This window comes from Sphingobacterium sp. UBA7625 (genome assembly GCF_002484085.1).
Taxonomy (GTDB): domain Bacteria; phylum Bacteroidota; class Bacteroidia; order Sphingobacteriales; family Sphingobacteriaceae; genus Sphingobacterium; species Sphingobacterium athyrii.
The window spans coordinates 1-57671 of record NZ_DLJD01000032.1; the positions used below are offsets into that span (position 1 = coordinate 1).

38 protein-coding genes and 1 tRNA gene (1 of these 39 running past the window's edge) are annotated in these 57671 nt (G+C 40.1%); 19 read left to right on the top strand and 20 right to left on the bottom strand.

Features of this window, described 5'->3' with window-relative positions; all coding sequences use genetic code 11:
* Positions 1 to 205: 205 nt before the first annotated feature.
* Positions 206 to 847, bottom strand: coding sequence for a 4'-phosphopantetheinyl transferase family protein (locus tag B4G94_RS15290; RefSeq protein WP_286859900.1), 642 nt, complete (start codon positions 845 to 847; stop codon positions 206 to 208).
* Between the two features lies 1 nt (position 848).
* Positions 849 to 6890, bottom strand: coding sequence for a non-ribosomal peptide synthetase (locus B4G94_RS15295; protein ID WP_286859902.1), 6042 nt, complete (start codon positions 6888 to 6890; stop codon positions 849 to 851).
* Positions 6891 to 6996: 106 nt separating this feature from the next.
* Between B4G94_RS15295 and B4G94_RS15300 the strand changes: the two genes are divergently transcribed.
* The 4 genes from B4G94_RS15300 (at position 6997) to B4G94_RS15315 (ending at position 12248) form a co-directional block, all read left to right on the top strand.
* On the top strand, positions 6997 to 8022 hold the full coding sequence (locus B4G94_RS15300; RefSeq protein ID WP_286859904.1) for a methyltransferase: 1026 nt from the start codon (positions 6997 to 6999) through the stop codon (positions 8020 to 8022).
* A 246-nt stretch (positions 8023 to 8268) separates the two neighbouring features.
* Positions 8269 to 10224, top strand: a complete 1956-nt coding sequence (locus B4G94_RS15305; RefSeq protein WP_286859906.1) for a sensor histidine kinase — start codon at positions 8269 to 8271, stop codon at positions 10222 to 10224.
* 279 nt (positions 10225 to 10503) lie between these two features.
* Entirely contained in the window at positions 10504 to 11439 is a 936-nt protein-coding gene (locus B4G94_RS15310) for a 1-phosphofructokinase family hexose kinase (protein WP_108631938.1), read from the top strand.
* Positions 11440 to 11534: 95 nt separating this feature from the next.
* On the top strand, positions 11535 to 12248 hold the full coding sequence (locus B4G94_RS15315; RefSeq protein ID WP_108631939.1) for a hypothetical protein: 714 nt from the start codon (positions 11535 to 11537) through the stop codon (positions 12246 to 12248).
* 42 nt (positions 12249 to 12290) lie between these two features.
* Here B4G94_RS15315 and B4G94_RS15320 read toward each other — a convergent pair whose 3' ends face one another.
* The 5 genes from B4G94_RS15320 to B4G94_RS15340 form a co-directional block, all read right to left on the bottom strand.
* Complete coding sequence (locus B4G94_RS15320; protein WP_165306612.1) at positions 12291 to 13301, bottom strand: YihY/virulence factor BrkB family protein; 1011 nt, start codon at positions 13299 to 13301, stop codon at positions 12291 to 12293.
* A 96-nt stretch (positions 13302 to 13397) separates the two neighbouring features.
* Positions 13398 to 14681: a hypothetical protein gene (locus tag B4G94_RS15325; RefSeq protein WP_286859909.1), complete on the bottom strand. Its 1284-nt coding sequence runs from the start codon at positions 14679 to 14681 to the stop codon at positions 13398 to 13400.
* Positions 14674 to 16692, bottom strand: a complete 2019-nt coding sequence (locus B4G94_RS15330) for a hypothetical protein (protein ID WP_286859910.1) — start codon at positions 16690 to 16692, stop codon at positions 14674 to 14676. The genes B4G94_RS15325 and B4G94_RS15330 overlap by 8 nt, the downstream gene beginning before the upstream one ends.
* A 96-nt stretch (positions 16693 to 16788) precedes the next feature.
* Complete coding sequence (locus tag B4G94_RS15335; RefSeq protein WP_108631943.1) at positions 16789 to 17421, bottom strand: response regulator; 633 nt, start codon at positions 17419 to 17421, stop codon at positions 16789 to 16791.
* 12 nt (positions 17422 to 17433) lie between these two features.
* Complete coding sequence (locus B4G94_RS15340) at positions 17434 to 19680, bottom strand: tetratricopeptide repeat-containing sensor histidine kinase (protein ID WP_286859912.1); 2247 nt, start codon at positions 19678 to 19680, stop codon at positions 17434 to 17436.
* Between the two features lie 145 nt (positions 19681 to 19825).
* Here B4G94_RS15340 and B4G94_RS15345 point away from each other — a divergent pair, with 145 nt between their 5' ends.
* On the top strand, positions 19826 to 20047 hold the full coding sequence (locus B4G94_RS15345; protein WP_286859914.1) for a DMT family transporter: 222 nt from the start codon (positions 19826 to 19828) through the stop codon (positions 20045 to 20047).
* A gap of 53 nt (positions 20048 to 20100) precedes the next feature.
* Positions 20101 to 21396 (top strand): DEAD/DEAH box helicase, encoded by a 1296-nt coding sequence (locus B4G94_RS15350; protein ID WP_286859916.1) that lies wholly within the window; start codon positions 20101 to 20103, stop codon positions 21394 to 21396.
* A 160-nt stretch (positions 21397 to 21556) separates the two neighbouring features.
* Here the strand turns inward: B4G94_RS15350 and B4G94_RS15355 are convergent, their stop codons facing one another.
* From B4G94_RS15355 to recQ, 3 genes are all read right to left on the bottom strand, one after another.
* Positions 21557 to 22630: an SGNH/GDSL hydrolase family protein gene (locus tag B4G94_RS15355; protein WP_286859917.1), complete on the bottom strand. Its 1074-nt coding sequence runs from the start codon at positions 22628 to 22630 to the stop codon at positions 21557 to 21559.
* A gap of 97 nt (positions 22631 to 22727) precedes the next feature.
* The gene (kdsA, locus tag B4G94_RS15360) at positions 22728 to 23543 is read right to left on the bottom strand and encodes a 3-deoxy-8-phosphooctulonate synthase (protein WP_286859918.1); all 816 of its coding nucleotides are present in this window, start codon (positions 23541 to 23543) and stop codon (positions 22728 to 22730) included.
* 17 nt (positions 23544 to 23560) lie between these two features.
* The gene (recQ, locus tag B4G94_RS15365; protein ID WP_108631948.1) at positions 23561 to 25750 is read right to left on the bottom strand and encodes a DNA helicase RecQ; all 2190 of its coding nucleotides are present in this window, start codon (positions 25748 to 25750) and stop codon (positions 23561 to 23563) included.
* 101 nt (positions 25751 to 25851) lie between these two features.
* Here recQ and B4G94_RS15370 point away from each other — a divergent pair, with 101 nt between their 5' ends.
* From B4G94_RS15370 to B4G94_RS15385, 4 genes are all read left to right on the top strand, one after another.
* Complete coding sequence (locus B4G94_RS15370; protein WP_286859920.1) at positions 25852 to 26817, top strand: KpsF/GutQ family sugar-phosphate isomerase; 966 nt, start codon at positions 25852 to 25854, stop codon at positions 26815 to 26817.
* Positions 26818 to 26915: 98 nt separating this feature from the next.
* Positions 26916 to 27290 (top strand): DUF1573 domain-containing protein, encoded by a 375-nt coding sequence (locus B4G94_RS15375; RefSeq protein ID WP_104382153.1) that lies wholly within the window; start codon positions 26916 to 26918, stop codon positions 27288 to 27290.
* A 96-nt stretch (positions 27291 to 27386) separates the two neighbouring features.
* Positions 27387 to 28586 carry a pyridoxal phosphate-dependent aminotransferase gene (locus B4G94_RS15380; RefSeq protein WP_286859922.1) on the top strand — a complete coding sequence of 400 codons (1200 nt, stop codon included), beginning with the start codon at positions 27387 to 27389 and terminating at the stop codon, positions 28584 to 28586.
* Between the two features lie 160 nt (positions 28587 to 28746).
* Positions 28747 to 29040: a hypothetical protein gene (locus tag B4G94_RS15385; RefSeq protein WP_108631951.1), complete on the top strand. Its 294-nt coding sequence runs from the start codon at positions 28747 to 28749 to the stop codon at positions 29038 to 29040.
* A 59-nt stretch (positions 29041 to 29099) separates the two neighbouring features.
* Here the strand turns inward: B4G94_RS15385 and cmk are convergent, their stop codons facing one another.
* Genes cmk through topA form a run of 3 tightly spaced genes read right to left on the bottom strand, consistent with a single transcriptional unit; the run spans position 29100 to position 32610 of the window.
* The gene (cmk, locus tag B4G94_RS15390) at positions 29100 to 29795 is read right to left on the bottom strand and encodes a (d)CMP kinase (protein ID WP_108631952.1); all 696 of its coding nucleotides are present in this window, start codon (positions 29793 to 29795) and stop codon (positions 29100 to 29102) included.
* Positions 29795 to 30208 carry a hypothetical protein gene (locus B4G94_RS15395; RefSeq protein ID WP_104382157.1) on the bottom strand — a complete coding sequence of 138 codons (414 nt, stop codon included), beginning with the start codon at positions 30206 to 30208 and terminating at the stop codon, positions 29795 to 29797. Before B4G94_RS15395 ends, cmk begins: the two co-directional genes overlap by 1 nt.
* A 2-nt stretch (positions 30209 to 30210) precedes the next feature.
* Complete coding sequence (gene topA, locus B4G94_RS15400) at positions 30211 to 32610, bottom strand: type I DNA topoisomerase (RefSeq protein ID WP_286859925.1); 2400 nt, start codon at positions 32608 to 32610, stop codon at positions 30211 to 30213.
* A 361-nt stretch (positions 32611 to 32971) separates the two neighbouring features.
* Here topA and B4G94_RS15405 point away from each other — a divergent pair, with 361 nt between their 5' ends.
* Entirely contained in the window at positions 32972 to 33883 is a 912-nt protein-coding gene (locus B4G94_RS15405; RefSeq protein ID WP_286859927.1) for a glycerophosphodiester phosphodiesterase family protein, read from the top strand.
* 99 nt (positions 33884 to 33982) lie between these two features.
* Here B4G94_RS15405 and B4G94_RS15410 read toward each other — a convergent pair whose 3' ends face one another.
* The gene (locus B4G94_RS15410; protein WP_108631955.1) at positions 33983 to 34798 is read right to left on the bottom strand and encodes a patatin-like phospholipase family protein; all 816 of its coding nucleotides are present in this window, start codon (positions 34796 to 34798) and stop codon (positions 33983 to 33985) included.
* A gap of 110 nt (positions 34799 to 34908) precedes the next feature.
* Between B4G94_RS15410 and B4G94_RS15415 the strand changes: the two genes are divergently transcribed.
* From B4G94_RS15415 to ppk2, 3 genes are all read left to right on the top strand, one after another.
* Positions 34909 to 35613: a DsbA family oxidoreductase gene (locus B4G94_RS15415; RefSeq protein ID WP_286859928.1), complete on the top strand. Its 705-nt coding sequence runs from the start codon at positions 34909 to 34911 to the stop codon at positions 35611 to 35613.
* Between the two features lie 69 nt (positions 35614 to 35682).
* Positions 35683 to 39225 (top strand): chromosome segregation protein SMC, encoded by a 3543-nt coding sequence (gene smc, locus B4G94_RS15420; RefSeq protein ID WP_286859929.1) that lies wholly within the window; start codon positions 35683 to 35685, stop codon positions 39223 to 39225.
* A gap of 574 nt (positions 39226 to 39799) precedes the next feature.
* Entirely contained in the window at positions 39800 to 40609 is an 810-nt protein-coding gene (gene ppk2, locus B4G94_RS15425; RefSeq protein WP_286859931.1) for a polyphosphate kinase 2, read from the top strand.
* A gap of 75 nt (positions 40610 to 40684) precedes the next feature.
* Here the strand turns inward: ppk2 and pckA are convergent, their stop codons facing one another.
* A complete protein-coding gene (pckA, locus tag B4G94_RS15430; protein WP_286859933.1) occupies positions 40685 to 42301 on the bottom strand; it encodes a phosphoenolpyruvate carboxykinase (ATP) in 1617 nt (538 codons plus the stop codon).
* A 245-nt stretch (positions 42302 to 42546) separates the two neighbouring features.
* On the opposite strand from pckA, the gene B4G94_RS15435 reads away from it, so the two are divergent.
* A complete protein-coding gene (locus B4G94_RS15435) occupies positions 42547 to 43383 on the top strand; it encodes an MBL fold metallo-hydrolase (protein ID WP_108631959.1) in 837 nt (278 codons plus the stop codon).
* A gap of 107 nt (positions 43384 to 43490) precedes the next feature.
* On the opposite strand, the gene B4G94_RS15440 is transcribed toward B4G94_RS15435, so the two are convergent.
* The 4 genes from B4G94_RS15440 to rpe all read right to left on the bottom strand — a co-directional run bounded on the left by B4G94_RS15440 (position 43491) and on the right by rpe (position 50668).
* Entirely contained in the window at positions 43491 to 44363 is an 873-nt protein-coding gene (locus B4G94_RS15440) for a hypothetical protein (protein WP_108632894.1), read from the bottom strand.
* 176 nt (positions 44364 to 44539) lie between these two features.
* Positions 44540 to 46807, bottom strand: a complete 2268-nt coding sequence (locus B4G94_RS15445; RefSeq protein WP_286859935.1) for an aconitate hydratase — start codon at positions 46805 to 46807, stop codon at positions 44540 to 44542.
* A gap of 50 nt (positions 46808 to 46857) precedes the next feature.
* Positions 46858 to 49620, bottom strand: coding sequence for a bifunctional aconitate hydratase 2/2-methylisocitrate dehydratase (locus B4G94_RS15450; RefSeq protein WP_286859937.1), 2763 nt, complete (start codon positions 49618 to 49620; stop codon positions 46858 to 46860).
* 367 nt (positions 49621 to 49987) lie between these two features.
* Complete coding sequence (gene rpe / locus B4G94_RS15455) at positions 49988 to 50668, bottom strand: ribulose-phosphate 3-epimerase (RefSeq protein ID WP_108631962.1); 681 nt, start codon at positions 50666 to 50668, stop codon at positions 49988 to 49990.
* A 152-nt stretch (positions 50669 to 50820) separates the two neighbouring features.
* Between rpe and B4G94_RS15460 the strand changes: the two genes are divergently transcribed.
* Positions 50821 to 52938: an HD family phosphohydrolase gene (locus B4G94_RS15460; protein ID WP_108631963.1), complete on the top strand. Its 2118-nt coding sequence runs from the start codon at positions 50821 to 50823 to the stop codon at positions 52936 to 52938.
* A 127-nt stretch (positions 52939 to 53065) separates the two neighbouring features.
* Positions 53066 to 53155 (top strand) — tRNA-Ser (locus B4G94_RS15465).
* A 96-nt stretch (positions 53156 to 53251) separates the two neighbouring features.
* On the opposite strand, the gene B4G94_RS15470 is transcribed toward B4G94_RS15465, so the two are convergent.
* Positions 53252 to 55267, bottom strand: coding sequence for a hypothetical protein (locus B4G94_RS15470; RefSeq protein WP_286859940.1), 2016 nt, complete (start codon positions 55265 to 55267; stop codon positions 53252 to 53254).
* A gap of 242 nt (positions 55268 to 55509) precedes the next feature.
* Between B4G94_RS15470 and B4G94_RS15475 the strand changes: the two genes are divergently transcribed.
* Complete coding sequence (locus tag B4G94_RS15475; RefSeq protein WP_286859941.1) at positions 55510 to 56379, top strand: SH3 domain-containing protein; 870 nt, start codon at positions 55510 to 55512, stop codon at positions 56377 to 56379.
* A gap of 53 nt (positions 56380 to 56432) precedes the next feature.
* On the top strand, positions 56433 to 57671 hold the 5' portion of the coding sequence (locus B4G94_RS15480) for a hypothetical protein (RefSeq protein WP_286859943.1). The gene runs 1137 nt beyond the window's last position; the window shows 1239 of its 2376 coding nt (coding positions 1–1239); it begins with the start codon at positions 56433 to 56435; its stop codon lies off the right edge, out of view.

Genomic DNA, 57671 nt, shown 5'->3' on the forward strand with positions numbered 1-57671 from the left:
AGGAAAAGCTAATCGCAAGATTGGCTTTTCTTGTTTAAGCAGATTAGGATTCGAAAGAAGGGCCGGCCGGGTTCGATCCGTCGGAGGCTCAGGGATGTGCATGGGAACTGTGGGGCTGAGCCAANNAGGAAAAGCTAATCGCAAGATTGGCTTTTCTTGTTTAAGGGAATTAGGATTCTTTTGCCAACGTAAACGACTGAATAGATCATATAAAGTCAAGTTTAATCATTTTATAATCATGTTGCGTTTCTGAAGTCACTAGGTGGCCTGAATAATCCGTATCAAAAAATAGTTCATGACAAAACCAGTTGTTATTTCCAATGTGAACAATATCTTTTTTTACGCAAACTTTGTCCGGATCAGTTAGGAACCCTGTCCCTTCGGCTTTTAAAGCTGCTTCTTTTAATGTCCACATCCGATAAAATTCTCGCAATGGGTCAATTGCAGCCCTAATATATAGCCATTCCGTTGCATTCATGATTTGATGCATTTCTGAGAAATTGATTGGCTTCAACTCTTCAATGTCAATACCAACTTTCAATCCTTCTGCTATAGCGCAGAAAATATAATTACCTGAGTGACTTATATTAAAGTCGATATGGTCATACAGATAAGGCTTTCCAAAAGAGTTATATTTCACTTCGTCAAGAGATATATTTGGTATTCCGAAATCTCGCATGCCTTCGATTAACAATAATCTACCCAATAATTTTCTTGTTTTATCTTCTTCCAACTTATACCGTGAAATAATATCTCGAAATTTAATGGGTAGAAATGACAGCCACTGTGTTAGAATGGCTGTCTTATTTTCTGCGTTGAATTGGGTGTAAAATATTTTTACGCTCATTTTATAGCACACCTAGATATTTACAAAATGCCTCTACGCTGTTGCGATTAACTTTGGTGATCTCTATATCGCTATTTTTTATAAAGCGCTTGGTGTTGCTTATATCAAAATCAGGCGTATTCTGGTGAATCTCGATAAGCGACTTGTTGTCATAAGCTTTGAATTTAAATAAATTGAGGAGCGGATATAGCGGACTGTTTTCATCAGCTTCCCAGAGTGCCAACCAATCCTGATAAGGAACTGGCTGTAAGTCAAATTTAAATTCATGCCTAAGCATTTCAAAAAATTCCGTTACTGTCATGTTGTCTTTCGGTTCCGGACTTAAATGAAAAACCTCGCCTATTGATGCTGGATTTTTGGAAATATGTGCAATTGCCTTACTCACAAAATCAACCATAATCAGCTCTTCCTTCTGATTAACCAGCGTTGGATATTTTTTTAACTGAATACATGTTTTGATCAAGAGGGACCACCATTGATAACTCGCTGTTGCACCTGTCTTACTATGGCAAAAAACATAGCCAAGCCGGAAAATGACGATGGGAACACCTTGTTTGATCGCTTCTTGTGCAACTTGCTCCATGACCCATTTACTCTGGATATACCCCATGTCGCGGCTCAGATATTTAAAAGCACTTTTTATGTCGGTATCTTCCTTCAGAAGAGCTGGTTTGGTAAAATAATGTTCCCAGCTAAAAGCGCCTACGGTCGATAGCAAGGACAACTGTTTTAATTTGTGGGTTGTCACAAATCTGATCAATTTATGTAATGCGTCAACATTTGCTGCCCGCATATAAGAATATGGTTGTATAAAATTCACGGAACTACCAGCGTGGTATACTACATCAATGATTTTGGTTAAGTGGTCATAACTGTCGGCATCCAGTCCTAAAAACGGTTTTGCGAGATCTCCGCATAAATAATTGATGCGCGCTTCGTTGTAACTATCTAGTGAAATATGCTGGTCAGTCATGGTTTTTAACAGACGAATTTTGGCCTGTTTTTTATCTTCAGCACGAATTAATAAATATATGTCGGCCGTGGTTGACTTGAGCAGCTCAACTAAAATATTGATTCCAACAAAACCCGTTACACCGGTCAGCAGAATAGCACCAGGGTTTTCAAAATCTCCTTTCTCTACGGTGTTAAACATAAAAAAATCAGAAGGTATTGTCGCATCTTTTTTTATCTCTCCGCTCAACGGATCTTCTCCCAAGCCGTATTCGTGAATGTGTGGATTTGCATCCCTTTCTTCTATTAAATCCGCTAGCTTTCTGATCGTACTGTTTAAATAGAGTTCACCTAACGTGAGCTTATTTGGATATTCTGCATACAGTTTATTATAAAGTTTGGTAAGTAAGAGCGAATGGCCCCCAAGATGGAAAAAGTCATCCTCCAGACTTGTTATTTTGGATTCAAGAACCTCGTTCCAGATTTTTTTTATTGTTTTCTCATACTGATTTAGGCTATCTTCATCCAGATCTTTTGTTTCTTTAATCCTATCTTCGGCTATTGAAGAAAGCACCTGCCAGTCAATTTTACCATTTGTTTTCAAGGGTAAGTCTTCAATGTGGTAAATCTCATTTGGTATCATATAGGCCGGAAGTTTTTTGCTTAATTCATTTCTAAGATCTGAAGCTTGAGCCTGCCCTGTCACAAAAGCACGTAACAATTTCACATCTTCTGAAGACTGATGAACATGGACGGCCGCGTTTATTACCCCTTTCGTCTGACAGATTACTTTCTCTATNNCTCTGATCTTAACCTGATGATCAGATCTACCTACAAATTCGATCATCCCGTCTTCCAATAATTTAACTAAATCCCCGGTTTTATACATTTTCATGTAAAAGCCGGACTTTTCTTCAACAATTGAGTTTCGGATAAATTTCTCGGCGGTCAGTTCAGGATTATTCAGGTATCCGCGTGATAATTGAATTCCAGAAATGTAGAGCTCACCGACAACGTTTGCGGGAACAGGCCTTAAATATTGATCTAAGACATAGAAATGCATATTTTTGATCGGTCGACCGATGGTATTCTGTGGATGAATATCATCAAACCTAAACTGATTTACAGCTACGGTAGCCTCCGTTGGCCCATACATATTGAATAATTTCACCTGCTGTTTCCAATATTGACTGACATTCGGTGGACAGGTCTCCGCACCGGTACCAATGGTCTTTAATAACGGCAGCTTGAAGTCCTGTGGTATGGTAGAGAGTACAGATGGTGAAATGAAAGGGAGCGCAGTAATCGAATGCAGCGAAATAAACTCGGCAAGATGTGTACCAAGAAGTTTATTATTTGGATATAAATAGACCGTTGCCCCCTTTGTTAAGGGGATCCAAAGATCAATCATAGAGCCGTCGAAATTATATGCTGAAAACTGCAATGTGCTATCTTCTTTTTCGAGCGCCAGAAGGTTGCCATATTCTGTAATAAAATTTCCTAAGGACTGATGTGCTATCATGACTCCTTTAGGAATACCAGTGGTTCCGGATGTGTGTATTACATAGACGAGATCCTCGTCATTATGGGTATTGCAATAGCTTCGATTTATCAATTCGAAAGAGGTAGCTAACAGCTGCTCAATACTGAAAACATCGTATTGTAATTCAGTAATACTTTTCGAATGGTTTTCTGAGGCAATGATCGCCTTTGGTTTTACATCCGCGAGAATTAATCCGAGCCTTTCTAGGGGATAGCTCGTATCCAATGGGACATATGCTCCGCCGGCTTTGATGATGGCTAACAAAGAAATGATTCTTTCGATAGACTGTTCCTGGAAACATGCGACAAAGTCATTCGGTCGAATACCGAAAGCAATAAGTTGATTGGCAACATGACTCGACTTTTGGTCGAGATCATGATAAGAAATAGCTTGGCCAGAAATAATAAGCGCATTTTTAGCCGGAGTTTTTTTTACTTGTTCCTCAAAGAGTGCTATTAATTTTTTTGGCTTTTCCGTGAGCTGTGTTGATCTTATTTTCAAATCAGATAATAAAGATCCCAGCTTGATTTCTCCAATTTTCTGATTTGGATCTATGGCGATTGATTCGAGGATAAATATAAATGCCCTCGCCATTTCCCCGATTGTCTTTTCTTTGAATAGAGCGTTATTATAGTCAATATTAACCGTTATTCCTTTTTCTGTTGGAATAGCTTCAAACTGCAGATCAAACTTAGACTTTCCGTTAAAAACCCATTGAAAGTCTTTGGGGTTAACAGGTGCGATATTTTCTGTTTCTTCAGGTTGGGCCTGAAGTACAAAAACATGTTGGAATAAGGGATTATGCCCGGCGAAACGGTCCTTGATGACATGATTGACAATGGTTTCCAGCGGAACCGACTGATGCTTGAAGATTTCGGAAATCATTGTCCGATTGAGTTTTAACAGTTCTGAAAATTTGGGGTTATTCTCAATTTTCATGCGTATGGGAAGCATGTTGGCAAAATATCCTATCGCTCTGTCAAAAGGATAGGAACGGTTTGCCGTTGGGCTCCCGATACAAATATCTGATTGGCCACTGTAAAATTGCATCAGGAGACCAAAAGCGGACAGTAGCGTAGTGTATAAGGTAGTATTATTGTCCTGCGACAGGTTTTGTAACTTATCAATTAGATTTTCGCCCAGCTCAAAGTGGTATTGCTTTCCCTCATCTGTATCAACTGATCGCTTTTTAAAATCATGCGCAAGCTGAAGAACGGGAACTCCATCTAGGTAATTTTTCCAAAATTCGATTCCCTCTGCAAAATTTTGTCTGGATTGCCAATGTACGTAATTTCTATATTCATAATTTGTTATCGCTTCAAAATCTTGATCATCGATAATTTTCTGATAGAGGTCATTTAGCTCGTCAACAATAAGAGGCATTGACCAGCCGTCGGTAACGATATGGTGAATCATCAAAAATAATGATACAGGCCTATTATCTTTATAAATTACAGAGGCACGAATCATGTAATCTCTTTCTAAATCGAAGGGTATTCTAACAATCTTTTTTACATCATCAGGATGATGTAACTTCTCAAGCAGCCAATTCTTCTCGGTCATTAGAGACAGCAGGCTCGTTGAATCTTTCTCGTTTATAACCGTTCTTAAAATGCTATGTTTTCTGATCAATTGTCTAAAGGCTTTTTCTAAAACCTGGAACGAGACCTTTTCATCTAAAGCATAGACTGCTCCTACATGATACGCAACGCTTCCGTGCAACTTGTCCAAGAAATGGAGACCCTGCTGTTGAACGGATAACCTATCAAACGTACTGTTGTACAGGATGGGCTCATTTTTATTATTTTTTTTCTTGCTAATGTATTCTTCAAGCCCGTAAATGGTTGGATGTAAAAAAAGGTCCGCGGCATCAAGGTGGAGACCATATTTTTGACGAACTTGTGTTGTCAATCTGTATGCAAAAATGGAGTTGCCACCGAAGTGGAAAAAATTGTCATGGATGCCAACGGATTTCGTTTTTAAAATTTCGCTCCAGACTGATGCGATCTGCCGCTGAAATTCGCTGATGGGAGCAACGAAGGAATTTCTCTTTTCTTCAGTCAGTTTCAGTTCTTTTAAAAGAGATTTATCAATTTTTCCATTTGCGGTGAGTGGAAATGCATCTACTTCCAAAAATTTGGATGGAATCATGTAAGAAGGCAACCTTTCGAAGAGATAGTCTCTTAGATCGTGAGCCAACGTATTCTTGTTCGGGAAATTTTTATAATAACACACCAACTGCTTCTCCCCTAGTTCCTCTCTAACAATCACTACACTGTTTTCTGAAAGCCCAGATTGCCGGATATTTTCTTCAATCTCAGTAGGTTCGACTCTAAAGCCCCTTATTTTGACCTGCTGGTCAGCCCTTCCAATAAATTCAATCGTACCGTCCGCTGATGCGCGAACGAGATCTCCTGTTTTATAAATCTTTACAGGTTCTCCCTTTGGGGTAACATAATGTAAAAATCTTTCCGATGTCAGCTTTGGTTGATTATAGTATCCCCTGGAAACCTGTATGCCACCAATGTATAGCTCTCCAATTTCATTGTGTTGAACGGTTTCCATCTGTTCATTTAAAATATAAAAATCAACATTAGGAAGAGGTTTTCCGATGGTATTTATAGGATGTTCATCATCAAATTTAAATCCGCAGACAACAACAGTCGTCTCTGTAGGGCCATAAATGTTAATTAGTTCAACTTTCTGTTTCCAATATGCTATGACGTTTGAAATCGGAGCTTCGCCGCCCGTACAGATTTTTCTTAGGTTTCCTATAGGTCTATCTTGCGGCAGAGTTGCCAATATGGAAACTGGCAAATAAGGTAGGATAGTTATTTTATTCTTGCAGATGAATTCTAAAAGTGGTTCACCAACAATTCTGTTATCGGGATAAAGATATACTGTAATTCCCAATGAGAGGGGAACCCATAAATCCAAAACAATCCCATCAAAATTTGAAGAGGAAATATTGAGGGCAACATCTTCTTCCCCGGCCTTTAGAAAATCGCCGAATGATCTAATAAAATTTTCCAGGCCGATATGTTCTGCCATGACAGCTTTTGGTTGCCCCGTACTTCCGGATGTATAAGCTAGGTAGGCGATCCCTTTTTCAGTAGAACGATCGATTTTTTCCGGCTCTATTTTTTCGAATTCATCCTGCTGTTGGTCAATAAAAATAATTTCTCCTGTATAAAATTTAAATTTTTCCGAAAATTCTTTTGTTGTAAAAAGTATCGGACTATTTGTTTCTTCTAAAATATGCGTAAGTCTTGTTTCAGGATATAACGGATCGAGCGAAACATAAGCGCCACCCGATTTCCAGATCGAAAGCATAACGATCACCTTCTCAATGGATTGATTAAGACAAAAGCAGATGGGGACATTTGTGGATATCCGCCGAAGCTTCAAATAGTTTGCAATTTGGTTCGATCGCACTTCCAGCTCTGAGAACGAAATTTTGTTTCCTTCGAAAATAAGAGCCGTCTTTTGGGGATTGAAACTTGCTGAAGTTTCAAATAAAGATAAAACTGACGATTTTTGTGTTAACATTTTGTTTACTTTGATTTATTATGGCATTTATTTTTGTTGTAACATAAAATTATAATAAAAAATAATTAAATTCACACATTATTGAATTTAATTATATTATTTTTTTATGGAAAGATTACTTGAACAACCACAACTGACCTTTAAAATGTATGAATTGATCAGCGGATACTGGGTGGCATGTTGTATACATGTCGTAGCACAACTAAGTATAGCGGATATACTACTAAAGGGTCCCAAAACACTAGCTGAACTCGCTGCAGAAACACAGTCAGATGCAAAATCGTTAAGTCGCCTATTAAGAGCCGTTACTAGTGTCGGAATTTTTACAGAGAAGGAAGACTGTACCTTTGAACTGAATGATTTTGGAGCAACTTTACTTAGTGATGTTCCCGGTTCGGTAAAACCTTGGGCATTAGCAAATATGGGAGAACATTATCCTGCTTTCGGCGCATTAACATATGGTGTGCAAACAGGAAAGGTGCCATTCGAACATGCGCATGGAAAACCTGTCTGGGAATATTATAAAGATAATCCGGCACGTGGCGCCAATCTTGCAAAAGCAATGGCCGGAATGTCAGGTGCTGTCCTTAAAACTATTATTGATGCCTACGATTTTAATCCATACAAAAAAATGGTTGATATCGGGGGCGGGAACGGAGCCCTTATGTTTGCCGTGTTGGACGCATCACCCACAAGTACAGGAATTATTTTCGATGAGCAGTATGTGATTGATCAAACGAAAAAACTGATCCCGGAGCAACTAAAGAACAGATGTACGACCATAGGGGGGAGCTTTTTTGATGAGGTTCCATCTGGAGCAGATTTATACATGACAAAATGGGTCATCCATGACTGGAATGACGACGAAGCTATTATTATCTTAAAAAATATACAAAAAGCCATGCAGCCTGATGCAAAATTATTAATCATAGATTCCGTCATTCCAGATGATTCTAGAAATCGTCCTCATGCAGGAAAACTTTTGGATATCAATATTCTAGCGATGACCACTGGACAAGAACGGACGCTGAGTGAATTTAAGACAATTATCGAAAGAGCTGGGCTCAAATTTAACAGGTTAATTGAAACTGAAACTGAAATTTCAAGTATAATTGAGTGCGGGAGATATTAAGTTTTATAGCATCAGTTCCCCCCCAAAAAAGCTAATCTTTTGATCCGCTTTTTTGGGAGGCTAACAGGTTTTTACCGAATATCTTCTAAAAGTGTTTTATGCCAAAAGGACTTTACCCTCCTAAAAATGGGAGGGCAAATTTAATGGTTTATCTGTATTGCGATAGTTGCCAAAACTTAATATGTTTGTCAATGGATAGAGCTTGTCATTTTAAAACACTGATCAGCACGCAATTACTAGCTCCCAATGAAGAAACTCCTTTTCCATTTGATCTATGCGATGCTTTCGCTACCGCTGGCATATAGTCAAGAGACTGGTACGATAGATAGTTTAAGAACTGAATTTATGGCGGCCAAATCCGACACCGCTAAACTTTCACTCTCGAATAAGCTCACCCGAGAATATTTTATGCGTGGAGATAGTAGTTCTGCCTTTCAATATGGCTATAGATCGCTAGCGCTGTCAAAAAAAACGAAGGTTCCGTTATATCAGGCAAAGGGCAGACAGATCATGGGTTATCTGCATACGATATTGATCCACCTGGACAGTGCGGAGTACTATAACAATCAGGTTATCCAGATCTTAAAAAATGCAAAATCCAATGAGGAAATGCGGGTTGTCGCCTATGCGAAAAATAACTTAGCAGCCAACTATCAGGTTACCGGGCACCTCAAAAAGTCAGCTAAGTTATTAATTGACAACCTCCCCATATTTGAAAAAATAAAAGATAATAGGCTTTATCATGTAACTTTAGAAAATATCGCTGCCACCTTTAATGAACTGGAAGACTTTGAGAAAGCGACATTTTATATTAAAAAGGGAATCGATTTTCTGAATAAAAATAATTTTGATGAAGAACATAAAATTGGTACTTATCTCATAGCCAGTTTGATTGCCTATGGCCAGAACAATCTTTCATTGATGAAAAATCACTTGGATCAGGTGAAATCCTATTTGGAGCATGTGGGCCCAACCACATTATACTCAGGCCGGTATTATTCCTATCTGACTTGGTATTATGTAAAAAAGAAGGACCTAAATAAAGCAAAGGAAGCCATTACACAGGCGGGAAAAGCGCTCGATAAGCTGAAGAGCAGAACCAATTATTATGATTTTTACAATTCCCAATATGAGCTTGCCTATTTCGCCGGAGAGTACAAAAAAGCGCAACGAGCTGCACTCACATTATATGAGATGGCAAAAGAAGACGATCGGAAATCGGTCGCAGCAAAACATGCGCAGGATGTTGCTCTTCTGGCTAGCATGTCCGGTGATTATAGGACAGCCTATGATTTTCAGAAAAAATATTCGGATATCTCAGATAGCACGAAATTTGAAAATATGGAAGTTGAGATTCAGGATCTGGAAATTGACTATCAAACAGCAGAAAAAGAGAAGCGAATAGCTTTATTGGAAAATGAGAAACGGGAGGCCACACTGAAAAACAAAAATCAGGTTTTGCTTAATTTAGTTTTGGGCATCGGCGCGTCCGCACTTTTAGTCATCCTGTTTTTTCTTTTCTATGTGTTAAGAACAAATAAAAAAAATAATAAAAAACGGCTGGAAGAAATTGAAAAAGATAAGGAATTAGAGATAGCACAGGCTCTCCTGGAAGGTGAAGACCGTGAGCGCATGCGGCTCGCCCGGGACTTACATGATGGCATTGGCGGAACCTTGAGTGGTATAAAACTAAAACTTTCCGATCCAAGCGGAGATAAAGCAATTAAGGTACAGCATGCAAATGAGCAATTAGGCATCGCTATTGGTGAGCTCAGAAGAACCGCAAGGGGGATGATGCCCGAAAATCTTCTAAAAAACGGACTTGCAACAGCAGTGCATGACTTATGCGCGGATAGAATAAGCTCAGAAGTGCAGATAGAGTTTCAGTCCAATAGTTTATTCGCTGAACTTTGTCCAAATAATACCGTTCATATTTACCGTATTGTGCAGGAATTATTAACGAATGCGATCAGGCATGGTGAGGCTAAAAATATTCTTATCCAACTTATTCAAGAAAAGGACAGCATTTTAATCACGGTAGATGACGATGGTAAAGGATTCGACCCGACAAAACTTGCAAATGCGTCGGGAATTGGCTTGAAGAATATCCAGAATCGGGTTAATTTTCTCAAAGGGAAATTGTCGATAGATAGTACGCCCGAACATGGTACCTCAGTAAATATTGAGACTTATGTGCGATAAAGAACTGATTATCGTTTTCTAGATGAAAACCCAATAGTATTACGGAATTCAAAAGATTAGCCAAAAAAATCGCTCCAATGGGAAAGTGATCGACATCTTGCCTCTTTCGCTGTTTACTGATATTATTCGGCCCAAATCTGTAGACTTACTGTTGGTGGACATGTTTCTCGACAATGGCTGTTTATAGAAATTTAACGTGGGCAGCATCATTGCATTATTATCGCTTGTTCCTAGCAACAATATGCTAGGAAAATCCTAAATTTAAATAAAAGCAATCGGATGAAAAAAACTGTTTTAACCATAACATTAAACCCCTCGGTCGACAAGAGTACCAGCGTTCAAAATATTGTTCCCGAAAAGAAATTGCGCTGCGATCGCCCAAAGTATGAAGCTGGCGGTGGCGGCATTAATGTAAGTCGGGCGCTCAAGCGACTTGACATACCTTCAGATGCACTTTTCACATCTGGCGGAAAAACGGGCAGTATGCTCGAGAATTTATTGAAAAAGGAAGATCTCGATATCCTACCCGTGCATTTAGGCAGTGAAACAAGGGAAAATTTTATCGTAGTAGACAAGACCACTAATCAACAATACCGATTTGGATTTCCAGGTGAGGCGTTTTCAAAAAATGAACAGGATGAGATTCTGGCTCTTATCGACCAAATAAGCCCAGCACCGGATTTTGTCGTCATTAGCGGTAGTCTCCCCGGCGATGTTCCTGCTGACTTTATTGGACTTCTTATCAATAAATATAAAGCGAAAGGAAGTAAGGTAATCGTGGATACTTCAGGCGATGCACTGAAAGTAGCACTTAAAGAAGGAGTATTTTTATTGAAACCCAATGCCGGTGAGTTGGCGGCCCTTGTTGGAAAAGAGGAACTGGAAAACGCCGATTTAGATCACGCTGCTCAACAGATCATTATGCAAGGTCAAGCCAACATTGTTGTCGTCTCTTTGGGCGCTCAAGGGGCTGTATTGTACACCGCGACAGAAAAAATTCAGATGGTACCACCACTTGTAAAAATACGGAGTACTGTCGGTGCCGGGGATAGTATGGTTGCTGGCATGGTATCCGTCTTGGTCAACCAGGGCACAACTGAAGAAATACTCCGTATGGGAATCGCATGCGGTTCGGCCACCACAATGGCTGAAGGAACTGCGCTCTTTCAAAAGAAAGATGTTGACAGGTTGTATAACGAGGTCAGAAAACAATAAAAATGTAAACCTCTGCTGGCGCTTAGCCTGTCTTATCATTGTTGGTTGCTAACTTACAAAAAGGAGATTTTTAACCTATTCAGTTACCATTATCTATGCATTTTAATAAAATTCAGCACCAAAATCTTTTTGCCTATCGAAGATTACGCAGGGCGATCGGTTATTTGGGCATTTTTTTACCCATTATCTTAGTATTACTTTCGCTATTCAAGTTTTTCGGTACCGGTATCCAACCTTCCATAAGTCACTATTACTTCTCGAACCTGCGGGAAATTTTTACCGGAACATTATGTGCTGTAGGTCTATTTTTAATTTGTTATAAGGGTAATGGCAACAAAGTCTTCTGGAAGAACGATAACTACCTCACAAACCTTGCGGGATTCATGGCTATTGGAGTTGCGTTTATACCGACGGATCCGATCGGCACCAGCTGTACACAATGTACATTGATCTCTTTTGGCTTAAAGGAACTGCATTATGGATTTGCTGCAGTGCTTTTTCTCACTTTTGCCTTCCTCTCTATTCACGTATTTACGATTGGCCAGGCGCTCAATACAGCAATTCCAATCAGCATGGTCAATGAAAATAACATCTACAGATTTTGCGGCTATGGTATAATCTTTTGTATTGCCTTAATCCCATTTAAGCTTTTTGAGTATGCCACATTGGTCTTTGAAGCACTTTCACTGTTTCTATTTGGCACTTCATGGCTTATTAAGGGACGGGCCTTGGGTGACAAAGGTATTATTGGCAGAAAATTGTATCGTGAGCAAAATATCATAGACACCGAAGAAACGGTGCCTCAATAGGAATTTAGCAGCTGCTCCCCTCCCCGACAACCTCCGCCTAGCTCATGGCGTCCTAGCTCCGGAATCAGATTTCTGATCAGATACGACCTGTTTCTCCTCCTGCGTAAGCGGGGCTGGAGGAATCTCTCCGCCCGAGCGTTCGATCTCCTGAGTTTCGACATGTACCGCAAATTGAGCCGGCTCAATCGGAATACCCATCACTGTTGCATACTCTCTGGTGTAGATCGCTCCAAAATATAATATAGCAGCCGTATAATACACCCATAGTAAAATCAGGACAAAGGAACCTGCAGCACCATAGGTATCCTGAGTTGCCGAATGTTCCAGATATATTCCAATCAGGTAACGGCCCAGCACAAATAAGATGGAGGTAAATAGGGCTCCTGCACGTACATTACGCCACTGAATATTGACGTCGGGAAGAACCTTAAAGATAATGCTAAAAAGTACGAATATAATACCAAACGATAATGCAAAATTGATTCCGTCAACCAACATGACGGTCATGTCAGGAAAATAGCGCTGTAACTGTCCAGTCAATGCCAAAATTATACCATTGATGATCAGGGTAACCACCAGTAAAAACCCTAGGCCGATGACTAAGGAAGAAGATAACAAACGATCCTGAATTAACTTCAACCAGCCTTTCTTTGGCTTGGCCCGCACATGCCAGATTTTATTGATCGAATTTTGGATATCCCCAAATACACTTGTTGCCCCTAAGATCAGGGTGATACTACTGATCAGCAGGGCCATATTGGATTTGCCCGATAGTTCGAGATTTTGAATAACTTCCTGAATCTGTTTGGCGGCACTGTTACCGACTAATCCCCGTAACTCCATAAATACCTTGCCTTCAATGGCATCTTCGCCGTAAAATATGCCCGCTAGGGAAATGATCAACACGAGTATCGGGCCAATGGAAAAAACGGTATAGTAAGATAAGGAGGCACTATATTTCATGGAATCTTCATTCAGAAACCCGGCAACTGAACTCTTCAAAATTCGCCAGTAGGTCTTTATTTTACTTCGACTTTTAGTCCTTATATCCATATTGATGGTCTTTTTTAATATGAATAAACCACCTACTGGCAAAGAATGTTTTGGATTTACGAAGAAACGCTGCCGGGTAACTCGCGAATTCCCTTGTTATTCATACGAATAATCCCGAATGGTCCCCTGAAGAATAAGCTGATTGGACCGGACAACTTTCAAACTCAGATCCATATCCGATGCAATGGCCTTTAGCATTAAAACGGGAGGCACTTTGAGGCCATTCGGCCAGTCTGCAAGATGAATCGCCAAGTGCGAAAGACTATTGGTCTTCGCGTATTTTGACTGTAATTTATCTATCGTTGGGGCAGTAGATAAGATACTGACCTGATCATCTCTTTTCTGAAACCATTGGTAAAATAACTTATTGGGCAAAAATTTTGGTAATCCTGCATCACCTCTTACGCTCAACCTAACATTAGGCACTTTACTTTCATAAGGGGTTTTCTCCTCCACGGTTTCAAAATTGTCGTTGACGGCATAATTAATAATGGTATCCGTTTGTACAACTTGATTATTCAACACTTCAATGTCAACATAATCCCCATTTGCATGCGCCATAATCGAGTCCGCGGCTAACGGTAGATCAACAAGAATATCCTTTATCAGGGTTTTCAAACGTTTGTCCGGAAAATTGACCCAGCCTTTGCCAATATAATCCGCATCGACCAGCTCACGGACAAGATATTCTTGCGGAAAATTCCATGTATTTGACTGAAGCTCCCCCATAATCTCAATGCGGCTGCCTTTCAGGTCAAATTCAATGAAATTTTTTGTTGAAATATCGCTATAACGCAACGATTTACGTGTTAATTCACTTGGATGGTTAATGAAACTTTCAATGGAGATACGATCAGAGTCTGATTGGATTAAGCGGAGCATTTCTTGCTTCTTTTTGTCAAGATGAAAGCCCAGTCCTACCAGTAGAGCGTCACCTTTCCAGACAAATGCTATTTTATTCGCCTCCTGATATGCATAATTTACTCCCGGAGCAGCATTATTTTCAATGGAATCCACAGAAAGGCCTTCTTTTAAAAAGGTCAGAAATTGCTTTTCATTTATCAGATCCAAAAATGCATAAAAGTTCTTCGCGCTATCTTCAAGAGAAAAAAGAAATACATTGGCCTTGATATCGATTCCATTATCCTTTAGCTTAGTCAATTTTTTAGCGAAGTCCTGTCCTCCTTTCGGTGCCGTCTGCCAATTATCAAAGAGTTGGTTGAGCAAAATATCATCCAATGAGATGGTTAATAATGCCTTACTCTTTTTATGAACGACAGATTTATACGACTGCTGCTGTCGAACGATATAGATGCCCCAGCCTATTATCGCTAATCCTACGATAATTCCTAAAGTCCAAATTATTCCTTTTTTAATCATTGTCAGTTACATCAATTGGTTCATCCAGGTTGTATTTTTCATCCGGCACAATTCCATCTAGCAATTGGTTGATCACAAACTGTAGCGCATTGTTTGCCTTTGTCGGTAACTCTAGTTGCAAATCTGTTTCCAATCTATCACCAACAATTCCTTTCGAACTCAACGTAAAATTACCATAATTATTCAATTCATCTAATGTAGCGCGCCAACTATTGCCCAATACGAGATTCAAATCTTTTGTTAACCCTGGTATTTTCTTTGTTTGGAACGCCGCAGAAAATTTACTTCCTTTCATAAGCTTAACAAAAGATGCATTGGATTTGGTCGAATAGCTATCTTTGTGCAAAATTTTATTTAGCTGCAGGCTATCATTGCTGATCATCACCAGATCTTCATGGAACATCAGGTATAAAGGAAATTCTTTGCCATTGCCTTGTTTGATTTTGTAGATACCTCCAGCAAAGCTTGCATCGGCCTTTGATACCGCGACATCCAATGCCTTTTTAAAAATCCTTTGATCTTCAGATGTAAACATCCAGATAAAAGACGGTACTCGCTCCTCCTTGGTTTTATGAACCTCCTTTACATCGTAATTATCGTCATAATCGTAATCAACATAGTCGATCTTTAAATTAGTGATTCCATTGACGACAACCAAATTATCGCCGGGCATAATTTTGGCGATAGCCTTTTCATCCAGTGCAATTTCAAGTCCAAGGGCCATAAGCTCAAGTACCTCATTTTCTTTTCCAAAATATTTTTTCAGGTTTTTTGTAAAAAATACTGGTATTTCCTTCAGGTAAGCTTCGGTGTTCACATTGACATTAAAATATGCGAATGTTTCCGCTGTTAGATACTTAGCGAACTTCGGATTGGGCTTCCTGGCGTACAATTTTTTGGTTAGGCTTATCAAGTCTTTTCCCAAAGTCACGCTGGTTTTCAGCATAATTTTATTGCGTTGCTGGGCCAGATCAAAAAACATGTCCCTATATCCTCTTTCCAAAGAAAAATTACTGGTATTATAATAAGCGTCCACAATCGAGCGGACAGAATGAAGCTCGTTATAAAAGCCGTCAATTTTTGGTAGCCACACACGCACAAGATCGATATTTTTTACTAATCGAGCCTGCTCCTGCGCACTTATATCTGGATATTTACCACTCAATAATTGCTCTTGTTCATGCAGCAGCCATTTTTCCAACAATATATTTTTAATGGAATCATTTCGTCTATTCACTTCCTCAAAAGTCGTATCAAGTGAATCATAGTTGATAGGGTTGTCATAAATCTCCAACGGTTCTCCTTCCTCTTGCTGTAGCTCAGTTTGCAATGTATCAAAGTCAAATGCGTCCCACTCCATTGTGGCCGAATCCGTTAATACAGAATCAGCACAATTAGCAGCAGCCTCATCTGCCGCAGTAGCAGCAGATACCGCAGCTGCGGCATAATCTATATTTTCAATACCATATACCCCTGCGATAGAATCGTTGGCAAAATAAGTTGGTCCAACCTCTCCCTTCAGCACTCTAAGTTCCTTTGCATTCCAAGCGAGCAATTGACCATCCGCCGTTCTAAGTCGGCTATAACCGTGCAAGACCGGAAGCGAAGTCCCTTCCATCTTCAGCAATCTTTCAAAGTGATCGATATCAGCGATCGGGAGAATCAGCTCGCCATACAGCAAACTATCCCTATTATTTCTGTAATATACAGCGACACCTTTTGCGTCGACGCCAGTCTGCTGAAAATCATTTTGCAGATCAAGGTCTTTCTTTTCAAAGTATTTGAAAAAACCAATACGATCCAACAATTTATTCAATGTGGCAGCCTCAGCGGATTCAACGACCTTGGCTAAATTAATAGCCACTACTGTATTCGAGCCATCGGGTATTTTGCTCACAGATCCCTGCGCATAAACGGTACCGAAACCAGCTCCCAAGCACAATACTACGCCAAAACCATAACGAAGCAGTCTTCTTCCCCAATAACTCGACAAACAATTTGATATAACCATACATTTGATACTTTCTACTACTTATCTATCGCATCAAAAGTATCAAATGCAAGAGGCTATTCTCATCCCTGAATTCAGGTAATTCGAGGATTTCCTTTAAGCTTCTCGTATCAAACCGTATTCTATGGCAGATTTCACCGCCGCGGTCACACTTTTTGTCTGAAATTTTTCCATTAAATTTTTACGATGGCTTTCCACGGTGTGTGAACTGATAAATAAGGATTCAGCAATCTGATTGGTTGTCATTCCTTTAGCCACAAAGGTCAGTATCTCTTTTTCGCGACGGGTAAGTTTGGGAACTTGCTTTAGTCCAGCTTCCGTCTTCTTATTGAGTATAACCTGGGTTTTCGCACAGATGTAGCGCTTACCGACCAAAACATCGGATATAGCGGCAATGATTTCCGTGCCGGTTGCATTTTTTTGAAGATAAGCATCCGCCCCCTCATTTAATATACTGTTGATTACAGCCAGTTCGTTATGAACACTAAAAGCTATAATTTTTAGTTCTTTATAGTTCTCTTTCAATCCCTTTACCAGATCAATTCCATTTGCATCTGGAAGGTTGATATCCAGTAACAATACAAGCGGCGCATCCGATGCAATGTTTTTGGATAAGTCCAGAGCACTTGCATACATACCCACCACCTCAAAATCTTCATGGGTATTAATAATATTTTTTAGTCCCTCCAACAAAAGAGGATGATCATCTGTAATCGCTATCTTTATCATTTTACACTATAATTAAACAAGCGGCATTTCAATTTCTATCGTAGTTCCCTCACCTGGCGCGGACATAATCTTCATATCACCATGTAGAAAAGAAAGCCTTGACTGTATGTTGTGCATTCCTGCGGAATGTTGCAAATCTATCTTTTCGGTATCAAATCCCTTGCCATCATCTTCTATCGTTATATGTAAACGCTCATTGTGTACAGAAAGTTGTATGATGATATTGCTTGCTTCGGCATGCTTCAATGCATTGTTCACAAGTTCCTGAATGATTCTGTACAACGAGATCTGGTGCTCTACACTTAAATTGGATTCAAACTGAAGAAATTCGCACTCTACCTGACAATTCGGCTGACTCATCCGTGCGGCATAATCCCTTAGGGCTTCCTGTAAACCGTATTTCACAATCAGATCCGGCATCAGGTTATGTGCGAGTTTACGAAGCTCATCGACGGCATCATCCAATAGTTCAATACTCCGCGTAATGCCCTCCTTCACTGCGGGCTGATTGGCTCCCTTATCGCTGAGCGAGGACAACCCAAGTTTTGTACTCGACAATAATCCCCCCAAACCATCATGTAAATCCCGAGCTAAACGTGTCCGCTCTTTCTCTTCTCCGGCCAGCATGGCGGTCAGATTTTTGATAGCATGTTGCTGGTTATTCTTCTCGATTTCAAGGCCATGTAGGTGCTCCTTTTGCCTCAACGTGTTGGAACGCTGCCAATAGGCATAAAAAAGTAAGATAACAGCAATTAAACAACTAATAAATAACCAGATATAGATCGAGTTCATACGCGATTTAAAAGCAATTTCCTGTTTGGAGACATCAAGTTCCTGCAATCGCTGTCCATTTTCCAGGCGGCTTAATTGCAGGTCTTTTTCCTTTTTGTCTCGTTCCAGCTGAAGTACTTTCAACTGTTGCGTCCGATTTAGTTCGTTTAGCTTTAAATTCTCGACCAATTGATTTTGTCGGTCATTAAGGGCTTTCATCAACTTGATCTGTTGTTCTTTTTTCTCCCCTTCCAATCGCAACCGCATTAATTTTTGGTTCTGCAGTTCCCGTTCATATTTAATTTCAAGTTGTTTGGTTTTATCCAGCTTATCTGAATTGAAAGCCTCCTCGAACACTTTGATATAACTCTTTTGATACTGAAATGCTTCCTCATATCTACCTTCTTCGACGCTCACTTCAGCAAGTCTACTGTAGAGACTGAGCCCTACCTGGTAATCGTAATTTGGTTCCCGCTGTAAGTTATATAGCGCCTGCTGTAAATACTTTTTTCCCTGATCCCGACGTCCATTTTTGAATGCTTCATCAGCCAATATGCCATAAGCTGGTACAGTAAGCGAATATTGTCCGGTCTCCTGCGCAATTTGCAAGGCTTGTTGAGCAAATGAAGTGGCTTTTTTAGCCGAATTTTCGGGATAGAATTCGTGATATAGATTCGCTAAATTAACGGAAACATAGGCCATATCCGTTGGGTTAATAAGATTCTTCTGGTTATTCTTAGCTATTCGATAAGCTTCGAGATAATGTTCCTCAGCTTTCTTCAATATGTTTGGGTCCGTTCGATCTGACCGATATTCTTCCTCAAACAGATAACCTGCCTGCATATAGGCATCGAACAAACTATTTATATTTCGGCCGGCTTTGGCTGTCTCCAGCAAAAGGTTTGTGTACTTCTCCTGAAAATCATAATTCCGCTGATTGGCGTAAATAGCTGTTAACTCCTTATAAATAGCCAATTTCCGCGCTATGTTGGCATCTGTTTGTGGTGCCTTTTCCAAAAAGGTAATTGCTTTGTGAAACTGTGAAACCGCCTGATCCTCTTTGCTCTGTCTTGTCATAATCCAGCCATCACAATAATAAACATACCCCTTGGTACTGTTGTCATTGATAATGGGCAGCACGGACTTTGCATGCTCCAGATAAAAACGTGATTTCTCAAAGAGATGATCGTTGTAGCTATTCATTGCTGCAATGCAATTTAAATAAGCGTAGTACTGTTTATCCGGATAATTTTTGGCCAGTTGAATATTATCGTTGAGCAACTGACTTGCCAATGCTTTCTCATTCGCAAAATATAGCGCCTGTGCATATTTTCCGGTCAGCAGAAAACGCTCTTTACTTCCTAAGGGAAGATTATAATATGATTTCTGTAGCTCCTGCAACTGCTCCTGTGCGTACAGCTGACAGCAAGAGAATAGGAAAACTAAGCATATAATAAAGGTTTTAAAAAAAACATGAATACACCCCATAAAGTCTATTAATTCCCATTAGTGGATTGGTCAAACTTAGATAAATTTACTTTTATAAACAATTATAATTGCTGCCAAAATCTGCCAAAACCACATAGATCCGCGTCATTTGCGCCATTTCAATAGCCACAATTTCGCAATTACAATGCCCTATACTTACTCTTCGCTATCGCAGCTGAAATTTTTGCCACCACTTTTACCAGTAGGTGCCTCCCATGCAATCTGGTCGGGCATTGGTATTGTCGTCATCACATTGATTGGTATGATTTTATTCAAACATATTCCAGATACAGTTGTAGTGATCGGAATGTTACTGATTTTCGCCAGTGTTATTATTAATGTATTCTCAAAAATGGACACACATTAGCTGATCTCAAAAGTAAATGTGTATTTTTGCAACTTACATAAACTATAGGATACGTGTCGTTAGAGAAACTAAAACTAAGCAAAAGATTGACTGCAACAATGACCGAGCTCGGTTATTTGGCTCCAAAGGAAATTCAGAGTAGGTGTATTTCCAGAATTCTTGGCGGACAAGATGTGATTGCGATTGCTCCTGAAGGTGCTGGCAAGACTACAACTTATGTATTATCGACCTTGATGAAATTAAAGTTCACAAATGATGAAGCACCTAAGTTTTTAATCCTTGCTCCCAATGAAGAGCGCATCGACGAGATCGTTGAAAAATTCTATCAACTCAGCAAAAATAGAGATCTTCGCATCATCGGCTTACGGGCTGGCGGAAGTATGGAAGAGGAAATAGAAGAATTAGTTGCCGGAAAGGATATTGTCGTAGCAACACCTAACCGTGCGCGGGCAATCTATCTCAAATTAGCCCTCAATCTGAACCGTATCCAAACATTAATTATCGATGATGCAGAAGAAATCATCAAACAGGGAATGCAAAATCCTGTAAGGGAATTGGCCGAAAGCTGTGGTAAAGTACAACATCTGGTCTTCAGTACCGTTGCGCATCAGAAACTATATGACATGATAGATACGCATCTAAATGAGGATTATGCATTGGTGGAAGTCGATGAACTGGAAAGCGAAGCCATTGACACCTTGGATCTTTTATTGTATCAGCTTCCCAATTTCACCACCAAGATAAATTTGTTAAATTATCTTTTGCAGGATAAAGAAGTTTTTCAGAAGGTGATTGTTTTCGTAAATTCAAAGCTTACGGCACAAAAGTTGGCAACGAGCTTGTTTCAACAGAACAAAACGGAGATCGCAATTTTAAATCCATTGTTTTATGATGATTTTGGGTACGATACAACAGCAGATTTTATAGAAGACGAACAAGCCCGCGTATTGATCATTGCCCGCGAAAATACCAATGCGGTTGATCTCGCCAATATCCCTTTTATTTTTCAATTTGAATTACCGAATGAAAAGGAGGAATTTTTAAACCATTTAGTCAAAAATGAACAGAATGAGGATAGCGTGGTATTGACATTTTCGACCGATCTGGAACTTCCTATGGTCAGAAAAATAGAACAGGCCGTCGGCAAGAGAATGGACGTATTGGACCTGCCAGAAGATCTTCAGATCTACAATCCCGCAAATGATAAAAAGAAAAAAGCAACTAAGGAAGAACAGGAAGATAGTTCCCGTGGTGGAGCATTTCATCCAAAGAAGGAAAGCAATGCAAAAACTTTCAATTATGGCGGGGGTGAAAAAGCAAAGATGACGATGAAATTGAAAAAGAAATAAAAAAAGGAAGTTAAAACTTCCTTTTTTTCTGCATGTATCTTTTTTATTGATCCGTATTTATTATTCCGGTATCCATGAGCTCGCCAAGTCCGGATGATTGCCCAGGAAAAATACTTCAATGGATTTTCATCGCTTTTATACTTGTGAAAGCAAAAATGTTTTATTTTAGCACTTTCTTCAGCAGCTTAATATAAGCATTCGCGATACGTTCCATCCCCTGATCATTCGGATGGGCATAATCTACCGTAGAATTTAAGTCCAGCCCCAATTCGCCACTGGATAGCATAAAAAGCTGGCGAACACCCTGAGACTGTAATTTTTCAAATGTTGCTTTTAGTACACGGCTGCTCTGTTGGTATTCTTTATTTTTATCTTCATTAAAAACCGTATGAATATTTCCCGAACTGTGCTGTGTTAAGATGATAGGCGTTGTTGGATGCTTTTTTCTCAGGTAGGTAACTGCGTTGACCAATAAGGAGTCCAGCTGTTTTTCTGTCAGTGATTTTGTAATCGCGAGATTGGGGATACAGTCCAAAACATAACATGCTGCGTCCACTTGATTCATGACATTTAGGATAGGCTGTTCAAGACGGCCGTTCCCCGAAAAGCATAAATTCACCACTTCGTTATCGAAAGCACGCCCTACCTGACTTGTCCAGGCAAGTCCCGGGCGACTGGTACATGCCCCCTGACCGATAGAGGTCCCGTAGACCACAATGGGTTTTAACGTAGCTGTATGTGTATAGGTCAATTTCGCATGCCCCGGAATACCAATCTTCAGCCATTTAACTGTATTATATAAAGGAAGGTATAAACGATAATTAAAGTTATCATTGTTACCAATATTTTTCCAGGTGTAAGAAATGGTATCCGAAAAATGATAATTACCATAGGCCCATTTCCAGTCTTTATTGGTTCTATCGTATGCGTAGAGATCCAGACCACTCACACCTGTAGTAGGCATGTGGGGCATATTTAATCCACCAGCAACTTGATATTGCACTGTTATTTCTGACGCCGATGTCTGAAAATCAATGTAGACTCCGGCAGCATTTTGCCCCAGCTCCCATACGGGTTTACGGACCTGCTTCTCCAGTTCATCTGGAAGTCGGCTAAAAGCGGTCAGCGTTTGGTTGTCAAGCCGGCCTTCGACGTGTTTATCTTCAAGCGGGGAAAACCAGGTATAATTTTGCTGTCCTTTGACAGCCGAAAGCGAGAACAGCATGAATGCCATGAAAGAAACTTTTGAAAACATGCGGTAATTTAGATCTAAGTTTGATTGATTAAAAAAGGAGCCTATTGGCTCCTTTCTATTGCGATTTATTATTATACTATAAAATAGCTTGTCTAACACGTACTAATTTTTCCATCAGTCCTTCGAGTAGGTCAAGGTGCAACATGTTTGCGCCATCAGATTTTGCATTTGCAGGATCAGGATGGGTCTCAATAAATAGGCCGTCAGCACCCACAGCAATCGCTGCTTTGGCAATGGTTTCGATCAATGCTGGCTTTCCGCCAGTTACTCCGGATGTCTGATTCGGTTGTTGAAGTGAATGTGTACAATCCATTACTGTGGGTACATTAAAGGAACGCATTTCAGGAATCCCCCTGTAGTCAACAATCAGATCCTGGTAGCCAAAGGTATTCCCACGGTCTGTCAAAAAAACTTTCTCATTGCCAGACTCCACAATCTTATCTACAGCAAACTTCATGGATCCGGCACTTAAAAATTGTCCTTTTTTTACATTAACGACTTTATTGGTTTTTGCCGCAGCGACCAATAGATCCGTTTGTCTGCATAAAAATGCCGGGATCTGAAGGACATCGACATATGCTGCTGCCATTTCTGCCTCGTGGCTTTCATGGATATCCGTTACGGTCGGAACACCGAAAGTCTTCCCGACTTTCTCCAAAATTTTCAATGCTTTTTCATCACCGATACCCATAAAAGAATCCAAACGCGAGCGGTTGGCCTTACGATACGAGCCTTTGAAAATATAAGGGATATTAAGTTTATCTGTAATAGTAACAATTTTTTCAGCAATCCGAAAAGCGATTTCCTCACCCTCAATCGCACATGGTCCTGCCATTAAAAAGAAATTCTGCGAAGTTCCATTCTTTATTTCAGGAATGTATTTGTTGATCATATAAATTATATAAAATTTTAATTACCCAATTCAGATAAGAATTTGATACGCATCAATTGGAGATCTTCAAACGTATAATCGTCTCCTCCCAATTCTTTAAGCGCATCGTTGATCGAATCAGTTTCAGCTGTTTTAAAGTAATCGTATACTTCATCCTGACGATCCTCATCGATAATCTCATCTATAAAATAATTGATATTTATCTTCGTACCGGCATTAACTATCGTTTCGATTTCCTTTAATATTTCCTCGTAGGTAATCCCTTTTGCCGCAGCAATATCATCCAGAGCGATCTTGCGGTCAATATTTTGGATAATCGCCACTTTCAGTGCAGATTTATTTGCTGTACTTTTGATAACCAGGTCTACAGGACGGTCGATTTCATTTTCCTCCACATAGTCTTTAATCAGCGCAATAAAGGAAGCGCCAAATTTAATCGCTTTACCATTTCCTACACCTTGAATCTGTTTTAATTCGTCAATATTGACGGGATAATGTGTACACATTTCTTCCAAAGAAGGATCTTGAAAGATAACAAAAGGTGGCAGGGATTTACTCTTGGCAATCTTTTTACGCAGATCTTTGAGCATACCCAGTAAAGTGGTATCAAGCGCTCCGGTACCATGACCGGCATCTTCTCCACTTGTACTCTCTCCGCCCTCAATAGGACGGTTTAAAACAAACTTTAACTGATATGGATTGTCCAGATAACGTCGGCCAATGTCGGTCAGTTTCAGTAAGCCATAATGATCAATATCTTTCTCAATGAAATTATCCAGTACAGCCTGTCTTACCAAAGATTTCCAATAAATGACGCCTTTGTCTTTTCCTGAACCGAACAAGCGGTGTTCGTCATGCTTATAGGAAGATACAGGTTGATTGTTCTGTCCGATCATTACATTAATGACATGATGATCATCAAATTTCTCGCCCTGCTCCTTAATAAAGCCTAATATGTCTTTTAAGGACTCTTCGGCTTCAAAATATTCTTTTTCCGAACGACAATTGTCGCACATGTTGCTACAGCCCTGTTCGTCAAAATTTTCACCGAAATAATGAAGAATCTGTTTACGGCGGCAGACCGCTGATTCGGAATAATCAATAACTTCTTTAAGTATCTGTGTACCGATCTCACGTTCGGCCACAGGTTTATCTTTCATGAATTTCGTCAGCTTCTCCACATCTTTCTCTGAGTAGAAAGCCAAACAGTAGCCATCTCCTCCATCCCGGCCTGCCCGGCCAGTTTCCTGGTAATAGCCTTCCATGGATTTCGGAATATCGTGGTGAATAACATAGCGGACATCCGGCTTGTCAATCCCCATTCCAAAAGCAATTGTAGCGACAATCACTTCTACATCTTCCATCAGAAATTTATCTTGTGTATCAGCTCTGGTCTTCGCATCAAGTCCGGCGTGATACGGCAGTGCCTTGATCCCATTCAGGTTCAATACCTCACTTATTTCCTCCACCTTTTTTCTGCTCAGGCAATAGACGATACCCGTCTTACCGGATTTTGTCTTGATAAACCGTACAATTTCTTTGACGACATCTTTTTTGGGACGTACCTCATAGTATAAATTGCTTCGATTGAATGATGATTTGAACAATACTGCATCATTCATCTGTAAGTTTTTGCGAATATCGGATTGCACTTTTGGAGTAGCTGTTGCTGTCAAGGCAATAATAGGAATATTCGCCCCTATCTCATTAATAACCTGACGTATTTTACGATATTCCGGTCTAAAGTCATGTCCCCATTCGGAGATACAATGCGCTTCGTCCACGGCCACAAAAGACACGGTTATCTGATGCAAAAACTCGACATTATCTTGCTTTGCAAGTGACTCCGGAGCTACATACAGTAACTTGGTCTTGCCCGCAAGCACATCCTCCTTTACCCGGGTGATTTCACTCTTGTTCAGTGAGGAGTTCAAAAAATGAGCGATACTGTCTTCGCCGCCGAATGCACGAAGCTGATCAACTTGGTTTTTCATTAAAGCAATCAACGGGGAAATTACAATTGCGGTTCCCTCACTCATGAGTGCTGGCAGTTGATAACAAATTGATTTCCCTCCCCCGGTTGGCATAATAACAAACGTATCCTTCTTTTGAAGAATACTGGTTATAATAGCCTCTTGATCTCCTTTAAAAGTATCAAAACCAAAAAAATCCTGTAAATTGTCGAAAAGTGATTTTTCTATTTCCATTGCGCCTTGGGCAAAAATAAGATAGATAAATGAAGAAATAATCCTGAAAAATAATCTATTTTTGCAATCTATTCTAATACATAAAAGTAAGAGTATTTTTTGTGAAAAACAACTACGAAATAAAAAATATAGCTATTGAGGCTATTCAGGAAGAAGCGAAAGCAGTAGCTGCTCTGGCTCAATATATTGATGATGATTTTGTTACCGTGATAAATAAAATCCTCCACCTCCAGGGCCGGGTAATCGTCACAGGCATCGGAAAAAGTGCAATCATAGCACAAAAGATTGTTGCAACTTTGAATTCCACCGGAACACCGTCCATCTTTATGCATGCAGCCGATGCCATCCATGGGGATTTAGGTATTATTCAACAGCATGATTTGATCATTGCCATCTCTAAAAGCGGCAATACCCCAGAAATCAAGGTGCTGGTTCCTTTTCTGAAGCAAACGAAAAATACGCTGGTTGCTTTGGTTGGCAATACAGCATCCTACTTGGCCAAAAATGCGGATTATATCCTGAATACCACGGTGGAGAAAGAAGCCTGTCCAAACAACTTAGCGCCAACGTCAAGTACGACAGCGCAGTTGGCCATGGGTGATGCCTTAGCGGTTGTCCTGCAGGAGTGCCGGGATTTTACGGACCAGGACTTTGCCAAGTACCACCCCGGTGGTGCCCTGGGCAAAAAGCTCTACTTAAAAGTGGCTGACTTATCTGATCAAAACGGCAAACCGAGCGTGCAATTGAATGCTAATGTCAGAGATATCATCATCACGATCACGCACTTTAGGCTCGGAGCAGTGGCTGTCTTAAAAGACACACAGATTCAGGGTATTATTACCGATGGTGATATCCGCCGCATGCTCGAGAGACACACTGATCTGACAACAATCAGTGCTGCAGATATTATGGGCAAATCGCCAAAGGTGATCGACAAAAACGAACTTGCGGCCAACGCACTGCATATTATGCGAGAGAACAACATCACGCAGCTGCTGGTATCGGATCAGGGGAACTATGATGGTGTCATTCATATACAGGACCTGCTCAAAGAAGGTATAATCTAACTGTAATAAAGTTGTTAGATGAGTAATAAATTAGCAATAAATACTACATTTGGCATATCAGTTGTACTATTTTAATCACAAAGTAATATCTTAGAAGCATGAAAAAGTATATAACAATCTTAGCAGTGATCATTTCCTTTATCGGTTTATCGTCTATGCAGGCTGGCCAAGGGGAATTTAAATTTGAAAAAGAAACACATGATTTCGGCAAAATTCCAGCCGGAACACCTGTATCATATAATTTTAAATTTTCAAATACAGGCAGTGAGCCTATTATCATTTCGAACGTAGTGCCTACCTGTGGTTGTTCGGTGGCTGAATTTACCAAAACGCCTATCAAACCGGGGGAAACAGGAACAATCAAGGTTACTTATAACGCCGCGGCGAAAGCACCTTTTACCAAAAGTTTTACGGTACAATCAAATACAAAAACACCTGTAAAGACACTTTATATTAAAGGGATTGTGGAATAAAAATCCGACAGATAAAACGAAAAAAGCCACATCCTGATGTGGCTTTTTTCGTTTTATTTTGGTTAGCTTTGCACAACTAATTTTAAAAAAACTATAATGCCAGTAATATCAGAAAAAGGGCTGAATATGCCTGCGTCACCAATCAGAAAACTGACGCCTTATGCTGATCAAGCAAAAAAAGATGGTAAAAAAATATACCATTTAAATATCGGGCAACCTGATATCCAAACACCTGAAATTATGCTTAATGCATTGAAAAATATTGATTTCAAAGTTTGGGCTTATACACCTTCTGAAGGTACGGCCTCCTACCGTAAAAAATTAGCCGAATACTATAACAAGCTAAATTACAATATTGAACCTACGGACATATTGGTGACCAATGGTGGCTCTGAGGCAATCACAATCACCATGCAAGCATGTCTGAATGAAGGTGAAGAAGTAATTATTCCGGAACCTTTTTATGCGAATTACAACGGCTTTGCCTGCTCATCTGATATTGTGATCAAACCGATCATGTCCTACATCGAAAGTGGATTTGCATTGCCTTCCATTGCTGAATTTGAAAAAGTAATTACGGAAAAAACAAAAGCAATCTGCATCTGTAATCCCAACAACCCGACAGGTTACCTTTATTCGAGAGAAGAACTGGAAGCTTTGCGTGAACTTTGCCTTAAATATGATCTTTATCTATTCTCGGATGAGGCCTACCGTGAATTCTGCTACGATGGCAGGGAGTTTATATCCCCTATGCACCTAGAAGGTCTTGAAAATAATGTCGTCATCTTTGACACCGTTTCTAAACGTTATTCAGCATGTGGTGCTCGTATTGGTTGTATCATTACCAAAAACAAAGCGCTTTATCAGACCGCATTAAAATTTGCGCAAGCGCGCTTAAGTCCGTCCATGGAAGGCCAAATTGCCGGAGAAGCTGCTGTAGATACACCTGACAGCTACTTTGAAGCAGTATCCAAAGAATATACAGCGAGAAGAGACACCCTAGTCAGAGGATTAAATGCAATTGAAGGCGTTTACTCCCCTAATCCCGGCGGTGCATTCTATGTAGTTGCCAAGCTCCCCATCGATAACGCGGATAAATTCTGCCAATGGATGTTGGAAGAGTTTTCTTACAATAATGAAACGGTCATGATGGCTCCAGCAACTGGTTTCTACAGTACAGAAGGCGCCGGAACAAATCAAGTTCGCTTAGCTTATGTACTGAATCAGAATGATCTAAAAAACGCATTGACCTGTCTGGAGAAAGCGCTAGAAATATATCCCGGAAGAACAAATTAAAAAGCAAAGTTACGCTTTGCTTGCAGCCAGCCCAAAATAAGGGCTGGCTTTTTTTGCGCCACAACAAGTTATAAAGCCTGTTTTTTCTAGTTTTGAAAAAAAACAAAACAAAGTTTCGAGCGGCATTGTTCTTATTACAGTATAACTAAAGATATTGCATATGGATAAATTGAAGAAATTCCAATTGATGGAAAAAATAGCAAGAGAGTTAGAAGATGTCAGAAACAGTCAACAAGCTGTTTTAGAAAAAATAGGCAAAATCGAAGTTGATAACATCGAACTTGGAGATAAGAATATTGAAAAGACAATTCCTGAGATTTATCAACGTACAGCGGATAATTCAGAGGCTATCAAAGCGCTACTGGAATCTTTTCAAGAACAGACTGCAGAGTTTGGAGAAAAAAACAATGTAGGCAAATTACTGGAGCAACAGCAAATCAATAGTATTAAATAACTGGGCCAAAATACAAAAGATGCCGATTGAAAAATCGGCATCTTTTGTTTTGTACTAATTTATACTTGTATCCTGGCTGCTTTGACTTTCAGATATTCTTCTTCGACAAAATGCAGCTGTTGTTCTGGAGTCAAATTTGAGTTATCCAGCACGATGGCATCTTCGGCTTGCCGCAAAGGACTCTCTGCACGGGTACTATCAATTCGGTCCCGATTGGCAAGATTTTCCACCACCTCTTCAAGTGTGACATCCTCCCCTTTTTCCGTTAATTCCAGGTATCTTCTGGCGGCCCTAACTTTAGGATCAGCTGTCATAAAGATCTTGAGATCGGCATCCGGAAAAACCGTGGTACCAATGTCACGACCGTCCATAATGATATTTCGGCGGCTGCCCAGCTTTTGCTGTTGCGCAACCATGGCGGTACGTACCGCTTTAATCGCACTGACCTCGCTCACCTTATCGGAAATATACATCTGACGGATCTCTTCCGAGATATCTTCATCGTTCAGGTGGATCTCCGTTTTGACAGCGTTTGGAATAAAGTCAATATGAATATCATTTAGGGCACTATCAATCGCTTGCTGATCGTCCAAAGCAATATGATGCCGTATAAAATAGAGCGTTACTGCTCGATACATCGCGCCACTGTCAATAAAGGCAAATTTTAATTTTTTAGCCAGAGCTTTCGCCAGTGTACTCTTTCCACAGGAAGAAAAACCATCTATGGCAATGATAAAATTGTGTCTTGTGCTCATTATTCGTTTCCTCCTATGATGACACCGGGTTTATTGACCAAGGGAACCTTAGTCAGGTTACCATCGACGATGCTTTCGGGTAAAAAGATATATTTTTTATCGTAAATAATATTGTCAATATAAAAACTCAACCAATATTCATTGGTCAGGCCAAATACCTGCTCGTCGATTGCCTCGACCCGATCAAAGGATTTTGCTTCAATATTTCCGATGAAATGCCGCAAAGTGGTGGTGGTTACTTGCCGACCATCTTTTTCACCGTAACCTTTTGAGCTGATCAGCACATTCTGTATCGCTATATTTTTATCGTTAATAACGTACACTGTCCAGTTTTTTGTCTCCACGGTCTCGCCTTCCAAAACCACGGCAATCATAATATCTTTTACTATATTTTCTGGCAAATCTGCTTTCATCCTTATTTAGACTTTGTCGTTTTCTTTGCTGGAGTCTTCTTTGCTGTCGCTTTTTTAGCAACTGTTTTCTTTTCGGCAGTTTTTGCTTTAACAGCTTTACCTTTCGGTGCATCCGCTTCCGCCCACTTCAGCACATCTTCATAGCTGATTTTTTCGATTTCTGTCCCTTTCGGAATTTTCAAGTTCTGCTTTCCAAAACGGATGAACGGTCCCCAACGGCCCTGTTCGATCTGTGCATCCGGATTTTCATCAAAAACACGGATCACTTTTTCAATATCTTTCTGACGTTTCTCCTGAATAATCTGAATGCATTCCTCTTCGGTAACGTCCAAGGGATCTACGCCTTTTGGCAAAGAATAGAAAGCGGAATTATGACGGATATAAGGTCCAAATCGACCGATAGCAACTGTCATCTCTTTATCTTCAAATACACCTACTTTTTTGGGGAGTTTAAATAGCTCCATGGCATCTTCAAAGGTAATCGTTTCAATCATCTGTCCTTTGCGCAACGATGCGAATCGAGGTTTTTCCTCATCATCTGGCGAACCGATCTGAACCAGAGGGCCGAATTTTCCGATACGCACAGAAACCGGTTTTCCGGAAACTGGATCTATACCCAGTTCACGTTCATTATTGGCACGATCAGCATTTTCCAGCGTATCCTCCACTTCGGAGTGAAAAGGGCCATAGAAATCGTGCAGCATTTTTGTCCACTCGGTCAATCCATGCGCAATATCGTCAAACTCTTTCTCGACATTCGCCGTAAAGTGAAAATCTACAATACCATTGAAATGCTCCACCAAGAAATCATTCACGACAATACCGATATCAGTGGGGAACATTTTCCCTTTTTCGGCACCTGTAATTTCTGTTTTTGTAACGGCTTTCAGTTCGGCATTCTCGAGGGTCAATACCCGATAGTCGCGTGATCTTCCTTCCCGTTCTTCTTTAACAACATAACCACGATTTTGAATTGTAGAAATGGTTGGCGCATAGGTAGACGGTCTACCGATACCTAGTTCCTCTAATTTTTTCACTAATGCCGCTTCCGTATAACGTGCCGGAGGTCTTGTAAAGCGCTCCGTCGCTGACATGTTTTTCAACGTCAGCTGTAATCCAACCGTCAATGGTGGCAGGATGGCGTTATCGCTATCTTCATCCAGTGTTGTCTCCTGATCATCATCTACGGATTCCATATAAACTTTCAGAAAACCATCAAACTTCATCACCTCTCCTGAAGCATTCAGATCTTCCGGACGTGTAGAAATAGAAATCTTAGCCAGCGTACGTTCAAATTCTGCTTCACTCATCTGCGAGGCAATTGCTCTCTTCCAGATCAGTTCATATAACCTTTTTTCAGCCGAATCACCTTCAATGGTATGTTCCGAAAAATAGGTAGGACGTATAGCCTCGTGTGCCTCTTGCGCACCCGAAGTTTTTGTTTTATATTTTCTTACTTTATGGTATTGATTGCCATAAGCCGATTTAATTTCTTTTTCTGCCGCTTCAATAGCCGTATCACTCAAATTGACGGAATCTGTACGCATATAGGTAATACGTCCCGACTCATATAAACGTTGAGCAACCTGCATCGTCCTTGCGACCGAGAAGCCAAGTTTTCTACTTGCTTCCTGTTGTAAGGTTGATGTGGTAAATGGCGCAGCCGGTGAACGTTTTGACGGTTTTGTTTCCAGATTTTTAACCGCAAACAAAGCGGCTTTACAATCTTCCAAAAATCGTGTCGCTTCTGCTTCCGTCGCAAATCGTTGTGGAAGCTCGGCTTTAAAACTATCTTTAATCTTGCCCGTATGGAAAAACGCAACAATCTTAAAAGCCGCCTCCGGTTCAAACTTGTTAATTTCACGTTCGCGGTCTACAATTAATCGAACTGCAACAGATTGTACACGACCTGCTGATAAAGAAGGTTTCACCTTTTTCCATAAAACCGGGGACAGTTCAAAACCCACCAATCTATCTAAAACTCGTCTCGCCTGTTGTGCGTTGACAAGATTATAATCTATTTTACGGGGATTGTCGATGGCTTTCAATATCGCCGGTTTGGTGATCTCATGAAATACAATACGTTTTGTACTTTCGTCTTTCAATCCCAATGTCTCAAATAAATGCCAGGAAATAGCTTCTCCCTCGCGGTCCTCATCGGATGCAAGCCAAACAGTTTCCGCTGCCTTAGCTAATTTCTTCAGCTCACTCACGACTGCTTTTTTATCAGAGGGAACTTCATACTTCTGTTCAAAATTCTTCTCTGTATTAATCGCATCATCGGTTTTCACCAAATCACGGATATGCCCATAACTCGACTTTACCAAAAAATCGCTTCCTAAATATCCTTCTATCGTTTTTGCTTTCGCCGGAGACTCAACTATCAATAAATTTTTCGCCATCTAATTTGAGATTTGTGCAAATAAAGGGAATTCTAAAAGGAATGACAATAATTTCTTGCAAAAAAGACAAAAAAAATAGATTTCCTCCTTATATATATGTGTATTGTACTATTTTCAGTCACGCTACAATCGTCCTCTAAGCGTCTTACTTCTTCTAAAAAATGATATTAACAGAACTTCAAAACTTCGTTTTTTCATTTCAACAATTTCGACGATTCATTTTAGTTTATTCTCTTTCGAAAACACTTTCGAAAGAGAGGAAATCAACGATTCAAAATTGTCAAAAATAAAATAGGTTATGTATATTCGCCTATTCAAAACGGGATAATTTACCCTTATTTTGTTTTAAATATAATAATAAATGAAAATATTTTTTCTTAGAATAGCCTTTTTGGGCCTATTATTACCGTTTGCATCTTGTTCAGTTATGAAAGATTCGGCAAAAACAGAAAACAGCTTTCCTAAACTTAGTTTGGAAGCCCACCGTGGAGGGCGAGGTCTGTACCCCGAGGAGTCCATTGCTGCAATGAAAAATGCCATTGACTTACCGCAAGTGACGACACTGGAAATGGACTGCCACATCACCAAAGACCGTAAAGTTGTTGTTTTTCACGACGACTATCTCAATCCAAAATTTGTCCTAAAACCGGATGGCAGTGAGCTCGCGGAGAAGGACAAATCCTTGAAAATTTTTGCAATAAACTATAAAGATCTCCTTAAGTATGATATCGGTTCGAAGTTTTACAAAGAATTTCCTGAACAAAAAAAACAGGTGACGCGCATTGCAAAACTCGCTGACCTCATTGATAGTACAGAAGCCTATGCCCTTCAAAAGAGTAAGGCCCCCCTGTTTTATAACATCGAAGTAAAAAGTAGCGAGAACAAGGATGGTATCTATCACCCTAGAGTGGAAGAATTTGTTGATTTAGTGGTACAGGTGATTACTGAGAAAAAGATTGCTGCCCGCACTGTTATTCAGTCCTTTGATATTCGAGCAGTCAAGTATCTAAACAAAGCTTACCCCCAAATAAAAGTATCGTATCTGATTGATGCCAATTATGCAAAAAATGCAACGGAGACAATCGCAGCGTTAGGCTTTACGCCTTTTATCATCAGCCCCCAGTATAAGTTGGTAAACCGCGACTTTGTCAAGCAATACCACAAAGCAAATGTTAAAGTTATTCCATGGACGGTAAATACAAAAGCGGAGATAGAACAACTAAAAGTACTGAAGGTGGACGGAATAATCAGTGATTATCCGAATCTATTTTAAAATCCTGATATTTTAATAGCATAACAAATCGCCGTATGTAATAGAAGACGGCGATTTAAATATACATCGACCAAAATTAAGCTAGTGCAATGCCAATGACTACTTTATTTTGGTTTTATTTTTAAGAGCCTTATCGATATACTCCCTACCCTTTTGAACTAAAAATTCGGCACGGTGGTAATCCCACAAATTACAGATATTATAAGGAATATCAACAACGACATCCGGACGGTAGAGATCAATAATCATACGGCTCATTTTTCGGCGCATGACATAATAGGATGCCTGAAGAATATCCAGGGAATTTGAGGTCTTTGTGTCCAGCTTTTTGATAACGGAATATTGTTTATCGGGCTTCGATTCCAGATTGACCGCGATAATTAAATTCTCTTTTTTTGTGACATGGTTAATCGGCAAAGGGTTGAGCACTCCGCCATCCACATAGACATGGGTATCATCCTCGACCGCAGTAAATACAGCTGGTATGGCTATGGAGGCCCGGATCGCATCATACATGCTCCCAAAATCCAGGACAACTTCTTCCTCATAGTTTAGGTCTGTCGCGACAGCCTTGAATAAAATAGGAAAAGTTTCAATATTTGCATCGGGAATCACCGATTTCAACGCATTGAAAACTTTGATCCCTTTCATCATCCCTAGTCCCTTCCAACTGAAGTCCATCATATTGAAAACCGATTTCTTTGTGAGATTATGCATCCAGTCTTCCAGTACATCCATCTTTCCCTGGGCATAGATCCCCCCCACCAGCGCACCGATAGAGCAACCGACGATCTCATCTATCTCAAAGCCCATTTCCTCCAATTTACGGATAACACCGATATGCACCAATCCTCTTGCTCCGCCACCGCCCAGGACGAGTGTTACCTTTCGGTTCAAAAAATCTTTCTCTGACATATGCTTAAACCTGCATTATAATGATGTTGACATTGACCCAACAATGTAATCCGATAATCATCGTTATAATATGTATTTTTGATTACAATATACGGAGTAAATTAAGAATTATGAAAATAGAAATTTGGTCGGACATCATTTGTCCATTTTGTTATATTGGTCTGACAAAGCTGGAGCTGGCACTACAGGAAGCCGCGCCTGAGGTTCAGACAGAGATGATTTGGAAATCCTATCAGCTCAACCCTGAGTTTCCGGAAGATGCCGAAGGCATGCCAACATGCGATTATCTTGTCCGGACAAAGGGAATGAGCATGGACGATATCGTGGCAATGACAGGGCAGCTCAGTGCGCAGGGGAAAGAACTGGGTATTGCGTTAAACTTCGATCAAGCAATCGTTGTAAATACCAAAAAGGCACATCGCCTTCTCCATTTTGCACAGGCACATGGTAAGGGAACAACATTAAAAAAAGCATTATTTAAAGCACATTTTACCGATGGTCTGGATGTCAACGATAACCCTACCCTTATTGAGCTGGCCGGACTTGCGGGCCTGCCCGAGCAGGGTGTCCGGGAACTTCTGGCCTCCGACAATTATGCTTACGATGTTAGTCAGGACATTCAAGAAGGAGTCAACCTTGGTCTCCGCGGCGTACCTTTCTTTGTGTTTGACCGTAAATACGCGATTCCCGGCGCACAACCCATGGAGGTTTTTCACAACACGATTCAAGAATGTTTGGCTAACCAAGTCACCCCGCTGCAACAAAGAGGCGAAGATGGACCTTCCTGTGATCCTGAAACCGGAAAATGTGAGTAAAGAAAGAAAAAAGTTTTAGTTTAATTTACTATTTTCGCAAGCTTATAACGACAAACAAATTTGGTATAAATGCAGTTAACCAAACTAGAAATAAAGGGATTTAAAAGTTTCGGAGACAAAATCACGATCAACTTTAACGATGGTGTGACCGCTATTGTTGGACCAAACGGATGTGGAAAGTCCAATGTAGTGGACGCAATACGCTGGGTACTTGGTGAACAAAGTACAAAGATGCTACGTTCTGATAAAATGGAGAATATTATTTTTAACGGAACGAAAAATAGAAAACCAGCCAATCTTGCCGAAGTTTCCTTAACCTTCAATAACAATAATAATATCCTCCCAACGGAATTTTCGACCGTCACGGTCACCCGTAAATTATTCCGCAATGGCGATAGCGAATACCGTTTGAATGACGTAAAATGCCGTTTAAAAGATATTACGGATTTATTTTTGGACACGGGAGTTGGTGCGGATAGCTATTCCATCATCGAATTGAAAATGATTGATGAAATCATCAACAACAAGGACAATTCGCGTAGAAATCTTTTTGAGGAAGCCTCCGGAATCTCAAAATATAAAGTGCGTAAAAAACAGACACTAACAAAATTGAGAGATACAGAAGCTGATCTCAGCCGCGTGGACGATCTACTCTATGAAATCACAAAAAATCTTAAATCGTTAGAAAATCAAGCAAAAAAAGCAGAGAAATATACCCTGCTCAAGCAAGAATACCGTCAAAGCAGCATTGATCTCGCTTATTATAGAATTGCTGATTTTTCGACAGAGCTTGACCGGCTTCAAACACAGGAGTCTAAAGTTCAGAAAGACGCCGCAAATTCTCAGGAATTGATCCTGAACGCAGAAACGCAATTGCAGTCGTTGCGTCAGGTAAATTTGGAACAGGAGAAAAACCTTTCCGTACAGCAAAAGGCAACACAGGAATTTGTGAACAAAATCCGTGGCTATGAATCCGAAAAAAAGATAAAAAATGAGAAAGTAAAAAATCTTCAGGACAAAGAAAACAGATTAAATCTAGACATCAATAGCGACAAACAACAACTTAATCACGTTCTCTATACGATTAAAAGGTTAAACGAGGAGTTGTTTGATGAACAGAATAAACTTGATTCATTAAAAGACAACCTGGAGTCCAATAAATCTGAAGTGGAAGCTTTACGCGGCCAGCAGCAGTCTGCCAAAGGTAAATTGGATATCTTCAACAAAAGTAACGCTGAACTTCAATCCAAAATTTATAAACTGGAGAAAGACCTAGCTGTTTTTAATATTCAAAAAGAAGCCCTTCTTCAGGAAGCTGTGCGCAACAGCGCGGATACCGAAGCAAAGGAAACCGAGCTAGTACAATTTGACAATGCTGCAGCTGAATTGGAAGGCCGTGTTGAGGCCCAACAAGCACAGTATGAATCGGCCAATGCACTTGAAGAAGAGTTACAGGCGCAAATTCTTCAATGCCAGACAAATCTGGAGGAGTTTAAAGCACAGCTTGCGAAAGACCTCAGGTTAGTTGATGCCAAACAAAATGAATATAACCTGACAAAATCACTTATTGACAACTTGGAAGGGTTCCCGGATTCCATCCGATTTTTAAAGAAAAATGCAGGCTGGAAAAAGCAACCGCCGCTGTTCTCGGATGTACTCTTCTGTCAGGAAGATTATCGCGTTGCTATTGAAAATTACTTGGAACCGATCATGAACCATTATGTTGTCGAAACACAACAAGATGCTGTTCAAGCCATCCAGCTACTGAGTGATGCCGCAAAAGGTCGAGCTCATTTCTTCGTATTGGAAGCAATTGATACCGCGGTTACTTCGCCCATCCCTCCAAATAATAATCTCATGTCTGCACTGGATGTGATCACGGTGGATGAAAAATATAAAGCCCTCTGTACCCTACTCCTTCAGCATGTCTATATATTAAAGCAGGAAGGTGAAAAGGAACTGGAACAAGCGCTACCTGAAACAGGTCGAGTGATTCTACAAAAGAATGGTCGCTATGCCAAACATCATTTGGGACTTTCGGGTGGATCTGTCGGATTATTTGAAGGAAAGCGCATCGGCAGAGCGAAAAACCTCGAGGTTCTCGCCCAGGAAATTAAAACGCTCAACCAAGAGATTGCAAAACTTGAAGACAAGATAACAGCCGAAACAGCGCGTGTGGAGGCTTTACGCAGCAATTCACAAAAAGAACGCATTGATGAACTCCGTTTTCAACTCAATAGACTTAACAATGAGCTGATCACGGTAAAAACGAAACAGGAGCAATACCAGTCTTTCATCAGCAACTCGCAGCTACGTAAAAGAGATATCCAGGAAAAAATTGCAGGTATCGAAACCGATCTTACCCTTGCCGAACCTCAGCTGCAGGAATTGCGTATACAAAAAGATCAGAGTGTGGCGGAGCTATCGGAATTACAGGATCAGTTCCATGAAATTTCGGAGATTTTGAATGAAAAATCCATCGCCTATAATCAGGAAAACATTAGTTATCATCAACAACTAAATAAAGTCTCCAACATCAGCAAGGATCTTGAATTCCGGGAGACTCAAAAAGATGATCATGAAATCCGTATTGAGCGAAATAGTGTTGAACTTGTTGAAGTACAGGAAGCGTTGCGAACGACAATTCCTTTTGAGGACGAAGAAGATGCGGACCTTATAGCGATGTATGAGCAAAAGATTGCATTGGAAGATGGTCTAAAGGAGCTGGAAGAAAGATACTACGCAGACAAACAACAGATCAATAATCTGGAGGATTCGCTCACACAACAACGTCGTTCCAAAGAACAGAGTGATTTTCTTGTCAGTGAAATTAAGGACAAGAAAACGGCCTTACAAATAGACCTCAATGCGCTTAAAGAACGCCTGTCTGTAGAATTTAATATCGAACTTAAAGATCTGATTGAGCGCGAAGAGGTACCAGAAATTGCGGAAGATCAATCTACGTTAGCGACAAAATGCAGCAAACTCAAAAAGCAGCTCGATGAATTTGGAACGATTAATTTAATGGCGAAAGAAGCCTTTGATGAGATGAATGAGCGCTATGATTTTATCAATAAGGAAAAAGCAGATCTGATCGAAGCCAAAGGCTCTTTAATGGCCACAATTAAAGAAATCGACGATACCGCTAAAGTGCAATTTATGTTCACCTTCAATGCTGTAAGGGACAATTTCATTAAAGTGTTCCGTTCATTATTTAATGAAGAGGACAGCTGTGACCTCGTCCTGACTGATCCAAGCAATCCATTAGATTCGGATATAGATATCATTGCTCAGCCAAAAGGAAAACGTCCGTTATCAATCAATCAGCTTTCGGGAGGTGAGAAAACCTTGACTTCAACAGCATTGTTATTTTCACTGTATCTTTCAAAACCAGCACCTTTCTGTATTTTCGATGAGGTAGATGCGCCTTTGGATGATACCAATATTGACAAATTCAATAATATCATTCGTGATTTCTCCAAAAACTCTCAGTTTATCGTTGTATCACACAACAAGAAAACGATCGCAAGCACCGACATTATCTATGGTGTGACCATGGTAGAACAAGGAGTCTCACGTGTTGTTGCTGTAGATTTAAGGGAAGTGGCTTAAAAAATATAGACTTAAAAATAAAAAAGCCTTACATAATCGTAGGGCTTTTTTATGCTTATAGAATTCCGCCCCTTGAAAACAACACTTATTTCTTGGCTATAGATGAAAATAAAAAGCCCAGAGTGGGGAACTCTGAGCTTTCGTTAGCCATATATTAACCTATTTTATGAAAAGTATTTGCAATTAAAACGACACTTGTTTCAATTAATTATATAATTACTATTCCTTTAACATTTTTTAACATTTAAACAATATCAAGTGCAATTACTCGTATGTTTCAGCTATAGGTTCAAACCATGGCTATAGGAAAGTATTTCGCATATGAATTGCAAACAGTTTTGAATGTATAAAAAAAGCCCGAAGTTGAGAACTCCGAGCTTACCTAACCAATTATTAACCTAAATTTATGAAAAGTCCAATTACTACTAAAAGCCTCCTTTTGCATTGCTTTATCTAATAACGCTCGCCTTTCCGTCAATATTACATTGGCTGGTCGGATTTATTTGAATTTTGACATTTTTTAACAATTCAATAACTAACTTTAGATGAATAAACTTGATAAAACCAATATATTATGGCAGAATATGATTTAAAAGAGCTTCAAAAAATCCGTCAAAACAAAGATGTTCTTGACTATTTAGAGCAGCATGAAATTTTGGAAATCAAAAAATTTAACGATGTCTGTGACTATGAACAAGAGCTCTATGATCTACAGGTTACCCTGCTCAAATTACAATATGATATTATTGAAAAAGGGAAACGTGTTGTCATAATATTTGAAGGAAGGGATGCCGCTGGAAAGGGTGGTACAATTGGTCGGGTGACCGAACATTTAAATCCAAAAAAGGTACGTGTTGTAGCATTACCGAAACCAACCCCCGAAGAAAATGGACAGTGGTACTTTCAACGGTATATCAAACATTTGCCCAATGCAGGAGAAATGGTAATCTTCGATCGAAGTTACTATAATCGCGCTGTGGTAGAACCGGTATTTGAATTCTGTACCAAAGAACAGCACGAATTATTCATGAAACAGGCTCCGGAATTTGAAAAGCAATTGATTGACGATGGAATTATCCTGATCAAACTGTTTTTGAGCATCAGTAAGGAAGAACAGGCTGAACGGCTGAAAGAAAGACAAGAGGACTTTCTAAAACGTTGGAAAATTGGAGTATTAGATCAGCAGGCTCAAGAAAAATGGGATATTTACAGCGGTTATATTGAAAACCTATTTAAAACAACAGGCACAAAAAAATCACCTTGGTTTGAAATCGACAATGACAATAAAAAGAAAGCCCGTCTGGCCTCCTTTCGGATACTTATCAACGTAATTGTCGGCAATGAACAGGAGAAGCTGGATTCTTTTGTCAAAAAACATGATTAGCAAATCTTTGTAAAAAATACTTCCAGAAAGAGAGCCCCTTTCTGGAAGTATTTTCTTGTGAAATTCGCTCTACTTTTATACGAGCACTGTCGCAGGAATTTTAGGTCCGGCCATTTGTACCGAAGCAGGCATTTCGTTGTCAAATTTTTCGAAGTTTTGAATAAACAGTTTTGCTAAACGTCTGGCTTGCATATCATAAGCTTCATTATTATTCCATAATCCTCTAGCGTCCAGAATCTGTTCAGGAACAAATTCGCCACAACTTGTTGGATAGTCTAATCCGAAGATCTCGTGTTTGTTAAATCGGGACTCTAACAGCGATCCATCCATTGCCGCACGGATCAAAGCACGGGTATAGTTCAATTTAATTCGACGTCCGATACCGTATGGTCCGGCAATCCAACCTGTATTAACCAACCATACTTTAATGTTGGGGTTTTGCTCCAATTTAGCGCGCAGTAAAGAGGCATACCTAGCGGGATGTAAAGGTAGGAATGCCTGGCCGAAGCAGGTAGAGAAGGCAGCAGTAGGTTCTTTTACTCCTACTTCAGTACCGGCTACTTTTGCTGTATAACCACTCACAAAATGATAGACAGCCTGATCTACTGTTAACAACGAAATCGGCGGCAATACGCCGAAGGCATCCGCCGTCAGGAAGAAAATATTTTCAGGAGCATTCCCCACCCCGGACATTTCAGCGTTTTCCATAAAGTCTATCGGATAGGAAACCCGTGTATTCTCCGTTTTACTAATATCATCGTAATCCGGTCGATCAAACTCGTCCAGGACCACATTTTCAAGCAATGACCCAAAACGAATCGCATGATAAATCTCCGGTTCCTTTTCTGCTGTGAGCCCAACACATTTGGCATAGCAACCACCTTCAAAGTTAAAAATCCCCTTCTCACTCCAACCGTGTTCATCATCACCGATCAACTTCCTATTTTTATCTGCTGATAGCGTTGTCTTTCCGGTTCCGGAAAGACCGAAAAATAACGCCGTTTTGCCATCCATGGAGGTATTTGCTGAACAGTGCATGGATAATACATTATGCTCAAATGGCAAAATAAAGTTTAGAATCGAAAAAATACTTTTCTTGATTTCACCGGTATAGCCTGTACCCGCGATCAGCACTATTTTTCTTGTAAAATCGATTGCTACAAAATTTTCGTTGCGAATACCATAATTCTTTGGATCGGCAATAAGCAATGTTGGTGCAGCTAATATGGACCATTGCGGTTGATTGTCGATATCGACCTCCGGTCTCAAAAATAGGTTATTTGCAAAAATACTTTGGTAGGCAGTTTCTGTAATCACACGAATGGATAACTGATAAGCAGGATCTGCCCCTGCGGCACAATCCCGCACATAAATTGTCTTGTTGCTCAAGTGTGCTGCAACCTTCGAAAATAATGCGTCAAAATTAGCCGGAGTCATGGGCTGATTGATTTCCCCCCACCATACTGCATCCTTGGTCAGGGAATCCTCCACCAAAAAACGATCTTTGGGGGATCTTCCAGTAAATTTTCCCGTATCAGCAGCCAATGCGCCAGTATCAGATAGTCTTCCTTCTTGATTCGCTAGCGCATGCTCGACCAACTCTGAAACAGGTAATTGATAAAATACATTTCCTGTATAATCAATTTTCAAATATTTCAAATCAGGCGCGTTTCCAATGTTACCCTTTTTCATATTTTTTGTTTGTTTTAAAATGTGCCCAAAGTTAAAGGCAAATTTCGCTAAAAACAAAACCTAATTATCTAAAAATCAGGCTTATTGTATAAAAAACACAAAAGCAAACAGTTCATTACCAAACACTTATACAGATAAAAAAAATTAAAATTTTTAGCATATTTTTTTAGCACAATATCTTCCTGTACCGTCCTTATGATTTAGATTTTTCGTAAATTGTTCCAAGCTTTACAAATATTAATAAAATGAAATTACACGCGATAGAAACAGGCTTCTTTAAATTGGATGGCGGTGCGATGTTTGGAGTTGTTCCAAAAAGCATTTGGAACAAAACAAATCCAGCCGACTCAAACAATATGTGCACATGGGGCAACCGTTTACTCCTGATTGAAGAAAGTAATAGATTAATGTTGGTAGACACTGGCCTCGGCGACAAACAAACTGAAAAATTTTTCAGTTATTACTATTTACACGGTGATGCCACACTGGACAAATCGCTCACAAGTCTAGGTTTTGAAAGAAACGACATCACGGACGTCATCCTGACACATTTACATTTTGACCATTGCGGTGGTGCAATCGTTCGTGAAGGTGAAAAACTATCTCCTGCATTTAAAAATGCAAATTTTTGGAGCAATGGTGATCATTGGGCTTGGGCAACAGCTCCGAATCCGAGGGAAAAAGCATCCTTTCTGAAAGAGAACATTCTTCCTATTCAAGAAAGCGGCCAGTTAAAATTTGTTGAAGATATTGAAAATCCTTTTGGCAAAGATATCAGCATTCGGTATGCCAATGGCCATACCGAAGCGATGATGTTGCCGCAGATTCAATATAAGGGAAAAACGGTACTCTATATGGCAGATCTATTGCCTTCTGTTGGTCATATTCCCATTCCCTATGTCATGGGCTACGATGTGAGACCGTTGGTTACCATGGAAGAACGCAATACATACTGGAATGAAATCGTAGACAATGAATATATTCTTTTCTTTGAACATGATCCGATTAACGAATGCTGTACCTTACAACATACAGAGAAAGGGATTCGGGTCAAAGATATCTTTAAATTAAGTGATATTTAGGAAGACTTCGTTTCGCTTATGAAATGATCTTGTTCCCCGACGGAAATATCATAAGAAAGGGGCTGTTGTTGACAGCCCCTTTCTTATGATATTATAAATTGAAATCGTTAGAATCTAAAGCCCAGGGCCCAATAGTTTTCAAAAAACCAGATCTGCTGTGTGGCTTTGTCGACGCCTCTTCTACCTGTTGTGCGGATATTGTACAGATCTGTCCAACCCGTTTTAAAGTTTCCTTGCAAGTAAAGTCCTTTATAAAAACGGTAGTGTAAGCCTACTTTTGCCGAAGCACCGTATCCAGCTATATTCCAAAAGTGATTGGCGCCCTCGCCAAAAAGGCGGACATCAGATCGTGGTATCAAAAGCCCTACATCTATACCAGACTCCATGGTTAGCACCTGTTGACCTTTGCGGTTGTTGATGATATCATCGTATCGCTCTAACCCTACCGAAGCAAAATTGTAGCCGTCTGTATGTTCAAAAGTTAGCATCGCAGAATCCACCGTAATCATTTCGCCGTTGTATTGTCCAGCCCGGTTTCCCGTCGGTATACTGGGATTGGAGATTTCATCGCCAATATATCCTGTGATCTTAACCTGCTGTGGAATATCCATCACATATTTCATGTGATCCCAACCTAAAGAGATGGAATAGTTATCTTTGATATAATAGCCAAAGTGCAGATTAAATTGTGGAATAGTCAAACGGCTGGGATCAAAGTAGGTTGATCCAAATTTGGTCGGGCGATCTCCTGCTTTTACATCATGGAGAATGAAGTCATAGTTTGGACCTGTAAAATGTATATCAGATTTTGCATACGAAGAAAAGTTATATCCCCAAAAGAAGAAAAACTTCCCTTTATTACTTTCTGTCCTTAAATTCTTTGGCTTAAAGATGCTTTTTCCTATCTCGGGATTTTCCTGTGCAAATAAACTCGAAACACTTAATGCAAGTGCTCCAATCGTCAAAAATATTTTTCTCATATCAGCGCTAAAAACGTTGGGCAAAAGTACCCTCATTCTATTTTATAACCAAATAAATCATGTGGAAATTAGGAAAATATGACGAAGATCACAGAAATGTTTTTATGTAGAGCTTGCATAAAAAAAGCTGCTTTCGTTGGAAAGCAGCTTTTAAGCTAAAATTTTATGGAATCAATTTATTTCGCTTGATTTTTACGAATAATATTCAAAGCACCACCTGCTTTAAACCATTCGATCTGTTGTGCATTATAGGTATGGTTTGCCAAAATTTCTTCTTGTGTTCCATCTGCATGGTGTAAGACAAGAGTTAATGGTTTTCCGGGAGCAAATTCAGTCAAGCCGAGGATATCAATCGTATCATTTTCTTGAATTTTGTTATAGTCATCCTTGTCAGCGAAGGTTAACCCTAACATACCCTGTTTTTTCAGGTTTGTCTCGTGAATACGAGCAAAAGATTTAACCAATACTGCACGGACGCCTAAATGACGAGGCTCCATGGCAGCATGTTCACGGGAAGACCCTTCACCATAGTTCTCATCCCCTACTACAATTGATCCAATACCGTTTGCTTTATAGTCACGTTGTGTTGCCGGAACAGGACCGTACTCACCTGTCAACTGGTTCTTCACATTATCGGTTTTTTCATTGAAGAAGTTTACCGCACCGATCAGCATATTATTTGAGATATTATCCAAGTGACCACGGTATTTCAGCCAAGGACCAGCCATAGAAATATGATCTGTCGTACATTTACCTTTAGCCTTGATCAACAACTTCAAACCTTTTAAATCTGTACCTTCCCAAGCGGCAAAAGGCTCCAGCAATTGAAGACGATCTGATGTTGGCGCAACGTCAACGACAACTGCACTACCATCCGCCGCCGGGGCCTGATAACCTGGATCATCTACAGCAAATCCTTTTGTTGGTAACTCATCACCCACAGGTGGATCCAACTTCACTTGCTCGCCTTTATTATTTGTTAGGGTATCTGTAACCGGATTAAAGCCCAAATCACCGGAAATTGCTATCGCAGCAACAAGTTCTGGCGAGGCAACGAATGCATACGTATTTGGATTACCATCCGCACGTTTCGCAAAGTTACGGTTGAATGAATGAACAATTGTGTTTTTCTCTTGCTTATCCGCCCCCACACGATCCCACATACCGATACATGGACCACAAGCATTGGTGAATATCGTAGCGTTAAGATCTTCAAATGTCTTTAACAAACCATCACGATCTGCCGTAAAACGAACCTGCTCAGAGCCTGGATTGATACCGAATTCAGCTTTGGTGATCAATCCTTTATCCACCGCTTGTTTCGCAATGGAAGCAGCACGCGATAAATCCTCATAAGAAGAGTTTGTACAAGATCCGATCAATCCCCATTCCACTTTCAATGGCCAGCCATTCTTATCGGCCTCCTCACGCATACGTGATACCGGCGTATATAAATCTGGCGTGAATGGACCATTCAATGAAGGTTCCAGTTCCGAAAGATTGATTTCGATCAATTGATCAAAATATTGCTCAGGATTAGCATAGACTTCAGCATCAGCTGTCAAATGTTGTTTTATGGTATTGGCAGCATCAGCAACTTCAGCACGGCCTGTCGCACGAAGGTAACGCTCCATGGACTCATCGTAACCGAATGTTGAGGTTGTAGCACCAATTTCAGCGCCCATATTACAGATTGTTCCTTTACCTGTACAAGATAGGGACTCTGCTCCTTCGCCGAAATACTCCACGATAGCACCAGTTCCCCCTTTTACAGTCAAGATACCTGCAACTTTTAGGATAACATCTTTTGCTGCTGCCCAGCCACTTAATTTACCGGTTAATTTAACACCGATCAATTTAGGGAATTTTAGTTCCCAAGGCAAGCCTGCCATCACATCACAGGCATCAGCACCACCTACACCGATGGCTACCATACCAAGACCGCCAGCATTCACGGTATGTGAATCGGTACCAATCATCATGCCACCCGGAAATGCATAATTTTCCAATACAACCTGGTGGATAATACCAGCACCGGGTTTCCAGAAACCGATACCATATTTATTTGAAACAGAGCTCAAGAAGTTAAATACTTCTGAACTTTCGTTTTTAGCACGGGCTAAATCTTTATCTGCCCCTTCTTTGGCCTGGATCAAGTGATCACAATGGACCGTAGAAGGAACTGCTACCTTAGGACGTCCAGCCTGCATAAATTGCAATAAAGCCATTTGTGCAGTTGCATCTTGCATCGCGACACGATCAGGAGCAAAATCAACGTAAGAAACGCCGCGTTTGTAATCTTCTGTCGCATTACCATCCCAAAGGTGGGCATATAAAATTTTCTCAGATAAAGTCAAAGGTTTGTTCACCACCTGACGAGCCGCAGCAATGCGTTCGTCATAACGGCTATATACCTTTTTTATCATATCTACATCAAAAGCCATATCTCTCTTATTTATGTTATTTAATTAAGTTACTGAAACCCTGATAGCTTTTATTTTGTCGGAATAGGCGCAAATTTAGTTAAGTTAATGCCTTCGACAGCAGCTTTATATTCCTCAATATTAGGGATACGTCCTAAAATCGCTGAAAGCACAACAACAGGTGTAGACGCTAATAAGGATTCTCCTTTTTTACCATCTCTATCTTCAACGACACGGCCTTGGAACAAACGCGTTGACGTCGCCATCACCGTATCACCTTTTGCAGCTTTCTCCTGGTTACCCATGCAAAGGTTACAACCGGGACGCTCCAGATACATGATATTTTCATATTCTGTACGGGCAGTACTTTTTGGCAATGCATCGCTAAATTCAAATCCTGAATATTTTTGCAAGAATTCCCAGTCGCCTTCTGCTTTCAACTCATCGATAATATTATATGTTGGCGCTGCAACAACCAATGGAGCTTCAAAGGTAACGACACCTTTTTGCTGCTCGATATTACGCAACATTTTGGAAACGATTTTTAAATCGTCCTTATGCACCATACAAGAACCAACGAAACCTAAATCTACCTTTTTGTTTCCGCCATAGTAAGAAAGGTCACGAATCGTATCGTGCGTATAACGTTTAGAAACGTCCGCGTTATTTACATCTGGATCTGCAATCATTGGTTCTTCAATTAGATCCAAGTCAACCACAACCTCAGCATAGTATTTGGCATTGGTATCTGGCGTCAATGCTGGTTTAGCGCCAGATCTGATTTCTTCGATACGTTTGTTAGCCTTATCGATCAAACCTTGTAAAACGTTGTTTTTATTTTCCATACCCTTATCAATCATGATTTGGATACGGTTTTTAGCAATTTCTAACGATTCAATTAACGTATCATCCTGAGAAATACAGATGGATGCTTTTGCTTTCATCTCCGCAGTCCAGTCTGTAAAGGTAAAGGCTTGATCGGCAAGTAATGTACCGATATGAACCTCAATGATTCTACCTTGGAAAACGTTTTCTCCAGCAAATTGCTGCAACATCTGTGCTTGTGTTGCATGTACAACATCACGGAAATCCATGTGTTCTTTCATGCTACCTTTGAAAGTCACTTTAACAGATTCAGGAATCGGCATAGAAGCCTCACCCGTAGCCAATGCTAATGCAACAGTACCCGAGTCAGCACCAAAAGCAACTCCTTTAGACATCCGTGTATGCGAGTCACCACCAATGATGATGGCCCATTCGTCAATCGTAATATCATTTAACACCTTGTGGATCACATCGGTCATGGAGTGATAAACGCCTTTTGGATCACGTGCAGTAATCAAACCAAAATCGTTCATAAATTTCATCAATTTTGGAATATTCGCTTGCGCTTTCTTATCCCATACAGATGCGGTGTGGCAACCTGATTGATAAGCACCGTCAACTGTAGGAGAAATTACTGTAGCAGCCATTGCCTCCAACTCCTGAGCAGTCATTAAACCGGTGGTATCTTGAGAGCCGACAATATTCACTTTCACGCGTACGTCAGAACCAGCATGCAATACTTTTCCTGGAGTCACCCCAACAGCGTTTTTGTTGAAGATTTTTTCTACAGCAGTTAAGCCTTGACCTTCAATGGTAATTTCTTTTGAAGGAGCAAATACTGTAGGTGCTTGGATACCTAAAGTTTGTGCTGCGAAAGTTTGGATTTTTTTACCAAATACGATAGCATAAGAACCACCCGCTTTGATAAACTCCATTTTTTGTGGTGTTAGCGCTTTTGAAATATCAATAAGCTCTTGTTCACCATTATATAACTTCTTTGTTTTTGTATTGATGGTTAACACAGTACCTGTGGCAACAGAATAAACCTCTTCTAGAATAGGCTCATCCTTTTCATTGCGAACCACATTTCCGTTTTCATCAACTTTTTTCACCCAGTTTTTAAGGTCGATACCGATACCGCCCGTAACGTCTACTGTCGTCAAGAAAATTGGAGAGATACCATTTGTACCACCTACAATCGGCGCAATGTTTACAAAAGGAACGTAAGGGCTAGCTTGTTTACCGGTCCATAAGGCTACATTGTTCACTCCTGACATCCGTGAGGATCCGACACCCATTGTACCTCTTTCAGCGATCAACATGACGCTTTTACCGGGATGTTGTGCCTGTAAGTCCTGAATTTGTTGCTGTGCCTCTGGCGTGATCATACATTTACCATGTAATTCACGGTCAGAACGGGAGTGCGCTTGGTTACCCGGAGACAATAAATCCGTAGAAATATCACCTTCACCCGCAATAAAAGTAACCACCTGAATTTCTTCTGCTACTTCAGGAAGTTTCGTGAAGAATTCAGCTTTTGCATAGCTCTCCAAAATATCTTTTGCAATAGCATTACCTTGTTCAAAGGCTTCTTTCAAACGAGCCGTATCAGCATCGTATAAGAAAACCTGCGTTTTAAGCACCTCTGCCGCCTGACCTGCAATCGCAAGATCAGTACCCAGCGCCAGGTCCAATAATACGTTAATAGAAGGCCCACCCTTCATGTGAGACAACAGCTCAAAAGCAAAATCCGGTGTGATTTCAGCAACAACTGATCCCCCTAGAATAATCTCCTTTAAAAACTGCGCTTTAACACCAGCAGCTGGCGTTGTGCCCGGCAAAGTATTATAAATAAACAATCTTAAAGATTCCGCTCTATTTTCATTGTTTAAATCTTTAATCTGAGCAATTACCTCACTTAGTAATTCTGCTCCGTCAATAGGCTTAGGATGTAACCCTTGGCCTTCTCGTTCTACAACCTCTTGTACGTAATCGTTGTAAATACTCATAGATATCAATCTTTCTATTTTAAGGGTAGTTCAGAAGATATACTCTTACCTTCCTGCGCTACCGTGTCTGTAATATAATTAAGCAAATATAATAACTCCTGTAGTTCACTACATTACATTATAAATTAGCCCCTTCAGTTCGTGTTTTTAAGTTGATTCATTTACCGTAAATCAACTATTATGACTAAATGCAAAAATAGTGAAAATCCAACTTTAAACGCATGCATTCCATTTATTTAAATCAATTTGGAATTGTTCTAAACAGCACTTATGCAATCCGGCAATTTTTTTTGAATCTATTTTTTCACCCTTATCAATCTTAAAAAAAAAGAGGTGATTTATTTTATTAAATCACCTCTAAATACCGCTATATACTTTCTATATTGATATCTATATCTTTCAATTTTTTGATGGTCTCCAATGGATCCGAAGCATTAAAAACAAAAGAACCAGCAACGAGTACATCAGCACCCGCTTTCAACAGCTGCGCTGCATTTGCAGTCGTAACCCCGCCATCAATTTCAATAAGCAAACCATCGTTTATGCCGGCAGCCATTGCACGGAGCTCCTGAACTTTTGTATAGGTATTTGAAATGAACTTTTGTCCACCAAATCCAGGATTGACAGACATCAGACAGACCAGATCCAAGTCAGCTAAAACATCTTTCAAAAGAGCAACCGGCGTATGTGGATTCAATGCAACCCCTGCTTTGCAGCCCAATTCTTTAATAGCTGCCAATGTACGGTGCAAGTGCGTGCAAGCCTCATAATGCACGGTAATTATCTCGGCACCAGAATCTTTACAGACTTGCAAATAACGATCAGGATCAACAATCATCAAATGTACATCCAATGGTTTTGTAGCATGTTTCGCAATAGCTTGCATTACTGGAAATCCAAAGGAGATATTCGGTACAAAAACACCGTCCATAATATCGATATGAAACCAATCAGCCTCACTATTGTTTACCATGATGATATCATCATATAATTTTGCGAAGTCTGCAGCAAGAACGGATGGTGCAATAAGATGTGATTTTGTTGACATGTTGTATTTTTTTTCGCAAAGATAACAAGTATTTTTCTTTCGACACAGCATTGTACATATTTAACATGAATCAAACTGCACCCAATAGAATTCACAAAAAATAAATTATAACTACATTTGTATATTAACTTAATATAAAAACATCGTTCACAGTGGGAAGATTAAAAATAAAATACAAAAGAGAGCTCAATACAACCGAAAATCTCATCCGAAAAATTGGATTAATACTAATCACAATCGTCCTGATTTGTATTTTTCTTCCCAAACAACCACGATTCCGATATGAGTTTCAAAAAGGAAAAGTCTGGAACCATGAAAATCTCATATCACCTTACAATTTTGCGATCCTGAAGACACAGGAAGAGCTCAATGCAGACAAAAAAAGTATCTTAAATACGATCCAGCCGATTTATAATGCCAATTCGACAACAAGTAAAGAGCAGATCGACCAATTCAATACCGATTTGTCCGAAAAATGGCAAAGCAGCAAACTGGATACAACACATGAAAATATCAACGATTATCGCAGTGCCGGAAATGCAATATTAAACCATCTCTATGGGAAAGGTATCCTCTCGCTGAATAACCGGTTTCAAAACCGCAACAATGACAAATCCCCAGCTTCGAAACATTATAATTTTACATTAATACAAGATAAGGTTGCTTCACAAAAAAATACGGCGGACTGTTACACCATTGAAAGCTCTTATGAATATATGGACAATTTAATGCCCAAGCTGACCAAAATCAAACAGAAAGGCTGGCTCGAGGAGACATTAAAAAATTACATCACGATTAATTACATCTATAACGATCAGCAAACCGAAGCGCTTGAACAAAATGCGATCACAAATATATCCGCCACGCGAGGTGTAGTTCAGAAAGGTGAACTGATTGCGGAAAAAGAAAAAATTATATCCAATGAGACTTACCAGAAGCTCGAATCGCTACGTAAAGTGTATGAAGATGAAGGCAAAATAAGCGGAAATCAAAACTATGTCACTCTGGGACAATTTCTGATCATATCCCTCGCTCTTTCGATACTCATGGTATTTCTTTTCCTTTTCCGAAAGGACATTTATTTCAACAATAGGTTATTGATGATTATTATGATTGTCATCATCGGGATGCTTGCCGTACTCTCTTGGGCTATCAAGATCAAAATACCCAATTTGTATTATATTCCGTTTTGTGCCGTCCCCATTATCATTCGCATCCTGTTTGACACCCGTGTCGCGCTGAATATCCATCTGTTGATGGTGCTTTTGGCCGGACTCTTTGTACCGAACAGTTTTGAGTTTGTCTTTTTACAATTTATGGCAGGTATTGTTGCAATCTATAGTATCAAAACATTGGTAAAACGTGAGCAGCTGTTTGTTTCTTCGGCAATTATCTTGGGGACATACTGGATCGCTTACATCGGGCTAGTGGTCACAAGAAATGGCTCCATTGATACCATCTACTGGTCGGACCTCCTTCCATTCCTGGTCAGTGTCATGATCACGTTGCTGGCCTATCCGATGATCTATGCTTTCGAAAAACTCTTTGGAATAGTATCTGACCTGACCCTGATGGAGCTCACAAACAGTAACTCCAAATTATTACGGGAACTATCGTTCAAAGCACCGGGTACCTTTCAGCACTCCCTACAGGTAGCAAATCTGGCTGAGGCCGCAATTTATAAAATTGGAGGCAACCCGCTGTTGGTTCGCGCCGGAGCACTGTACCATGACATCGGCAAATTGACCAATCCACAATTTTTTATTGAAAACCAAAAAACGGAAAAAAATCCACACGATGAACTTTCTCCGGAACAAAGCGCACAGATCATTATCTCCCATGTTATTAAAGGCGTGGATATCGCTAAGAAACATCAGCTTCCCGAAGTGATCCTCGATTTTATCCGGACACACCATGGCACCACCCGTGTGGACTACTTCTACAATGTGTTTGTTAAAAACAATCCGGACAAACTCGTTGACGAGTCTTTATTTACCTACCCCGGCCCTATTCCTTTCTCTAAGGAAACGGCTGTACTCATGATGGCCGATTCAGTGGAAGCGGCGTCCAGAGCTTTAAAAGAACCGTCAGAGGAGTCCATCAATAATCTTGTGGATAAAATAATCGAACATAAACTGATGCGCGGACAATTCAATAATAGCAATATTACATTGAAAGATATTACCGAATCGGCCGTTATCTTCAAGGCTATGCTCAAAAGTATTTACCATGTACGGGTGGATTACGATTTAAGCAAAAAAACATTGTAATTTTAATTGCTAAACAACAAATTGAAATTCAAATGCTTATTGTGACGTTACGTTTTTTTTGCATTTTTTTTGATATTTAGGCTTTGCAGATTCAAATAATTGCCTTATGTTTGCAATGTCAAAACACGGAAGGGTGCCTGAGTGGCCGAAAGGAACAGTTTGCTAAACTGTCGTACTGGAAACGGTACCGCGGGTTCGAATCCCGCCTCTTCCGCCAAGACTTAAAAAAAGCTCAGCTAATGTTGAGCTTTTTTAATTTAAGTGCAAATCCCTTCTTCCCGCAACCGCCAAAGAACCTTCAACAACTAGCTAGTTATTTTTTAGGTGGAAAGAAAAAAGATTTTGGGTTCATCTTAAAATAAATCCATACCGCCTTGGCCATTTTCGCCAGCTCCTTAGACGACAGGTTTCGCGAACGAAACGCGAGCACCAATGATAAACCAAAGCTTACCAGAAAATTAAAAAGTCCAATTATACCGATACCCAAAATTCCCCATATCCAAATATCCGTGGACAGCTCCATATGATGCCCAAATAGACCAAGCGCCAGATTCCCGCTTGCAAAAGTGATATGTCGAATATCCAAATTCAGACCAAGAAACATCCCGATCGAAGCAGTTGACCCCATAAAAACACCAAACCAGAGATTGGAAACGATACCAGCCCATTTCTTCTCATAAAAAGAGGCTATCTTGTCCGTCTTCGTTTTCCCAAATATCTTTTTCAACAAGGGATGCTCCTGAATTCTGTAGTAAACAGAATTATGTTTATCTCGATTTGAAATACTTCCAGCGATAATCCCCGACAGAAATAAAAATACACCCGCAATAGAAGCATGCAAGATAACGGGAGTCTTCGTCGGGTTTAAATCGTCGACCAGATGTAGCCATTTTGCACTCGCTATATTTACACCTGACAGCTGCTCTATTCCCCAAATTAACAACAGACTAATGGGAAATGCCATAACCACATTACCAACGAAAGCGATAAATTGCGAACGAAATAAACGTGCAAAAAATTGCGCAAAAATCCAATAACGGTGCCTGTCTGCACCTTGATCAGAAGCTCCCTGTTCAATCGCGTTCACCAGCGATGAAGCTGTCATCGCTGGTTGCTTTGTTGCCAAGGTCGCACCAAAAAGATAAATCATCGTAAAACCGATCGCATAATTCAAGCTATACAAAAACGCATGTCCGAATTCGCTTGTCTCCACTTTTCCCAATAATAGTTTTACGATACACATCGCCCCTACAATTACACCGCCGCCGCAGGCAGAACGAAACATCTTCCAATACTCCCGATGGGTCGATGTAATATAGTGTTCCCCCGTCTGCGCTGTATGATGCGTAATTTCATAGGCCAGCAACTGCGTGCTCTGCCCTATTAATTTACGGATATTGCTTTTTCTGGAATTATATCCAATCAGCGTCTTCGCCAATTCAATGCTTTTATCTGCTTTTTGGGATTCCGTATCAATCACCAAAAAAGAGAGCATCTCCTTGATGCGCTCCAGCTGTTGACGAATCCGCAATAAGGATTGATTCACTTTGATAGAAATACCAAAACGATGTGAATTGCTAAAAGCCGTTTCTATATATGTTTCGCATTGCTTATGAAGCACCAACAACTGTTTGTATGAAAGATCCTCAGATGTAATGTATTTTGTCTCCGATTGTAAAATACGATCATTTAACTCAGTAAACTCCCGCATGATTGCGATAAATGGACTATCGAAGTTCTGAAACTCAGGCACCATTTTATTCACATCAGTTTCCATGGCACGCCCCGTGATACGTTGCACCAGCAGTTCTATGCCATATAAAATTTCTATCATTTCAAAATCCGTCTCATCGTCATAAATCGAATTGAATTCACATAACCGAAAAAGCTCATGCAATTGCTCCGCAGGAATCGTTGACACCCAATCTCCGTCTTTCACGGTATAAAACACCTGGTTCAGTAAATATTGTAAGGTCGACTTCGCCGGTTGATAAGGCAGATAGCGCTCCGTTATTCGCTTCCTGAGTTCATAAATAAAGTCGGCATAACTAATAATTCCCGTATCGGACACCAATTGATCAAAATCTCTCCTCCAGAGAACACGTTTGAGATACTGAACAAATTGACGCCTTGTATCGGGCAACTCCTGCAAAAAATCAAGAAAAAACCGGATATCAACCTGATAAAATAACTGAACTCTTTTTGGACGAATAATGGCTACAATTAAAACCAAAAGTTCAATTTCATCAAACGCTGGATTATCCAGATGATTTTTATAGCGATCAAACAATTCAGCCATTTGCTGTTTCTGATCCATTTTTTTTCTCATAAATTCTTATTATTCGCTTTCAATGGCCCCTTGAATAGCCTGTATAAACTTTAACGTCTTAAGATACCATATTTAGTACCAAATTGTTTTAAAATATACAATCTATTTGCTCCAAAACAAGGAGACTAGGGAGCATATACCCGTCGCTATTCCCACCGGCATTGCAGGCAGGAAAATACCTGAAACCAGTGATAAACCTCCGTAAAAATTCTTCTATTTTTGCAGCAGCAAACAGGACAAAGATGAATTTAAGAAATTTCACACTCGTATGCATAAGTTTATTGCCCATACTGCTAAAAGGACAGGAAGGCATCTCATTTGACGACGATTTTAACCTTTGGAATATACAGAAAGGGCAAACCACCACTATTTTTGTTGAAAAGGCCTACATCCGTTCCGCTCCAGGACTCAGCTCAAAAGCAGTAGATTCATTAAGCCATGGCGCAACCGTTACCATCACCAGCGATTCATTTAAAGGCTGCACAATCAAAAATTTCTATGCCCCCTGGTATCAGATCAGCTATACGAAGAATGGCGAGCTTAAACAAGGTTTTATCTGGCTTGGCTTATTGGCGCTTGGTAAGCAAGTCGACAAGGAAGGTTTTCAATACCTATACGGTTTTGACCGCTTTATCAAACAGGGAAATGACGAAGAACCTGCGTATTTTTTGACCAGAGTAAAAATATTGAATACGAACGACTCGCTAATCGCAAGCCAGTCCTACACATTTGCATTTACCGGCCAGCTGAACTCCCAAAGTAAATTGTTATCCGACATGGGCTTAACTAATGTAAAACAGATCTTACGAATGGAGTTTCTTTCGGGCGCATGTGGCGTTCCGACTGAATATTATTACACTGCCTGGACCGGCCGGAAATTAATCAACTTACCCAGCAGGTATACTGTCGCTGATGCAGGTGTCTTCTATTACGACGAGAAGATCCTATTTCCTTCAGAACACAAAAAAAATAACCAATTGATCTATAAATACATCGAACAAGGGGAAGTAAAAGATGATAGTCCGGAAGACCCCAACTATAGTGTTTCAAAAAGAGAAGAACATTTTCAATGGGATGGCAATAAATTCAGAAAACTCTCGCTATTGAAATAATTTTCAATAAAATTTAACATATTAGGGAAAATAATAAAAGAAAGAAGCAAAGAATGGAAGAGAAAAATATTTACGATTTGTTCTATAGAGGTGAACTTGATCTATTTATTATAGAGGGCGAAAATCAATTAAAGCAGAACGACCAGGATGTCCCACTATGGACACATCTTGCTGTTGCGTATCACGACCAGGTATTCTACGAAGGACATGAAGCTGTTTTTGATATCATCCAGGAGAAGATGATTCCTTATCTTCAGAAGGCACTAAGCGTGGAGCCAGAAAACGAAACAACGCTCTATCACATGCTCAATTACGTCTTAGGCAACCAGGCTAGCTTAGAGCAGATCAATCGTCCGAGAAAACACATCAACGAGAACAACAAAGATCAGTTTATTCGCTATGCAAAACAGTTGATCGCCATACCAAAAATGACTTCGTATGGCTATGGCTTTCTGGCGAATATTTATGAAGGACTTCAGGACGATGCAGCCTTGTTGACGGTATTGGACGAAGGGATCAATTATTTCAACGAAGCTTTTAAAGACGATCGGGAAAGTGCAGATCATAATTTCTCCCTATTTTGGATGAAGAAAATATATCTCTTGGACCGCACAAAGCAAATTTCCGGAGCTGCATTAACAGCATTAATCCGGACGCATTTTGACCGTTTCGTCAGCAGTCATGAAATGCAGTATGTGGATCTTGCTGAAATCGCTTATGAAAACAAGGATATAGACCTGGCTTTAAAGGTATTATTAAAACTTATTAAAGGCGAAAATTCAGCTGTACATATCCACCGCGAATTGGTCAAATGGCACAATCGTTTTGAAGATCTGATCGCTGACGGTTATGAGAATTCTGAGGTATTCTATTATCAGCTGATCATTGAACGTAATTATTCCGAAGATATCGGTATACCATTCGATTATTATTACCTACATGCATTAAAACTGATTGACCAATACCCTGACTTGTACGCTGGCTATCATTTTGCAGGCGCATACCTTTACGACGATGGACAGCACGAAGCTGCTCTACCTTATCTCCAACAATCTGGAGAACGCCAATGGAATGCGACATCTTGGCGACGTCTTGTGGAATGCACCTACCTAACGACAGGTGATATATATACGCATATTCCGGTTTTTGAAGACCTCCCGCGCGAACTCTATAATGAAGCGATTAATCTGTCCGACTTTGTCGATGCGTTGGATACGCTGTCAGCTGAAGATACATTGGCCTTGCGACAACTATACCTTGCTATTTATCGCCAAGCCTATGATGCATTTGCG

Excerpts from the sequence above, each read along its gene's own strand:
- B4G94_RS15290 (WP_286859900.1), bottom strand. The coding sequence starts at position 847 with ATGAGCGTAAAAATATTTTACACCCAATTCAACGCAGAAAATAAGACA.
- B4G94_RS15300 (WP_286859904.1), top strand. The coding sequence starts at position 6,997 with ATGGAAAGATTACTTGAACAACCACAACTGACCTTTAAAATGTATGAA.
- B4G94_RS15305 (WP_286859906.1), top strand. The coding sequence starts at position 8,269 with ATGAAGAAACTCCTTTTCCATTTGATCTATGCGATGCTTTCGCTACCG.
- B4G94_RS15310 (WP_108631938.1), top strand. The coding sequence starts at position 10,504 with ATGAAAAAAACTGTTTTAACCATAACATTAAACCCCTCGGTCGACAAG.
- B4G94_RS15315 (WP_108631939.1), top strand. The coding sequence starts at position 11,535 with ATGCATTTTAATAAAATTCAGCACCAAAATCTTTTTGCCTATCGAAGA.
- B4G94_RS15320 (WP_165306612.1), bottom strand. The coding sequence starts at position 13,301 with ATGGATATAAGGACTAAAAGTCGAAGTAAAATAAAGACCTACTGGCGA.
- B4G94_RS15325 (WP_286859909.1), bottom strand. The coding sequence starts at position 14,681 with ATGATTAAAAAAGGAATAATTTGGACTTTAGGAATTATCGTAGGATTA.
- B4G94_RS15330 (WP_286859910.1), bottom strand. The coding sequence starts at position 16,692 with ATGGTTATATCAAATTGTTTGTCGAGTTATTGGGGAAGAAGACTGCTT.
- B4G94_RS15335 (WP_108631943.1), bottom strand. The coding sequence starts at position 17,421 with ATGATAAAGATAGCGATTACAGATGATCATCCTCTTTTGTTGGAGGGA.
- B4G94_RS15340 (WP_286859912.1), bottom strand. The coding sequence starts at position 19,680 with ATGGGGTGTATTCATGTTTTTTTTAAAACCTTTATTATATGCTTAGTT.
- B4G94_RS15345 (WP_286859914.1), top strand. The coding sequence starts at position 19,826 with ATGCCCTATACTTACTCTTCGCTATCGCAGCTGAAATTTTTGCCACCA.
- B4G94_RS15355 (WP_286859917.1), bottom strand. The coding sequence starts at position 22,630 with ATGGCATTCATGCTGTTCTCGCTTTCGGCTGTCAAAGGACAGCAAAAT.
- kdsA (WP_286859918.1), bottom strand. The coding sequence starts at position 23,543 with ATGATCAACAAATACATTCCTGAAATAAAGAATGGAACTTCGCAGAAT.
- recQ (WP_108631948.1), bottom strand. The coding sequence starts at position 25,750 with ATGGAAATAGAAAAATCACTTTTCGACAATTTACAGGATTTTTTTGGT.
- B4G94_RS15375 (WP_104382153.1), top strand. The coding sequence starts at position 26,916 with ATGAAAAAGTATATAACAATCTTAGCAGTGATCATTTCCTTTATCGGT.
- B4G94_RS15380 (WP_286859922.1), top strand. The coding sequence starts at position 27,387 with ATGCCAGTAATATCAGAAAAAGGGCTGAATATGCCTGCGTCACCAATC.
- B4G94_RS15385 (WP_108631951.1), top strand. The coding sequence starts at position 28,747 with ATGGATAAATTGAAGAAATTCCAATTGATGGAAAAAATAGCAAGAGAG.
- cmk (WP_108631952.1), bottom strand. The coding sequence starts at position 29,795 with ATGAGCACAAGACACAATTTTATCATTGCCATAGATGGTTTTTCTTCC.
- B4G94_RS15395 (WP_104382157.1), bottom strand. The coding sequence starts at position 30,208 with ATGAAAGCAGATTTGCCAGAAAATATAGTAAAAGATATTATGATTGCC.
- topA (WP_286859925.1), bottom strand. The coding sequence starts at position 32,610 with ATGGCGAAAAATTTATTGATAGTTGAGTCTCCGGCGAAAGCAAAAACG.
- B4G94_RS15405 (WP_286859927.1), top strand. The coding sequence starts at position 32,972 with ATGAAAATATTTTTTCTTAGAATAGCCTTTTTGGGCCTATTATTACCG.
- B4G94_RS15410 (WP_108631955.1), bottom strand. The coding sequence starts at position 34,798 with ATGTCAGAGAAAGATTTTTTGAACCGAAAGGTAACACTCGTCCTGGGC.
- B4G94_RS15415 (WP_286859928.1), top strand. The coding sequence starts at position 34,909 with ATGAAAATAGAAATTTGGTCGGACATCATTTGTCCATTTTGTTATATT.
- smc (WP_286859929.1), top strand. The coding sequence starts at position 35,683 with ATGCAGTTAACCAAACTAGAAATAAAGGGATTTAAAAGTTTCGGAGAC.
- ppk2 (WP_286859931.1), top strand. The coding sequence starts at position 39,800 with ATGGCAGAATATGATTTAAAAGAGCTTCAAAAAATCCGTCAAAACAAA.
- pckA (WP_286859933.1), bottom strand. The coding sequence starts at position 42,301 with ATGAAAAAGGGTAACATTGGAAACGCGCCTGATTTGAAATATTTGAAA.
- B4G94_RS15435 (WP_108631959.1), top strand. The coding sequence starts at position 42,547 with ATGAAATTACACGCGATAGAAACAGGCTTCTTTAAATTGGATGGCGGT.
- B4G94_RS15440 (WP_108632894.1), bottom strand. The coding sequence starts at position 44,363 with ATGAGAAAAATATTTTTGACGATTGGAGCACTTGCATTAAGTGTTTCG.
- B4G94_RS15445 (WP_286859935.1), bottom strand. The coding sequence starts at position 46,807 with ATGGCTTTTGATGTAGATATGATAAAAAAGGTATATAGCCGTTATGAC.
- B4G94_RS15450 (WP_286859937.1), bottom strand. The coding sequence starts at position 49,620 with ATGAGTATTTACAACGATTACGTACAAGAGGTTGTAGAACGAGAAGGC.
- rpe (WP_108631962.1), bottom strand. The coding sequence starts at position 50,668 with ATGTCAACAAAATCACATCTTATTGCACCATCCGTTCTTGCTGCAGAC.
- B4G94_RS15470 (WP_286859940.1), bottom strand. The coding sequence starts at position 55,267 with ATGAGAAAAAAAATGGATCAGAAACAGCAAATGGCTGAATTGTTTGAT.
- B4G94_RS15475 (WP_286859941.1), top strand. The coding sequence starts at position 55,510 with ATGAATTTAAGAAATTTCACACTCGTATGCATAAGTTTATTGCCCATA.